The following is a 56052-nucleotide window of genomic DNA, read 5'->3' as shown; positions in this document are numbered from 1 at the left end:
GTTGGAGGAATAGGTCGAGAGATTGACCTTGATCTTGGTCTCCTCCTCGAACTTCTTCAGCACCTCCGGATTGATGTATTCGCCCCAGTTATAGACGTTGAGTTCGGCGGCGCCCGCCATGCCCGCCGTCGCCACGAGGGCGGCGAGCGAAAGGGCGGTGCCGCGCATCCAGGCCTGAAAACCGGACGCACCGGCATGTTTGGCTTTCGTCATGGAAATAGTCTCCTCTGGTGGTTCGGCCGTCCTGGCCCCGGCGCTTTCCTCTGCGCCGCCTTTTCCCGTCCCGGCTTCTTTCGGCCGTTGACTTGGATAGGCAAATGGTATCCACATATCTAAATCGCACAAGCGTTATTTTTATAACATTTTGGGGAACGACGATGCGAGATTCCATAGTCCGCCTGGAAAAGGCGGCGAAGGCCTTTGCCACGCCCGAAGGCCAGACGGTCACCGCGCTCGACGCCATAGACCTCGATGTCCGGCGCAACGAATTCCTGACGCTGCTGGGGCCGTCGGGCTGCGGAAAAACCACCCTCCTTCAGGCGATCAGCGGTTTCGTGGAACTCGATTCCGGCCGTATCCTGATCGACGGCGAGGACATGACGGACCGGCCGCCCTACCGCCGCCCGGTCAACACCGTCTTCCAGAACTACGCGCTCTTTCCGCATATGACGGTGGGCGAGAACACCGGCTACGCGCTGGAAGTCGCCGGCGTCGCAAAGCCCGAGCGGACAAAGCGCGTGGCGGAAGCCCTCGCCATGGTCGGCCTGGAAGGGCTGGAGAGCCGCAAGCCGCGCCAGCTTTCCGGCGGCCAGCAGCAGCGCGTGGCGCTCGCCCGCGCCATCATCGCCCGCCCGAAGCTCCTCCTGCTCGACGAACCGCTCTCGGCCCTCGACAAGAACCTGCGGCAGGCCATGCAGATCGAATTGAAGACGCTGCAGAACGAACTCGGCATTTCCTTCATCTTCGTCACCCACGACCAGCAGGAGGCGCTGACCATGTCGGACCGCGTCGCCGTGCTCTCGGGCGGCCGTATCCAGCAACTCGATACGCCCCGCGCCATCTACGACCAGCCGAAGAACGGCTTCGTCGCCACCTTCGTCGGCGCCAGCAACCTCTTCGAGGGCGAGGCCGGCAGCGGCCAGCTCGTAACGCGGGACGGCATCGCCATTGCGCATGGCAGACCCGGCGCAACGGGCGCGGCGACGGCGCTCATCCGCCCGGAACAGTTCTTCCTCGCCGAGGCCGGCAGCGACGCCCCGGGCCTCGACATCGATCTCGAGCAGATCGTCTTCGTCGGCTCGACCTTCGAGCTTTTCGGCCGCACGGCGACGGGCCGGCGCGTCATCGCGGAAATCCCGGCGGCGCGGCGCAGCCTCGTCGGCGCGGTCGAGCAGTCGCGCCATGCCCGCCTCGCCTACGATCCGGCGGCCGTACACCTCATTCCGGCGGAGGCGGCCTGACATGTCGTCGATCGCCCTTCGCCGCCGCGCCCAGCTTGCCGTCCTGCTCGGGCCGGTCTCGCTGTTCCTCGCGGTCTTCTTCCTCGGCCCGCTCTCCATCATGATCGTCACGAGCTTCCTCGCCCCCGGCCTTTACGGCGGGGTGGAGTGGACGTGGTATCCGCATAATTACGGCCGCATCCTCGGCTTTGCCGATCCGATGTTCGAGGATTTCGACCCGGTCTATATCGCGATCTTCCTGCGCTCGCTGAGGATCGCGGCGCTCACCGTCATCGCCACGCTCCTCGTCTGCTACCCGGCGGCCTTCTGCATCAGCCGCCTGTCGGACCGCTGGAAGAACTTCTGCCTCTTCCTCATCACGCTGCCCTTCTTCGCCAGCCTCATCGTGCGGCTCTTCGTCTGGGTGCTGATCCTGCGCCCGACCGGGCTTGCCAACGACGTGCTGCTGAACACCGGCCTCGTCGCCCAGCCGCTGGAGCTCATCTATACCGAAGGCGCGATCATCCTCGGCATGGTCTATGTCTTCATTCCCTTCATGTTCATGCCGGTCTATGCCAGCGTCGAAAAGCTCGACTGGACGCTGGTGCGCGCCTCGCTCGATCTCGGCGCGGGACCGATCCGCACCTTCTGGCGCATCATCCTGCCACTGACGGCGCCCGGCATTGCCGGCGGCGCGGTCATCGTCTTCATCCCCGCGCTCGGCAACTTCATCGTGCCGACCATCCTTGGCGGCGCCAAGGTGATGATGCTCGGCAACCTCATCGAGCAGCAATTCCTCGCCGCGCGCAACTGGCCCTTCGGCTCGGCGCTCGCGATGATGGTGATGAGCGTGATGCTGGTGCTGCTCTTCGTCTATGTGGTCGTTTCCAGCCGTCGCGGCCTCGATGCCGCGACCGGGCGCTGAGGAGAGAGCGATGAAGATTTTCGCCACCCTCGCCCGCGGCAGCCTCCTTGCCTATACCGCGCTGTTCTTCGCCTTCATCTACATTCCACTGGCGCTGATCGCGGTCTATTCGTTCAACGCGAACCCGGTCAACATGATGACCTGGACGGGCTTTACCACCGACTGGTACGCCCAGGTCCTCGGCTTCAAGACGAAGATTTCGGAAAACGCGCTCTATCTGGAATCCACCGACCAGCTCGTCGAGGCCGTGTGGAACAGCCTGCGGATCGCCGCCTCCACCACCGCCATCGCCACCGTGCTCGGCACGGCCATGGCGATCGCGCTCTACCGCTTCGATTTCTTCGGCCGGCGCTTCTACCGTGTCGTCATGTTCATGCCGATGCTGATGCCGGATATCGTGCTCGGCATCGCCTTGCTGATCTTCTTCGTCAATGCCGGTATCCATCTCGGCATCGGCACGATCATCATCGGCCAATGCACCTTCCTGACCTCCTATGTCTTCATCGTCGTCACCGCCCGGCTCGCCGGCATGGACCGCACGCTGGAGCATGCCTCGGCCGATCTCGGGGCGAACGAATGGACGACCTTCCGCAAGGTGGTCTTCCCGCAGCTCCTGCCGGGCATTCTCGGCGGCGCGCTGCTCGCCTTCATCATCTCGATGGACGATCTCGTCATCACCTATTTCATCGCCGGCGTCGACGTCACGACGCTGCCGATGTTCATCTTCGCCATGCTCCGGCGCGGCATCAAACCGGAGATCAACGCCATCGCCGTGATGATGCTGACCTTCTCCTTCGTCATCGCCTCCCTCGGCCTCTACCTTCGCTCCCGGCAGAAATGACCATGCACAAAAAGACAAAACCCCGCGCCCGCGACCTCGGCCTGCCCTTCACCGGCCGCACCGGCCCCCTCAACGCCATCACCGATGTCGAGGGCATCGCCGTCGGCTTCCAGACGATCCGGGAGGAGACCCCGCGCCCCGGCCGCAAGCTTCCGGTGCGCACCGGCGTCACCGCCATCCTGCCGCACAGCGACAGCGAAACGCCCGTGCCCGTCTATGCCGGCGTGCATCGTTTCAACGGCAATGGCGAAATGACCGGCACGCACTGGATCGAGGACGGCGGTACCTTCCTCGGCCCGGTCATGATCACCAACACCCACGGCGTCGGCATCACCCACCATGCGACGATCCGCTGGATGCTGGAACGCTATTCCTCGACCTACGAGATCGGCGATTTCCTCTGGCTGATGCCCGTCATCGCCGAGACCTATGACGGGGCGCTGAGCGACATCAACGGCATGCCGGTGACGGAAGCGGACGCGCGCGCGGCGCTGGAAAACCTTTCCGCCGGCCCCGTCCAGGAGGGCAATTGCGGCGGCGGCACCGGCATGATCACCTATGGCTTCAAGGGCGGCACCGGCACCGCGTCGCGCATCGTCACCTATGCCGGCAAGGACTATACGATCGGCACGCTGGTGCAGGCCAACCACGGCCAGCGCGACTGGCTGACGGTCTGCGGCGTGCCCGTGGGAAAACACCTTCAGGACAACACCCCGCAAAGCCAGCTCAGGGAACGCGGCTCGATCATCGTCGTCATCGCCACCGATCTGCCGCTCGCCCCGCACCAGTTGAAGCGCCTCGCCCGCCGCGCCGCCATCGGCATCGGCCGGGGCGGCACGCCGGGCGGCAACAATTCCGGCGATATCTTCCTCGCCTTCTCCACCGCCAATCCGCAGCCGATGGCGCACCGCGCGCCGGAAATGCTGTCCCTCGAAATCCTCAACGACGAGCACCTCGACGCCGCCTATCTGGCGGCGGTGGACAGCGTGGAAGAGGCGGTGGTGAACGCCATGCTGGCGGCCGAGGACGCCGGCGGCACCCCGCACGACCGGCTGCGCGTCGACGCCATCCGGCACGACGACCTCTTGTCCGTCATGCGGCAATATGGGCGTCTGGCCTGAGCCCTCCGCTCAGGTCTCCGCCGGCCCGTCCAGTCCCAGCGCCTCCAGCAGGCGGCGCTGGCGCAGCAGGAGATGCGTGAGCGCGGCGACGTCGCCCTTGGCCGGCTGGTGCGTCATGCCCTCCGCGACCGCCTCCACGATGGCCTCCAGCGTATCGGTGATCTCGCGCGAGACGCCGTGCAATTCGGCAAAGTGGGGATCGATCGCCGCCGCCGCGAGCGTCGCCGCGGTGACCCGGCCGATGCCCTGCGGCGCCTTCGCGCCCGCATCGACATAGCCTTCCGGCAGGCTGCCCTTCAGGTTGACGACACGGCGATGGCGAATGACGTCGATAATCTGATCCACCGCCTGGCAGGCGCCGACGACGCGGGAGGGATGATCCGTATCCGCCGCCGCATGGGGCAGAAGCTCCAGCCTGCCGGGATGGTGTTCGGCTAGCTTCAGATAGGGCAGCATCGGGCCGCTGAGCGTGCCGCTCGAAGCGCTCTTGAAGAGATCGGCATCGATGGCCGCATGGCGTATCTGCCCCGAGGCGAGCGCGCGGTCGAGCGCTGCCGCATCCACCACCTCGCCCCGGTCGTAATTGATCATGACCGCGCCGGGTTTCATCGCCGCCAGCACCGCCTCGCCGACGAGGCCGGCATTGGCATAGCGGCGCGTCTCCTCGTCGAGCCGGCCGAGGCCGACATGGACGGAGAGTGCATCCGCTCCGCGCGCCGCCGCCTCCGGCGTTTCCGCGTAGTCGAACCCTTCCGCCTCGATCCATTGCCGATGGTGCGGGCGGGCATGGACGACGACCGCCATGCCGAAGGCGCGGGCGAGTTTGGCGACCTCGCGGCCGATATTGCCGTAGCCGAGCACGGCCATGCGCCGGCCTTCCAGCTTGGCGGTCGGATAAAGCCGCAGATCGCGCCCCGTATCGAAATCGCCGGCGACGACGCGGGCGTGCAGCAGATCGACCGGCAGGTCCGGCGTCACCTTCAGCAGCGCCTTCATCGCCATCTGCGCCGTCGCGCGACTGTTGATGCCGGGCGTGTTCATCAACGGCGCGGTCCCGCCCTCGCCGTTACCGCCGCCCCAGGAGGCGGCCCCCATATTGCCGGTGCCCGCGCCGATGCGCACGCCGCCGAGCGGAAAGACAGCCTGCTTGGGAACGAAGGTCGCCGCCGCGATCAGCGCATCGTAGCGGCCGTCTGCGGTCTGCGCGATGATCTGCGCCTCGGCGCTGAGATCCGGCTGGTAGAAGAAATGAATGCCCGGCGGCAGATCCTCGCGCTGGTAGCCGCCCTCGTGGAAGACTCCGCCCCGCGCTATGATATGCGCGCGGACTTCGCCGGGATCGGGCCGTCCCTCCGCATCGAAGCGCAGGCCGACAAGATCGGCGATCAGGACCCTGTAGGCGCGCTGTGGGTCGTCCAGCCGTCCCGTCTCTTCCCGATCCTGCATGGCGTCCCTCCCTCTCCGCTCCTCGTTTCGTAGGCGAGTTTTGGAAGACGGGCAAGCCGGCGGCAAAAGCGACATGCCGGGTCAAAACCGCCCATTGCCCGCCCTCGGGCCGGGCGGCATAAAGGAGCGGCAACAGAGGATCGCCCATGACATCCCGCGCCTTCACCGTCATTGAAAACGAATGGATCACGCTTGCCGACGGCACGCGGCTCGCCGCGCGCATCTGGATGCCGGAGGGTGCGGAGCGGGACCCCGTGCCCGCCGTCCTCGAATTCCTGCCCTATCGCAAGCGCGACGGAACGAGCCTGCGCGATGAATCGACCTATCCCGTCTTCGCCGCCGCCGGCATTGCCGGCGTGCGCGTCGATATCCGCGGCTCGGGCGAATCCGATGGCGTGATCGACGGCGAATACACGCCGCTGGAACTGGCGAATGCCTGCGAACTCATCGGCTGGATCGCCGCCCAGCCATGGTCGAACGGGTCGGTCGGCATGATGGGCATTTCCTGGGGCGGCTTCAACTGCCTGCAGGTCGCGGCCCTCAAGCCCCCGGCCCTGAAGGCCGTCATCTCCATTGCCTCCACCGTCGACCGCTACAACGACGACATCCACTACAAGAGCGGCACCCACCTTTCCGCCCAGCTCTCCTGGGCCGCGACCATGCTCGCCTACCAGTCCCGCTCGCCCGACCCTGCCATCGTCGGCGACCGCTGGCGCGACATGTGGCTGGAGCGGCTGGAGAACGAACCCTTCTTCCTTGAGGAATGGCTGCGTCACCAGCGCCGCGATGCCTTCTGGAAACACGGCTCGATCTGCGAGGATTTCGCCGGCTTCCCGGTGCCCGCCCTCGTCATCGCCGGCTGGGCGGACGGCTATCGCAGCACACCGCTGAAGGCCCTCGAGGGACTGGGGGACAAGGCCAAGGCGCTGATCGGCCCGTGGATCCACAAATATCCCCACTTCGCCTGGCCGAAGCCGCGCATGGATTTCCATGCCGAGGCCATTGCCTGGTGGAACCATTGGCTGCGCGGCGAGGAGAACGGCGCGCAAGAGACCCCGCAGGTGCGCGCCTATATCCAAGACGCCGCCCGCCCGTCCCTGCGGCGCGAGAGCGATCCCGGCTTCTGGATCGCCATGGATCGCTGGAAAGCGCCCGAGATGGCGGCCTTCCATGTCTCGCCGCATGGCGCGCTTCTTGCCAGCCCGCCTGCAGCCGGCGCGAGCCATGACCGTTTCCTGAAATCGCCGCTCGATACCGGCATCATGGCCGGCGAATGGTTCACGCTGAAGCCGGATGCGGAAATGGCGCTCGACCAGCGCCCCGACGATGCCGGCTCGCTGGTCATCGAGACACCGCCATTAACCGAGGCGCAGGATTTCCTCGGCCAGCCGGTGCTGGAACTGGATGTTTCCACGGAGGCGGAGATCGCCAATCTCTGCGCCCGCCTCGTCGACATACATCCGGACGGCACCGCAACGCGCGTCACCTTCGGCGTCCTCAACCTTGCCCATCGCGACGGCAATGCCGAGCCGAAGGCCATGCCGAAGGGTCAAAAGACCCGCATCCGCCTCGTGCTCGACGCGATGGGCTACCGCTTCCGCGCCGGCCACCGCATCCGCCTGTCGCTCTCGACCGCCTACTGGCCGATGGTGCTGCCGCCGCCGGTGGATGCCGGCGTGACGCTGGACCTCGCCTCGCTCGGCCTTTTCCTGCCGAAGCTAGGGGAGCATCGGGTGATCGCCCTGCCGGAGCCGGAAAACCCCGATCCCCTGCCGAAATACACCGAGCTTGCCCCGGCCGAGACCGCCCGGGGGGTCGAGCGGGACCTGACCAACGGCCTGACGGATTATTCGATCTACGAGGATACCGGCCTTTACGAACATCCCGACACGGGGCTTGCGACGCGGCAGGTGCGCGACGAGGTCTGGTCGATTGCCGCGGACGATCCGCTATCCATGACCGGCACCGCCGTCTGGACCTGCGACATGCAGCGCCCCGGCTGGTTCGTGCGCACCGTCTCGACGGCCACCATCGCCTGCACGGCGACGGACTGGCTGATCGCCGCCCATGTACGCGCCTTCGAGGGGGAAGCGCTGATCTTCGAGAAATCCTTCGAGGAGGCCATTCCGCGCGACTTCATGTAACGCGGAGTGGCGCATGTCCCACTGCGCAATCCTGCTGGAAATGTTCAGTGAAAGTCGCGGGACTTGACGCGGATCGCTTCGGCCGCGCCCGCCTCTTCCTGCCCCGCCACGCCGCCGCGCCGGCCGATGGTCGAAAAATCCGCCGAGAGATCGGTGAGGTGTTGCACGACGAGATGCACCACCTCACCCTCCCGCTGGACATAACCTTTGACGCCGATCATCGGCGCACCCATCACGATGGGGCGGAAGGCGAGGAAGACCTTGCGCCAGACGACGAGATTGGCGATGCCCGTCTCGTCCTCGATGGTCACGAAGATGACACCCTTGGCCGAACCCGGCTGCTGGCGCACAAGCACGATGCCGGCCGTCTCGACCTTCCGGCGGTCCTTGAGCCGCGTCGCCTCTGCGCAAGTCAGGAAACGCCGGCGCGTAAGGCTTTCGCGCAGAAAGCTCACCGGATGCGCCCTGAGCGTCAGGCCGACATGGCCGTAATCCTCCACCACCTCGCCGCCCGCCGCCATGGGGCGCAGCGCCACCGCCGGCTCGCTGAGTTCCGGCACCACCGCCGCCTCCCGTGCGGCAGCAGCCGAAAAGAGCGGCAAAGGCTCGTCCCGAAGCCCCCGGATCGCCCACAGCGCCTCGCGGCGGGAAAGGCCGAGCGACGGCAGGAAGGCATCCGCCTCCGCCAGCCGCACGAGCGTATCGGCCGGAATATCCGCACGGCGCCAGACATCGTCGACCGAGGCGAAAGGGTCTTCCTCCCGGTTGGCGACCAGCGCGCCCGCTTCCTTGTTGCTCAGCCCCTTCACCAGCCGCAGCCCCAGCCGGACCGCAAGCCGCCCCGTCTCCTCCGTCGGCTCCAGCGTACAGTCCCACCGGCTCTGGTTGACGCAGACCGGCCGCACCTCCACCCCATGATCGCGCGCATCGCGCACGATCTGCGCCGGCGCATAGAACCCCATCGGCTGGGAATTGAGCAGCGCCGCACAGAAAACGTCCGGGTGATGGCACTTCATCCAGGCCGAGGCATAGGCGATGATGGCGAAGCTGTAGGCGTGGCTTTCCGGGAAGCCATAGGAGCCGAAGCCTTCAAGCTGGCGACACATACGCTCGGCGAATTCCTGCGCATATCCATTCTTGACCATGCCGGCGACCAGTTCCTGCCGGAACTTGTCCACCCCACCCGTTTGTTTGAAGGTCGCCATGGCGCGGCGAAGCTCGTCCGCCCGGCCGGGTGTGAAGCCGGCGCAGTCGATGGCCACCTGCATCGCCTGTTCCTGAAAGAGCGGGACGCCTAGAGTTCTTTCCAGCACGTTTCGCAATTCGGGTTTGGGATAGTCTTCCTTTTCCAACCCCTGCCGCCGCCGCAGATAGGGATGCACCATGTCCCCCTGGATCGGCCCCGGCCGAACGATGGCCACCTGAATGACGATATCATAGAATTTATTCGGCCGAAGACGCGGCAGCATGGACATCTGCGCCCGGCTCTCGATCTGGAAGGTGCCGATTGTGTCGGCCTTCGAGATCATTTCGTAGGTCGCCTCATCTCCTGCAGGGATGGTTTTGAGACCATAGTCCTTTCCCTTGTGCGTCTTCAGGAAATCGAAGGCGCGGCGCATGCAGGTGAGCATGCCGAGCGCCAGAACGTCGACCTTCATGAATTTCAGATATTCGATATCGTCCTTGTCCCATTCGATTACCTGCCGTCCGTCCATGGCCGCCGGCTCGATGGGCACGAGATCGTCCAGCCGGTCGCGCGTCAGCACGAAGCCGCCCGGATGCTGCGAGAGGTGCCGGGGCCTGTCGATCAACTGGCGGGCAAGCTCGAACAGCAGTTTTATGCGGCGATCGTCCACATTGAGGCCGGCGCCGACGGCATGGCTTTGCGGCAGATCGTTCGACCAGCCCCAGACCTGCGAGGACAGGGACTTCAGGACATCTTCCGGCAAGCCCAGCGCCCGCCCGACATCGCGCATCGCCGCCCGCGCGCGATAGCGGATGACGGTGGCGCAGAGCGCGGATCGGTCCGTGCCATAGGTGTTGTAGATCCACTGGATCACCTCCTCCCGGCGCTCATGCTCGAAATCCACGTCGATATCGGGCGGCTCGCCGCGCTGTTCGGAGACGAAGCGCTCGAAGAGAAGGCCGTTCACCATCGGGTCGATGGCGGTGATGCCAAGCACGTAGCAGACCGCGCTGTTGGCCGCCGAGCCACGCCCCTGGCACAGGATCTCGATGGAGCGGGCATGTTCCACGATGGAACGGACCGTGAGGAAATACGGCGCGTAGCGCATGCGTGCGATGAGCGTCAGTTCATGATTGAGCTTGCCGCGAACCTTGTCCGGAATGCCCCCGGGGTAACACGCGGCCGCTCCCTCCCAGGTATATTTTTCCAGCGCCTCCTGCGGCGTGAGATGGGCATATTCCTTCTCGTCCGGGTACTGGTATTGCAGCTCATCCAGCGAGAACCGGCAGCGCCCAGCAATCTCCCGCGTGCGGGCCAGCGCTTCCGGGTAGCGGGAAAAGAGGCGATGCATTTCCTCCGGCGGCTTCAGGTAGCGGTCGGCGTGGCGCTCGCGCAGGAAGCCGGCATTGTCGATGGCGACGCTGTGGCGGATGCAGGTGACGATATCCTGCAGCATGCGCCGGGCAGGCTCGTGATAGAGCACGTCATTGGTGACGACGGTGGGCACGCGATGTTGCGCGGCAAGGTTGGAGAGCGAAAAGAGGCGGAGCTGGTCATTCGGGCGGCGGCGCAGCGTGAGGGCTAGGTAGCAGCGATCTCCGAAGGTTTCGCGCAGGCGGCGCAGCCGCAAGGCCGTCTCCTCGTCAGCCTCCTCCGGCACCAGCACGGCAAGAAGGCCCTCGTTCCATTGCACGACATCGGCCCAGTCGAGATGGCACTTGCCCTTGCCGGCCTTCTTCTTGCCGATGGTCAGCAGGCGGCAGAGGCGGGCATAAGCCTCCCGGTCGGTGGGATAGACCAGCAGCGACATACCGTCGGCAAGATCGAGCCGGCAGCCGACGAGGAGGCGGACTTGCGGCATATCCGGCGGCAGTTCCTTCGCCGCCTTGTGGGCCTGCACGACACCCGCGAGGCTGTTGCGGTCCGCCACGGCGAGGGCATCGATGCCGAGCGCGCTTGCCTGCGCGAAAAGTTCCGCCGCGCTGCTCGCCCCGCGCAGGAACGAGAAGTGCGACGTGACCTGAAGTTCGGCATAATAGGGTTTCATGCGAAGACCCCGTGCAGGAACCAGCGGCCGATCCCGCTGGACGCCTGTTCCTCATCTGCCGAGCGGAACAGCCAGAAGCGCTCGCCCTCCATGTCCTCCACCTGGAAATAATCGCGCACGGCGGCAAGCTCGGCGTCGCGCTTCCACCATTCGCCGAAGATGCGCTCCGGGCCGTCCGCGCATTTCACCCGCCGGCGCACGCCGCGCCAGGTGAAGAAGGCGGGCGGATGATCGGGCAGCAGCGCCATGACCTCGACCGGCTCCGGCCGCGCAAGCAGGCGCGCGGGGCGCGGCCAGCGGCCCTGCCATGTCGCGCCGTCATCCGGGGCGAGCGGCGCGATGCGGCGCACGGAGCGCTCCGGCACGTCGCTCTCCACCGGCGCGATGCGATAGAGCCGGCGCGCGCCGATGCGGTTGGCGATGACATCGACAAGGCCGGCAATATCCGCCGTCTCCTCCTCGACCAGCGACGTGACGGCCTGTTGCAGGGCGAGCGGTTCGGCAAGCGTCGCTGTCAGTTCCATGATCTCGATGCCGAAACCCGGATCGATCGTCTCGATCCGGTCGCAGATGAGCCGGGTCAGCCGCTTCTCATCGCGCACCGCCCGCGCCGTGCCGACGCGGATCGCCTGCAGGGAATTGTCGATGCGGTGGAAGAGCAGGTCGAGGCGGCGGGCGCCGAGGCCGCGCCGTTCCAGGGTTCGGCAAAGATCGCGCACGAGGCCGGCTGTGTAGCGGGCGATGGTCTCAGGCGCGCCGATCGGCTCGCCGAACACCTTGCGGACCGTCGCAAGCTCCGGATCGCGCAGCGGATCGACCGGCTCCAAGACCGTGCCCTGCACCTGATCGAGCCGGCGGCCGAGCAGCGCGCCGAAGCGCAGGACGAGCGGCGCGCGCGGCACAGCCAGCACGTCGCCGATCGTGGCAAAGCCGAGCACATGCAGGCCCGCCACGGTTTCCGGCGGAATGCGCAGCCCCATAAGCGGCAGGCGCGCGACGGCCTCCGCCACCCCGCCGCCCGGGACGACGCAGACGGGATCGGCCAGGAAGCGCGCGGCGGCATAGGCCGCGCCCCGCGTATCGGCAATGGCCGCGCGGGCGAAAATGCCGGAGGCGGCAAGGCGGTTGACGAGGCCGCCCAGCATGCGCGCCTCGCCGCCATGCAGGTGGTCGGCCCCCGTCGTATCGATGACGAGGCCGTCCGGCGGGTCCGGCGCGACGATGGGCGCATAGTGCTGCAAGGCCCAGAGCGCGAGGCGCTCCAGCGCGGCCGCATCGGCGGCGGGATCGGCCGGCATGGTCAGGATATCGGGCAGCAGCGCATGGGCCTTGGTAAGCGGCATGCCGACGCGCAGCCCCGCCGCTTCCGCCGGCCGGCTCACCGCCGTCACGACGCGGCGCGATCCCTCGCGCCCGACAAGGACGAGCCGCGCGTCAGGCGGAGGCGCCGAGGCGCCCATGGCCCGCCGCAGGCGATCGATCGGCCAGCCGGGAAGAAAAAGCGATACGACCCTCGGCATCGGATGCCTCCACTTCGAATTCCGCCGCCTCGCCGGCCCGGCAGCGCGTAAGCTCCAGCCGCCAGCATGCCCGACCGACACCCGGCACGGGCAGCGGGGCGGACGGGGCGACGGACACCTGCCAGCGCGTCACGGCGGCCGTGGGCAGGAGGAAGGCCCCCACCTCCCGCTTGTGCCGGAAGCGGCGCAGGGCGATGCCGAGCGTGCCGCCGGCTTCCGCGGCGAGTTGCAGGCGGCGCGAGGCCGTCATCGACAGGCGCGCGACCTCCGCCACCACCGCACCCAATCCGCCATGCCGCAGCCCCTCCTCTAAACAGAGGAGCAGGCTCTTCTCGTCGTTCGCCTCCATATAGAGGACGCGGCCGGGCGCAAGGCCCGCCTGCGCCAGCGCCGGGGCGAAAAGATCGGGCCGCGTCAGGCACCAGAGCACCTGCCCCCTTGTGCGCGCCGCGATGCCGGCGGCAAAAAGCATGGCCGCCGCCCCCTCGACCGCATCGTTGCCGCCGCCGCAGACCTCGTGCAGGCTGGCGAGCGCCAATCCGCCGCCCGGCAACTTCTCGTCGATCTCCGGCACGCCGAAGGGCAGCACCGCCCGGTCGCGCAGGGCGCGGCCGTCGAACTGCCGGATGCGGTCGCGCAGATCGGCGACAACGGCATGGGCGGAGGCGGACATCGGCTTGGCGGCTCCCGGTTGGCGGATAATTGTTCTCTATTTGTTCTCAATTTCCGAAAGAGTCAATCGGGCTTTCCCGCCGGGAGCGATCACAGTTTGAATCATGGCCGGGAACCAACCGGCACGGCGGAAGTTCTTTCTCACGCCATTCCCATCAATCCAGGAGACATATCCATGGCTGACGAAAAGAGCACCGGCAAACGCACGCTTGGCGTCGTTGAGGGTCGCGACAGCATTTCGGAAGAGGCGAAGGCCGCGGCTGCCGAAGCCACGATCAACGAGCAGATCGAGGCGCTGAAGGCGGAAATCAGCCGCCTGAGGGAATCCGCGGGGCTGATCGCCGAAGGCACCGGGCAGATCGCGGTCGCCAAGGCGGAATCGCTGCGCGAGGAAGCCCGCCGCACGATCCAGGCCAATCCGCTCGTGACCCTCGCCGGCGCGGCCTTCATCGGCTACCTTTTCGGCCTGCGCCACCGGTGAGGCGACGCGCCTTGCGCTCCTGAAAAAGCCCGGCAAAGCCGGGCTTTTTCATACCTTCAGAACCAGCGCTGGCGGCGGGGCGGCTCGCTTTCCAGGGAGCCGAGCAGATAGCCGATGACCACACCGGCAATCCCGGCCGTCAGCACCACGCCCGAAAGCGCGGCGGGATGTTCCCGGGCAGCCTGCGCCACGGCTGCGCCTTCATTGCGGACATATTTCGTGGCCGAGCGAACGGCGGGGCGGGCAGCGTCCATCGCATTGCCGGCGCGCTCGCGCATCGTCTCATAGGCTTCGGTGCTCCGCTCGCCGAGGTCCTGCTGAAGGGCGGCGATCTCGTCGCGGAGAGCGGAAATCTGGGATTGAACGTCGTTGCTTGCCATTGCGGTCTCCTTGTCAGCGATGAGAACCGAACGGATGGCGGGCGGCTTGGTTCCGGCTCGCGGGGAGAATTGCCGTCAGCCGGCCTGACGGCGGCCATCGCGGCGGATCTGCGAGGGCGTGTCGCCGAAGGCGGCGCGGAAGCGCCGGGTGAAGTGCGATAGGCTCTCGAAGCCGGTTTCGAGCGCGATCTCGATCAGCGGCTTGTTGGTGCGCATCACCATGGTCAGCGCGGCGGCCATGCGGATTTTCATGTAGATCGCGCTCGGCGAGGCGCCCATGTCGCTCTCGAACAGGCGTTCGAGCTGGCGGCGGGAGACGTTCGTCATCGTGGCGATGCTGTCGATGGAGAGCAGGTCTTCCGTGTGCTGCTCCATCATCATGATGGCGAGATGCACGCGGCGGTCGCGCGCTTCGAGGCCAAGCGGATTGCGCGGCTGGACATCGGTGGCGTCGCGGCGGTGGCGGATCTGCAGGATTTCCAGCGCATTGCGCTCGGCCGCCTCGCCGACATGGTGGCGCACCAGCGTCGCGGCAAGATCGGCGACGCTGCTGCCGCCGGCACAGGTGGCGACCTTGCCGTCAAAGCGGAAGATCTGCTCCGACGTCGCTTCGATATCGGGATAGCGGGCGCGGAAATCGCGATGGTGCAGCCAGCTCACGCAGGCTGTGTGCCCCTTGAGAAGCCCCGCCTCCGCAAGGATGAAGCTGCCCGTACAGAGGCCGATCAGCCCGACGCCCGCATCGGCCGCCTTGCGCAGATAGGTCTTCGCGTAGCTGTCGATCGGCTCCTCCACGTTCAGAAGGCCGCCGACGACGGCGATGTAGTCGAAGCTGGAGGGATCGGCGAAAGGCGCGGTCGGCGCGACCTGGATGCCGCTCGAGGAGGAAATGAAATTGCGCGTGCTGCTGATGACGTCCCAGTCGCAGTTGACGCGGCGGGAGCGGTCCTCGCTATCGCTGGCAAGCCGCAAGGTATCCACGAACAATGCGAAGGCGGAGAGGGTGAAACTCTTCGACAGGATGAAGCCGACGCGCAACGCCTTCGGCGCCGCTGCCGCGCTCATCTCCTTCGATGTCCGAACATCCACCGCCATCGTGCCTCCCATTCCGCTCCATAAGCATTATAGGCGGGAAGCACCCGGGAGCGATAGCGGAATCTACCCCTCCGCGCTCGCCATCGCTTCAGGGCCGGCGCGCGCCGCGCACGGCAAGCGATACGGCATAAAGCGAGGTCGTCGCGGTGATGAAGAGGCGATGACCGTTCCGGCCGCCGAAGCAGACATTCGAGACCGCCTCCGGCACGAGGATTTTCCCGAGACGCCGGCCATCGGGCGCGATGCAATGCACGCCGTCGCCCGCCGAGGACCAGAGATTGCCGTTCTCGTCCACGCGCATGCCGTCCGCGCAGCCGGGCGCAATGACATGGAAGACGTCGCCGCCCGTCAGGCTCCCGTTGGCCGCCACGTCGAAGGCGCGGATATGGCGTGGATCGTCCGTGTGGATGCGGCCGGTATCGGCGACATAGAGGCGCGTTTCATCCGGGCTGAAGGCAAGGCCGTTCGGGCAGTTGAAATCGGTCAGCATGGCGCGGACATGGCCGGAATGCGGATCGACGCGGTAGACATTGCAGGGCAGCGCCTGCTCGCTGCGCGTGCCCTCGTAATCCGAGGCGATGCCGTAATGCGGGTCGGTAAACCAGATCGCACCGTCCGAGGTGACGACGACATCGTTGGGCGAGTTCAGCGGCTTGCCCTCGTAGCGGTCGGCGACCACCGTGATGGAGCCGTCATGCTCCGTGCGCGTCACACGGCGCGTGCCGTGTTCGCAGGTGATGAGGCGGCCTTCCCGGTCGCGCGTGTTGCCGTTGGAGAAATTCGACGGCTCGCGGAATGTCGTGATGCCGAGCGTGGCGCTCCAGCGCAGCATGCGGTTGTTGGGAATATCGGAGAACAGCAGGCAATCGTGATCGCCGAACCAGACCGGCCCCTCGGCCCAGTCGAACCCGCCGGCAAGCTTCTTGAGCGGCGCATTGCCCAGCACGAAACTGGAAAAGACAGCCTCCTCGGCCTCGAAAAACGACATCCCCACCTCCCTTGTGACGAGGATGTTTTTAGCGGCAACGGCCGCGCCCGCCTAGCCCGACCCGTCTCCATCGCCGGACAGTCCGCCCGGTCGTTGGCGCTGAACCGGGAACTCTTGTGCTTTCTCAGCCGGCATAATGCGCGGCAACGGCTGTCGCCGCCGCCGGGATATCCGCCTCGAAGCCGAGTTTGCGAAGGGCGACGCCATAGGCGGCGACATTGCCGAGCACGGCTTCGAAGCGGGCACGCTGGCCCGTATGGTTGAGCCGAACGAGGTTTTCCGCACCGGGGCCGACGCCCGGCGACATGTCCGTATCGAGATGGGCAGCGGCGGCGAGGAAGACCTCCGCATCCACGCCATCGGGCAGCCTTGCCGTCGTCACGAGATGGGATGCGCGGCCAGGTGCGGCCCATGGCTCCGTCCCAAGAGCGATCAGGCCGTCGCGCGCCGCCTTTGCCGCTTGGGCATGACGGGCGAGAACGGCATCGAGGCCTTCCGCCTCGAAGCGGTCGAGCGCGGCTTCCAGCGCGAAGAATTCCAGCGCCGCGGAGGTGCCGGGCAGCGCACCGCGGCCGGCATCGAGCCAGGCCTTGCGGTCGAGCAGCGACAGCGTCGATTCCTTTGGCCCGCCTTCGGCCGTTATCAGGCGCCATGCGGCCGGACTGACCGAGAGGGCCGAGACGCCCGCCGGTCCCGCCAGCGACTTCTGCGGTCCGATCACGGCGATATCGACGCCGAGCGCATCGACATCCAGCGCATGGCCGCCCACGGATGCGACGGCGTCCACCACCGTCACGATGCCCCGGGTCCGCGCGGCGGCGACGATCTCCTCCAGCGGGTTGAGCACGCCGTTCGCCGATTCCGCATGGCAGAAGATGACGGCTTTCGTTTCCGGATGCGCCTCGAAGGCAGCCGTCACGGCCCCGGCGTCGATCGGGCGGGCCGGCTCGGCGGAAAGCGTCACCACCTCCGCGCCGCCGCGCCGCAGCCAGCCGCCGAACCACGCGCCGAAGGGGCTGGTGACGATGTTGATCGCTTTCAGGCCCGGGCGAGCAAGGCTCGCCGTTGCCGCCTCCAGCGCGACGACCGCCTCCGTCTGGAACAGCAGGATATCGTTCCGCGTCTTGAGAACCTTGCCGAGCCGGTCGGCGATGAGGCCGAAGCGCTCGGGCGGGAAGACGGGAGCGTCGTTCAGGGCATTCCAGCGATCAAACGGCATTGCGGTCTTCCTTTTGGAGGATGAGGCGCGGCACCGCGCGCACGAGCGCGCGGGCGGCCGGCGATTGCGGCGCGCCGATCACCCCGGCCGCCGGCCCCGTCTCCACGATCCGGCCGGCATCCATGATGGCGATGCGGTGGGAGACGGCGGCGAGCACGGCGAGGTCGTGCGAGATGAAGAGATAGGCGATGCCGCGCTCGACCTGCAGGGTGACGAGGAGTTCGAGGATCTTTTCCCGCAGCGAAACGTCGAGGGCGGAGACCGCCTCGTCGAGCACAATCAGCGACGGCCGCGAGGCGATGGCGCGGGCGATGGCAATGCGCTGGCGCTGGCCGCCCGACACGTCGCGGATCGAGCGGGTGGCATAGGACGCCGGAAGGCCGACGCGGTCGAGCAGAGCCGCGACCTCCCGTGCCCATCCGGCCTTCGGAACAATGTTGTGGATGCGCAGCGGATCCTCGATGACGGACGCGACGGTGGCGCGGGGATTGAACGCGCCGAGCACATCCTGAAACACCATCTGCATCTTCGCCCGCCGCCGGCGCAGTTCGCCGCCGGAAAGCGCAAGCCAGTCCTCGCCGCCGAAATGCACCGTGCCGCCATCTGCCGGAACGAGGCGCGTAAGAACGCGCGCCAGCGTCGATTTTCCACTGCCGGACGCACCGGCAAGACCGAGGGTCTCCCCCGCCGCAAGGGTCAGCGACACGCCGTCGAGCGCGGCGACGTCGCGGCCACCCGATGCGTAGCGTTTGCTGAGATCCCGGATATCGAGCAGCGTCATCGGCCCGCCTCCCGGATCAGCGGCGGCGTCGCAAGATCGCGGTGGCTGGCGATCAGCGCGGCGGTGTAGGCCGCCTGCGGTGCGGCAAGAACCGTGGCCGTCGCGCCGGTTTCGACCAGCTCGCCGTCGCGGAAGATCGCCACCCGGTCGGCAAAGCCGGAAGCGAGCGCGATATCGTGGGTGACGAAGACCAGCGTCATGCCGCCGTCGCGCACGAGTTCATCGAGCAGCGCGACGATCTCCGCCTGCACCACCATGTCGAGCGCGCTGGTCGGCTCGTCGGCGATCAGCAGGCCGGGCTTTACCGCCAGCGCTGCGGCAATCGCCACGCGCTGGCGCTGGCCGCCGGAAAGCTGATGGGGGAAGACGTGGAGGGTCTTTTCGGGATCGGGGATGTGCACGCGCGCCAGCATGTCCAGCGCATGGGCCTCGCCCTGCCGGCGCGAAAGCCCGAGATGGCGGCGCGCGCCTTCGGCGACCTGTTCGCCGATGGTCAGCACCGGGTTCAGGCTGGCGGAAGGATCCTGGAAGACGAAACCGATATCGCGGCCGGGGCGGGGCGCATGTCCGGCCGCCCAGCGCAGGCTTCCCGCAATGCGCGCGCCATCCGGTAGCAGGCCGGCGAGCGACCGCGCGAAGGTGCTCTTGCCGGAGCCGCTTTCGCCGATGATCGCCAGCCGCTCGCCGGTATGGATATCGAGATCGACGCCCTTCAGGGCGGGGGCCGGCTGGCCGCGATAGGTGACGGCAAGCTGCCGGATTTCGCAAAGCGCCGTCATGCGCCCCCTCCCCGGTGGGCGAGCGCCTTGCCCAGCCCTTCGCTCAGGAGATAGACGCCGACGACCGTCACCACCAGCGCGATGCCGGGGAAGACCGACAGGAAGGGCGAGGAGCGCAGGACGTTCCGCCCCTCGGCGATCATCGATCCCCAGGTGACGATGTTCGGATCGCCGAGACCGAGGAAGGAGAGCGCCGCTTCCGTGAGGATCGCGGCGGCGACGATGATGGCCGAGAGCGCCAGCACCGGCGGCAGCACGTTCGGCAGGATTTCCCGCAAGGCGATCTCCACCGGATGCATGCCGACGACACGCGCCGAGGCGACATAGTCGCGCTCGCGCACGGAGAGAACCTGCGCCCGCGTCAGCCGCGCCGGATCGGCCCAGGCGCCGAGCGCGATGGCCAGCACCACGACCGGCACGGACGCGCCTATGACGCTGACGAAGGCGAGCGCCAGAAGGAAGCTCGGCACGATCTGGAAGGCATCGACCACGCGCATCAGCGCCTCGTCGACGATGCCGCCGGCAAAACCCGCCGCCAGCCCGACGCAAAGGCCGACGGCAAGGGCGGCACATGCCGCCGCAAGCCCGACGAGAAGCGAGGTGCGCGCGCCATGCACGATGCCCGCCAGCACGTCCCGCCCCAGCCGGTCCGTGCCGAGCGGGAAGGCCGGATCGGTGAAGGGCGCGGTCAGCGCGCGGCCGGCGATGCGCAGCGGATCGCCCGGCGACAGAACCGGCGCGAACAGCGCGACGAGCGCAAGCACGGCGAGAAGGCCAAACCCGACCGCGCCCTCGGGCGTCCGCAGAAGGTTTCGCAGCAGCCTCATGCGCCACGCTCCGAAGCCCCGACGCGCGGGTCGAGCGCGGCATAGGCGATATCGATCATAAGGTTGACGAGGATGACCAGCACGGCGCTCGTCACGATGATGCCGGTAAGCAGCGCCGTATCGCGCCCGCTCACCGCCTCCTGCGCCAGCCGCCCGAAGCCGGGAATGGCAAAAATGCTCTCGATGACGACGCTGCCGCCAAGCATGGCGGCCGATTGCAGGCCGAGCATGGTGACGAGCGGCAGCAGCGCGTTACGCGCGACATGCCGCAGCACGATCCGCGCCCGCGAAACACCCTTGGAGCGGGCGAAGAGCACGAAATCCAGCCCCCAGACCTCCGCCATCCCGGCCCGCATGACGCGCAGGAAGAGCGCCATATAGACCAGCGTCAGCGTTGCGACCGGCAGCGCCAGATGGGCGGCGATATCGGCGGCGCGCGAAAGGCCGGTACGCCCGGAGGCGATGGTTTCGATGCCGGAGGTGGGCAGCCAGCGAAGCTGCACGGCGAAGACGATGCTGAGGACGAGGCCGAGCCAGAAGCCGGGGATGGCGTAGAGGATGAGCGAGAGTGTGGAGAGGACCCGGTCGCGCCCGCTGCCGGGCTTTTCCCCGGCGACGATGCCGAGCGCCGAGCCGATGGCGAAGGAGAGCGCCGTGGCGCTGCCCATCAGCAGCAGCGTGTTGGGCAGGCGTTCGAGGATGAGGTCGCGCACCGGCCGGTCGAAGGCGACGGACCAGCCGAGATCGAGCCGGGCGAGCGAGGACAGATAGAGCCAGAGCCGCGCCGCCATGGACTGGTCGAGACCGTAGGAGGCGCGCAAGGACTGCGCAATCGTCGCGTCGCCTCCGCCGATGGAGAGGAGATAGGCATCGACGGCATCGCCCGCCGCCGCCTCCAGCAGCAGGAATGTCAGCACGACGACGATCAGCAGCACGGGAATGCTGCCGAGCGCGCGGCGTCTCAGCAATCGAAGGGTTCGGTTCACGCTGCGCCTGACCTGACGATGTTTCCCCGGTGAACGAACCCTATCACGATTGCAGCGCGGTATCCGCCCAGTTGGAGACCGCCCAGCGCGGATTGCTGGCGACGTTTTCTACCGTGTCGCGCGCGACCGTGATGAAGCCCCATTCGGCGACGTTGATCAGCGGCAGGTCGGAGACGACCAGCTTCTGGAACTGCCGGTAGAGTTCGGTGCGGGCGGCCTCCTCGATGGTTTCCGACGCCTTGGCGATCACCGCGTCGAGTTCCGCATTGGCGTAGCCGCCCTGATTGGAGAAGCCGACGCCCGCCGGAATGCCGGATTGCACGAGAATGGTCGTGGAGATCGCCGGATCGCCACGGAAAACCGGCGGGGCGACGGCAAGGTCGAAATCGTGGTCGGTATAGACCGCCTTCTGGTGCGCGGCGGAATCGGCGTTGACCAGTTCCGCGTCGATGCCGATTTCGGCGAGCGCCTGCCGCAGGTAATCGCCGAACTGGCGCGTCTCGTTGAAATAGGGCGCCGGGCGCAGCTTCAGGGAAAAGCGCTTGCCGTCCGCGCCCCGGGCATAGCCGGCCTCGTCGAGCAGCGCATTAGCCTTTGCGACGTCGAAATCGTAGGCCGGCACGGCGGCGTCGTAGAATTGCGGTGCATTCTTCGGCACCGGGCCGGTGGAGGCCGTGGCATAGCCGAGGAAGATTGTGTCGACCACGAATTTTTTATCGATGGCATGGGCGATGGCCTGCCGCACCTTGAGGTCGGCCAGTTCCTTGCGGCGATGGTTGATCTCCACGACGAGCTGGTAGGTCAGCGCCTCGTAGCCCTTGGTGACGACCTCGATGCCCGGCACCTTCGAGATGCGGTCGAGATCGGTGAGCGGAACGGCGGAGAAGGCGGCAAGCTGGATTTCCTCGGCCTCCAGCGCCGCGCCCGCACCGGCGCGGTCTGGCAGCACGCGGAAGATGATCTCGTCGAGCTTCGGCTGGTCCTTGCCCCAATAGGCCTCGTTGCGGGTCAGGCGATAATATTCGCCGGGCTTGTATTCGGTAAAGCGGAAGGGGCCCGTGCCGACGAGCTGGATATTCGCCGGGTTCGCGGCGATATCCGTACCCTCGTAGAGATGTTTCGGCACAACGCTGCTGACGACGGGCAGCGCATTGCGGATGAGTTGCAGCGGCGTCGGCTTGGAGAAGCGGAAGATCGCGGTCGCATCGTCCGGCGTCTCGACCATCTCCAGATTGGCGAAGACGACGCGGCCGAGATTCTGCAGGGGCTTCCAGATATTGAGCGCCGAGAAAGCGACGTCGGCGGAGGTGAAGGGCTTGCCGTCGTGCCAGGTCACACCCTCGCGCAGGCGGAAGGTGACGGAAAGCCCGTCTTCCGAGCCTTCCCAGGCGGTGGCGAGGCGCGGCGCCAGCCCGTCCTTACCGTCGAAGGAGGCTTCGGCCAGCGGCTCCACCACCTTGCTCGCGACGAAGAACACGCCGTTGGAAGCGACGATGGCCGGATTGAGGTTCTTCGGCTCGGAATCGGCCGCCACGATCAGCCGGCCGCCGGAAGGCGCGTCGCCGGCAAGCCCGAGTGTCGGCAGGGCCGTGGAAGCCAGCAGCGCGGCCCCCGCCTGCAAGAAGGTTCGCCGGGTTGGGGTCGCGCTCAGCATCTGTCTCTCCTGCTTGTGCATCGGATATTGGCGGCGAATCGACCGCGCGCACAGAGAGGAAATTCTCCTGTCCCGTCTTGCAAGAACAAATTCTTGCAACGAACCGGCGCTACACCCCCATGAGACCGCCGCCCGTGCTATCAGGGGGCACCGATTCCATGTTGATTGTCCGATGACCTCCAAGACCCGTGGCTACCTCTTCGCCTTCCTCGCGATCTGCATCTTCGCGGGTCAGGACGCCATTACCAAATATCTCGGCGACCGCTATCCGCCGCTCTTCATCACGATGATCCGGTTCTGGGCCTTCGCGGTCTTCGTGTTCTGCTTCGCCGCCTCCTCGCCGGGCGGGGTGCGCGGCGCGGTCACGACGCGGCGTCCCTGGCTGCAGATCGTCCGCGGCCTGCTGCTGGTCGCCGAAATCGTCGTCATCGTCTTTTCCTACGTTCATGCCGGCCTCGCCATGAGCCAGTCGATCTTCCAGGCGACGCCGCTGATCATCACCATCCTGTCGATCCCGCTGCTCGGCGAAACGGTCGGCTGGCGACGCGGCGCGGCCGTGCTCGTTGGCCTGATCGGCGTCCTGGTGATCATCAACCCGGTCGATATCCATTTCGACATGTCGCTGCTCCTGCCGCTCGGGGCCTCCGTGCTGTTCGCCCTCTACAGCATTGCCACGCGCGCGGTGAGCCGCGAGGATTCGGCCGTGACCAGCCTGTTCTATGCGGGCGTCGCCGGCGCCGTCGCGATCTCGCTGATCGGCCCGTTCTACTGGACAGAGGTGCGGGGGCCGGACTGGTTCGCCCTTGCGGCGCTCTGCGTCTGCGGCACGCTCAGCCACTACTTCCTCATCCGCGCCTACGGACTGCTGCCGGCAGCCGAGGTCCAGCCCGTCACCTATTTCCAGCTCGTCCTCAACGTCATCCTCGCCGTCAGCCTCTTCGGCGAGATCATCACGCCCAACATGGTGATCGGCGCCGTCATCGTCGTGGGCGCGGGCCTCTTCACCATCTGGCGGGAGCACCAACTGGCAAAGCGAACCCGCGCCTGATCGCGGCGATATTCCGTGGATGAGCGAATCTTTGGAATGCCATTCCTGTCAAATCCGCGCCGGGCGGGGCATCGGTGGTCCGCTAGGAACCCGCCTGTGACGGTGGGTCGCCCTCCTCCGGGGGCATAGCGTCTTCGCAGGGCGGAGCGACGATGCTATCTGGCGCGGACGACCGGACTGAAAACGTGAGCAGACAATGACATTTCCCACAGCGGCCACCCCCGCCGCCCCGCCCGGGCAAACAGCGCCCATGGTGCTCTTCAAGGGCGTGACCAAGCGCTACGGCGACGACGCCAACGCCTTCGTCGCGCTCGACGGCGTCGACATGGCCGTCGGCCGCGGCGCCATCACCGGCATCATCGGCCGGTCCGGCGCGGGCAAATCCACGCTCATCCGCCTCGTCAACGGTCTCGAAAAGGCGACGGCCGGCGAGGTCGTGGTGGACGGAACCGAGGTCGGCGGGCTGACCGAGGCGGCGCTGCGCGGCCTTCGCCGCGAAGTCGGCATGATCTTCCAGCACTTCAACCTGCTCTCCTCGCGCACCGCCTTCGACAATATCGCCCTGCCGCTCGAAATCGCCGGGCTGGACCGCGCCGCGATCAAGGCGAAGGTCGGCCCCCTGCTCGATCTCGTCGGTCTCGGCGACAAGGCGGAGCGCTACCCGTCCGAGCTTTCCGGCGGCCAGAAGCAGCGCGTCGGCATCGCCCGCGCGCTCGCCACCTCGCCCAAGCTTCTCCTCTCCGACGAGGCGACCTCGGCGCTCGACCCGGAAACCACCCAGTCGATCCTGGCGCTGCTGAAGCAGATCAACGCCGATCTCGGCCTGACCGTCCTCCTCATCACGCACGAGATGGAGGTGGTGAAGACCATCGCCTCGCATGTCGCGGTCATCGACAGGGGCCGCATCGTCGAGCAGGGCCGCACCTTCGACATCTTCACCGCGCCGCAGCACGAGACGACGCGCATCCTGCTCTCCTCGACGCTCGGCATCGGCCTGCCGGAATGGCTGCGCTCCGGCGTCAAGGCCGAAGCCTCGGCGGGCGACCGCATCCTCGTGCGCCTCACCTTCTTCGGCGCGACGGCCTTCCAGCCGTTGACCGCGCGGCTGGTCACGGAGATCGGCGGCAACGTCAACATCCTCGCCGGCGCCATCGAGGAGATCGCCGGGGAACCCTTCGGCACGCTCGTCGTCGCCTATCCGGCAACGCCCGAGGTCCTCGCCCGGGCCGCCCGCTTCTATGCCGAGACCGGCCTTGCCACGGAGATGCTCGGCTATGTCGCCTGACATGCTCTTCGACATTCTCTCGAAATCGCTGCTGCAAACGCTGCACATGGTCGCCGTCTCCGGTCTCGTCGGCTCGCTGATCGGCCTGCCCATCGGCGTCTTCCTCGCAACCAGCGCGCGGGGCGAGCTTTTCCCGGCCCCGGCGCTCAATTCCGCGATCGGGCTTGTCGTCAATGCGGCACGCTCGACGCCCTTCATCATCCTCGTCGTCGCCATCATCCCCTTCACGCGCCTTCTGACGGGCACGTCCATCGGCACGACGGCGGCCATCGTGCCGCTCACCATCGCCACCGTCCCGTTCTTCGCGCGCCTCGTGGAAGCGGCGATCCGCGATGTCGACAAGGGGCTGATCGAGGCGGCGCGCGCCATGGGCGCGACGCCGATGCAGATCGTCCTCAAGGTGCTGCTCGCCGAGGCGCGGCCGGCGATCCTGCTCGCCTTCACCATGACCATCGTCAGCCTGATCGGCTATTCGGCCATGGTCGGGGCGGTCGGCGGCGGCGGCCTCGGCGACCTCGGCATCCGCTACGGCTACCAGCGCTTCATGCCCGAAGTCATGCTGGCCGTGGTCGTGGTGCTGATCGTCCTCGTGCAGCTCGTGCAGAGCGCGGGCGACGCGCTCGCCCGCCGCTTCGACAAGCGCAACCGCAAAACCTGATTTCACGCCTTCCAAGCAGCATCATGAAGGAGATACACATGATGAAATTCCTCGTCACCGCGGCCCTCGCCGCCCTTGTCAGCGGCACCGCGCTCGCCGAAGACATCAAGATCGGCGTCACGCCGGGCGAGCACGCGCAGATCATGGAAAAGGTCAAGGACGTCGCCGCCAAGAAGGGCCTCAACATCGAGATCCTCGAATTCTCCGACTACGTCGTGCCGAACCAGGCGCTGGCGGACGGCGACCTCAACGCCAACTCGTTCCAGCACCAGCCCTATCTCGACAACCAGATCGCCGATCGCGGCTTCGACCTCGTCGGCGTCGGCAAGACGATCACGACCCCGATGGGCGTCTATTCCAAGAAGGTGAAGGCCCTCGGCGAACTGGCCGACGGCGCGACCGTCGCCATTCCGAACGACCCGACCAACGGCGGCCGCGCGCTGCTCATCCTCGCCAAGGAAGGCCTTATCAAGGTCAACCCCGAGGCCGGCCTGAAGGCTGGTCCGGCGGATGTGACGGAGAACCCGAAGAACATCACCTTCGCCGAACTCGACGCCGCCCAGCTCCCGCGCTCGCTCGACGACGTCGACGCGGCCGTGATCAACACCAACTATGCGCTGGAAGCCGGCCTTCACCCGAAGACCGACGCCATCGCCATCGAAGGCGCCGAATCGCCCTATGCCAACCTGATCGTCGTGCGCAGCGCCGACAAGGATGCGCCCTGGGTGAAGACGCTCGTCGAGGCCTATCACGACGACAGCATCAAGACCTTCATCAACGAAGAGTTCAAGGGCGCGCTGATTCCCTCCTGGTAATCGGCATCCCCGGTACGAATGACGGCGCGGCGTCCCGAAACATCGGGGCGCCGCGTTTTGTTTCGGGTAGAGTGTCGGAACCACGGCCCGCCGGCCGTCTTTCAGGAAGACAACCACGGAGCCGACAGTGACCATCACCATCACAGCCTTCGAAAGCTCGCCCGACCGTGGCAGGGGGCAGGCGCGCGACATGCGGGTGCGCTGGGCGCTGGAGGAAGTGGGCCAGCCCTACGAGGTCCGCCTCCTCTCCTTCGCGGCGATGAAGGAACCGGCCCATATCGCCCTCCAGCCCTTCGGCCAGATCCCGACCTACGAGGAGGGCGACCTCGCCTTGTTCGAGACCGGCGCCATCGTCCTCCATATCGCCGGGCGTCATGCAGGCCTGCTGCCGGAAGATGCGAATGCAAGGGCGCGCGCCATCGCCTGGATGTTCGCCGCGCTCAACACCGTGGAGCCGCCGATCGTCGAGCGCGAGGCGGCCGGCTATGCCGAAGGGGACAAGCCCTGGCACAGGGAGCGCATGCCGATGCTCGACAGCCGCGTCCATGCCCGGCTGGAGGCGCTTTCCCGCCGGCTCGGCGCGGGCGAATGGCTCGACGGCGCCTTCAGCGCGGGCGATCTCCTGATGGTGACGGTGCTGCGCCGGCTGGAGCGGACGGACCTTCTCGACGCCCACGCGAACCTTCGTCCCTATATCGCCCGCGCCGAGGCCCGTCCCGCCTACAGGCGCGCCTTCGACGCCCAGCACGCCGTCTTTGCGCGGCGCGCCTGACGACAGGGCCGCTCTATTGGGTGGACTTCTCCGCCCAGAAGGTGTTTGACGGGTTCCGACAGAACGGAGCCGCCGGCAAGGCAGGCGAGATCATCGGATTTTATGCATGAATGATGCCCATCACCCGAACGGCGCGGCGGCCGTAGCGCCCCCTGCCCTGTCGGAGCGCGAGAAGAACGTCATCATCGCCGGCGTGCTGCTCTCCATGCTGCTGGCGGCCCTCGACCAGACCATCGTCGCCCCCGCCATGCCGACGATCGGCCACGCCCTCGGCCATGCCGACTACCTGCCGTGGATCGTGACGGGCTATCTGCTGACCGCGACCGCCATGGCCCCCCTCTACGGCAAGATATCGGACATATACGGACGCCGCACGACGATCTTCGCCGCCATCGCGATCTTCCTCGTCGGCTCGCTGATCAATGCGCTCGCCCCCAACATGCCGACGCTGATCGCCGGCCGCCTCGTGCAGGGGCTTGGCGGCGGCGGGCTGTTCGCGCTGACGCAAACGGTCATCGGCGACCTCGTGCCGCCGCGCGAGCGCGCCCGCTACGCCGCCTGGATCTCCGGGACCTGGGCGGTGGCGAGCATTGCCGGGCCGCTGCTCGGCGGCGCCTTCGCCGAACATCTCCACTGGTCGCTCATCTTCTGGATCAACATCCCGCTCGGCTTCGTCGTGGTGGCGATCATCAACCGGCCGCTGAAAAAGCTGCCGCTGCCCAGCCGCGCGCACAGCATCGATGCGGCCGGCGCGGCGCTGCTCGTCGCGGCGACCTCGGTTCTGCTGCTCGCGCTCAACTGGGGCGGCAGCCGCTATGCCTGGCTTTCCCTCGCCATCCTCGGCCTTCTGGCCCTGTCGGCCCTCCTGTGGACCGCCTTTGCCGTCAGGCTGCGGCGCGCGGCCGAGCCGCTCATCTCGCTGGAGGTCCTTGCCGATCCGGTCGTGCGCTGCGGAACGCTGGCGATCTTCCTGGTGCAGGCGGCCAATGTGGGCCTGTCCGTCTATATCCCGCTCTATGTGCAGTCGTTCCACGGCTTGTCCGCCGCCGACGCGGGCTTCACCATGGTCGGCATCCTGATGGGCACCGTCTTCGGCGCGGTGGCGAGCGGCCGGACGATCCCGAAGGCCGTCCATTACAAGTGGATCGCCCTTGCCGGCGCGCTGTTCAGCGTCCTGTGCCTCTCCATCCTCGCCTTCTTCGCCGGGCAGACCTCCCTGCCGGTCTTCGAACTGCTGATCTTCTGCGTGGGCTTCGGCACGGGCATGACGTTCCCGGTCACCACGGTCTCGGTGCAGAACGCGGTCGATCAGGCGCATCTGGGCGTGGCGACCGGCGTGCTGACCTTCCTGCGCTCCCTCGGCGGCGCCCTCGGCGTGGCGATCCTCGGCGCCATCGCGCTCGGCAACGGCCTGCCGCTCGTCGGCGAGGCCGTAGAGGCGAGCGAGACGGGCAGCCTGCCGGCGACGGCCTTCACCTATATCTTCGTCGCCTGCGCCTCCTCCATGGCGCTGTCGCTCGTCCTCTTCCACCTGATGCCCGAAAGGCCGCTGCGCGGCAGCGTCAGGGACGAGCCGCCGGTGAGCATGGAATAGGCCGCGCCTCTCGCCTTGCCGCCGGTTGTGGCCCTATATGGAGACATGGCCAGAATCACCGACGACAGCCCGGAGGAGCGCACCCCGGCACTGACCGCGCAGGATGCGCCCCTGCCCGCGCATCTGCAGGACCTCACCGAACGCGCCCGCGTCTATGTCGAAGCGGCCAGTTCCGCCAATACGCGCAAGGCCTATGCCTCGGACTGGAAGCATTTCTCCGCCTGGTGCCGGCGGCAGAACCTGTCCCCGCTTCCGCCCGATCCGCAGATCGTCGGCCTCTATATCACGGCCTGCGCCTCCGGCGCCGCCGGGGGCGGCGGCAAGGCCAACACGGTCTCGACCATCGAGCGGCGTCTTTCGGCCATAAGCTGGAACTGCGCCCAGCGCGGCCTCTCCCTCGACCGCGGCGACCGCCATATCGCCACCGTCCTCGCCGGCATCCGCAACCGGCATGCCGCTCCGCCCCGGCAGAAGGAGGCCATCCTTCCCGAAGACCTGATCGCCATGCTGGAAACGCTCGACCGCGGCTCGCTGCGCGGCCTGCGCGACCGCGCCATGCTGCTGCTCGGCTTTACCGGCGGCCTGCGCCGCTCGGAGATCACCGGCCTCGACCTCGGGCGTGACCAGACGGAGGATGGCCGCGGCTGGGTCGAAATCTTCGACAAGGGCGCGCTTCTGACGCTGCGCGGGAAAACCGGCTGGCGCGAGGTGGAAATCGGCCGGGGCTCCACCGAGACGACCTGCCCCGTCGCCGCGCTCGAAACCTGGATCCGATTCGCGAGGATCGCCAGAGGCCCGCTCTTCCGCCGCGTGACCGGCAAGGGCAAGGAGGTCGGCCCGGACCGCCTCAACGACCAGGAGGTGGCGCGCCTCGTCAAGAAGACGGCGCTCGCCGCCGGCGTGCGCGGCGATCTTTCCGAGGCCGAGCGGGCGCAGAAATTCGCCGGTCATTCCCTGCGCGCCGGCCTTGCCTCCTCCGCCGAGATCGACGAGCGCCACGTCCAGAAACAGCTCGGCCATGCCTCCGCGGAGATGACCCGCCGCTACCAGCGGCGGCGCGACCGTTTCCGTATCAACCTCACCAAGGCCGCCGGCCTCTGACCTCAGTTGAGGGAGAGGCCGCCGCCGGCGACGGCCGGGCTGAACAGCCTGCCGTTCTCCGCCGCACCCAGCGCCGAGCGCTCCTTCAGCAGTTCGAGGAAATCGTAGCCGGCCGCCCAGCGCCCGAAGCCGCTCGCGACATTGATATGCCCCGCCTCGCCGATATCGACGAGATCGCTGCCCCAGGCCGCCGCCGTGCGGCGCAGCCGCTCGACGGGCATGTAGGGATCGTTGAGGCTGCCGACGACGAGCGAGGGAAACGGCAGGCGGCGGCGCGGCATCGCGCCGAACCGGACGATACAGGGATGCAGGCTTTCGGTCGCATCGAGATCGCAAGGCGCGACGAGCAGCGCGCCGCGAACCCGCCCGGCAAGCCGGCTTTCGGCAAAGCGCGCCGCCAGCACGCAGCCGAGGCTGTGGCCGACCAGCCAGACGTCTCGGCCGATCATGTCGACCTGGCGTTCCAGCTCGGCAAGCCAGTTCTCACGCTGCGGGCAGGCCCAGTCATGCTGCTCCACCACCCGGCTCTCCGGGTTGTCGCGTGCCCAGTGGCGCTGCCAATGGGCATCGGAAGAGCCGTTGAGGCCCGGCAGGATGAGCGTGTCGACGGGGATATCGATGGAGCGCATGGCAAGCCTTCCTTCGTGAACCGGCATGGCCCGAATGATGCCTGCCGCCGGCCGGTTTCGTAAGGAAGAGGCTGCTACAGTCTCCAAAATCCATAAAAATTCTTTGCATTCGGGACGACCATGGCGGCCATCCGTTCAGCCGACCCTTCCGAGCGCCGCGACCCGTTCGAAATGGCCGCGGCCGAGGTGCCCCGTGCCGTCGCGGATATCGGCGGCGATGGCAGCCTTCAGGGCTTCCGCGTCCCGCGCGAGGATGGCGGCCAGCGCCTCGGCATGACGGTCGACCTGATAGGTCTGCGACAGGGTCTCGCCGGCCCGGCGCATGAAGGGGCCGAGGCGCAGCCAGAGGGATTCGATGAGCGGCAGGGTCACCATGCCCGGCCGCGCCGTGTAGAGGCAGCGGTGGAAATCGAAATTCGCCTCCACCAGCCGCCCGAAATCGCGCGCGGCGAGCGCCTGGTCCGCCAGCCCGTCGAGGGCGCGCAGCCGGGCGAGGTAGAGGTCGTCGATAAAGGGCAAGGCGCGTTCGGCCGCCCGGGTCTCCAGCGCGACACGCGCCTCCAGCACCTCCTCGAACCCCTCGGCGTCGAGGTCCGGCACGCGGACGCGGCGATTGTCCAGAAGCTCCAGCGCCCCCTCGGAGACCAGCCGGTGCAGGGCCTCGCGCACCGGCATGGCGCTGACGCCGAGCGTTTCGGCAAGGCCGTTGATCGTGACGGGTTCGCCGGGCTCGAAGCCGCCCGCCATGATGCCTCGCCGCAGCACGCGGTAGACCCACTGCTTGACGGACTCGGATGTCTCCCGGCCGGTTGCGACCAGCATGCTGAAACCCTCCTGTCTGCAGGACCGGCCCATGTCGGCGCATCGCCTCAGGGCTGAATTCCGAGGGCTTTGCACGCAGGACGGATAAATCCGCAACGCCTAAAATCACCCTTTACAGATTTGATCAAATTATGATTTGCTGCAAGCATAAGCAAGACAAGCCTATCCCATAAGAGCCGTGATCGACGGCCGGGCAGGAACAGCCGGCGGCATGGGCGGAACACGCCCGGACGCCGGTCGAAAAACGGGGAACCGATGACTGAGACCCGCACGAGCGCGGCCCATGGCGGTGCCATCGGCATGCATGGCATCCAGAAATGGTTCGGCCATTTCCAGGCCGTCAACGATGTGACGCTGGATATCCGCCCGAACGAATTCTTCACCCTTCTCGGCCCCTCGGGCTGCGGCAAGACCACACTCTTGCGGATGATCGCCGGCTTCGAGCTGCCGACGGAGGGACAGGTCCTGCTCGACGGCACGGACATTTCCCGCCTTCTGCCGAACCAGCGCCCCGTCAACACCGTCTTCCAGAACTACGCGCTCTTCCCGCATCTTACGGTCGCCGAGAATATCGGGTTCGGCCTCAAGATGCTGGGCAAGCCGAAGGCGGAGATCGACGGCGTCATCAAGGACATGCTGAAGCTCGTGCATCTGGAAGGGCGCGGCGACAACCCGGTGACGCAGCTTTCCGGCGGCCAGCAGCAGCGCGTGGCCCTCGCCCGCGCGCTTGCGCCCCGCCCGAAGGTTCTGCTGCTCGACGAGCCGCTCTCCGCCCTCGACCTGAAGCTGCGCAAGTCCATGCAGATGGAGTTGAAGCGCCTGCAGCTCGAAACCGGCATCACCTTCGTCTTCGTCACCCACGACCAGGAAGAAGCGCTCACCATGTCCGACCGCATCGCCGTCATGTCGACGGGCACTGTGCGGCAGGTCGGCTCGCCCTGGGATATCTACGACCGCCCGGCCGAACGCTTCGTCGCAGACTTCATCGGCGAAACGAATTTCCTCGAGGCCGAGGTGGTCTCGGTCTCCGGCGACAGGGCGCGCGTGCGCCTCTCCTCGGGCGCCGAAATTCCCGCGACCTTCCCGGCCGATCTCACGCCGAGCGGCAAGGTCACCGTGGTCGTCCGTCCCGAGCACGCCCAGGCCGGCGCGCCCTCGTCCGCCTCGCTCCTGCGCGGCACCGTTCGCGAGATCGTCTATCTGGGCACCGACACCCATTTCCACGTCCGCCTCGATGACGGCACGGCCTTCACCGTGCGCCAGCAGAACGCCCGCAGCGGCCATTGCGGCTTTGCCAAGGACGACCCGATCGGCATCACCTTCAGCGACGATGTCGCCCAGATTCTGAGGGACTGACGATGAGCGGCGCACAGGAAGCCGCCCTCGCGGCACAAAAAAAGGATATCCGCTCCCGCTGGCTGCTCAGCGCGCCGGCTCTGCTCATCATCTTCTGCGCCGCCGTCGGCCCGCTTTTCGTCATGCTGTTCTATTCCTTCATGGCGAAGGGCGACTACGGCGACGTCAAGTTTGGGGAATTCTCGCTCGACGGCTGGACCTCGGTGCTCTTCCAGCGCGACATCTTCGACGACACGCTGGGGCTGGCCGACGCCCATCTCTCCATCATCTGGCGCTCGCTCCAGCTTTCCTTCTTCACGACGCTCTTCACCCTGATCCTCGGCTTCCCCACCGCCTATTTCATCGCCACCCGCCCGCAGCACACGCGTGAAGTCTGGGTTTTCCTGGTCACGATCCCGTTCTGGACCAACCTTCTCATCCGCGCCTTCGCGATGCAGCAGGTCATCCGCAACGAAGGCCTCCTGAACAATGCCCTGCTCTGGCTCGGCATCATCAAGCAGCCGCTGCAGATCATGTATACGGACACCGCCAACCTGCTCGGCATGACCTATGTCTACCTGCCGCTCATGGTGCTGCCGCTCTACGCCTCCATCGAGAAACTCGATTTCCGGCTGGTGGAGGCGGGATACGACCTCTATGCGACACGCTTCCAGGTCCTTTGGCGCATCGTCATTCCGCTGGTGAAGCCAGGCCTCATCGCCGGCTCGATCCTCGTCTTCATCCCCTCGCTCGGCGCCTATGTCATTCCGCGCGTGCTCGGCGGCGGCAAGAATATGATGCTCGGCAACCTCATCGAGATGCAGTTCGGCTCGGGCCGCAACTGGCCACTCGGGGCAGCCATGTCCATCACCCTGATGGCGCTGGTGATGATCGCGCTGATCTTCTATGTGAAAAACGCCTCGCGCGGAGGTGCCGGCCATGCGTAGATCGCGCTTCGACATCCGCGCCCAACCCGGCTTCGGCTTCATCACGCTCTTCACCTTCTTCGCGCTCTATCTGCCGATCGCCGCGCTGGTCATCTATTCCTTCAACGGGGCGGAATCGCTCTCGCGCTGGGGTGGCTTCTCCACCCGCTGGTTCGCGGCGGCCTGGCAGAACGACGCCGTTCAGGACGCGGCGATCCGCTCGCTGGTCATCGCGACCTGGGCGGCGCTCATCGCAACTGTCGCGGCCACGATGGCGGCGCTCGCCACGACCCGCACCAGGCCCTATCGCGGCCTGACCTTCAAATACGCGCTCATCAACCAGCCGCTCATGGTGCCGGAAATCGTGACGGCCGTGGCGCTGCTGATCGTCTTCTCGCGCGTCAAGGTCTGGACCGGCTATTCGGGCCTCGGCTACCTGATCGCCGCCCACACGGCCTTCTGCATTCCCTTCGCCTACCTGCCGATCCGCGCCCGCCTCGAAAGCATGGACCTGACGCTGGAGCGGGCGGCGGCCGATCTCTATGCGTCGTCCTGGCAGGCGTTCCGCTATGTCACCCTGCCGCTGCTGCGCCCGGCGATCATCGCCGGCTTCATGCTGGCCTTCGTCATCTCGCTGGACGACGTCGTTATCACGGAATTCGTGAAATCCGGCGGGCAGGACACGCTGCCGACCTACATGCTCGGCCAGCTCCGGCGCGAGACATCGCCCGAGATCAACGCGATCGCGACCGTCTTCCTGGCGCTGTCCACCGCGCTGGTCGTGATCTTCTTCTTCATCAATAGAAAAAAACAGTGACCATCACAGAGAGGAACAGAGAATGACAATGAAATGGATGACCACGACGGCGATGGCGGCCGTTGGCGTGCTGGCCCTTGCCGGCACCGCCTCGGCGGCAGGCGAACTCAACATCTACAACTGGGGCGACTATACCAGCCCGGAACTCATCAAGAAGTTCGAGAAAGAATTCGACGTCAAGGTCACGATCACCGACTACGATTCCAACGACACGGCGCTCGCCAAGGTTCGCGCCGGCGGCCACGGCTTCGACATCGTCGTGCCCTCGGCCAACTACCTCCAGATCTGGGTCAAGGAAGGCCTGCTGCTGGAATCGCGGCCGGACCAGCTCGAAAACTTCAAGAATGTCGACGAGCGCTGGGTGGACGTGCCGTGGGATCCGGGTCGCCACTACAGCGTTCCGTGGCTCTGGGGCCTGACGGGCATCGGCGTCAACACCTCCGTCTACAAGGGCGACATCAACACCTCCGCCATCTTCCTCGACCCGCCGGAAGAGCTGGTCGGCAAGATCAACGTCGCGCCGGAAATGAACGACGTGCTCTTCGCCACGATCAAGTATTTCGGCGGCGACTGGTGCACGATGGACAAGGACATCCTGCGCAAGGTGCGTGACCAGCTCGTCCAGGCCAAGACGAAATGGCTCGCCATGGACTATTCCGTGACGGAGAAGTTCCCCGCCGGCGACTACTCGGCCGTCTACTACTGGAACGGCGCCATCATGCGCTCGCGCCTGAAGAACGCGGACATCAAGTTCGGCCATCCGAAGGAAGGCTTCCCCATCTTCATGGATAGCGTCGCGATCCTGAAGGACGCCAAGAACACCGACAACGCCAAGCTGTTCATGAACTTCATCATGGACCCGGAAAACGCCGCGATGATCTCCGCCTTCGCGAAATATTCCAACGGCATCAAGGGTTCGGAAAAGTTCCTGCCGCCCGAGATGCAGTCCGCGCCGGAACTCGTCATCCCGGAAGAATTCGCCAAGGCCGGCGAGTTCCTGCTGAGCTGCGAGCCGGAGACACAGCAGCTCTACACCAAGATCTGGACCGAACTGCAGAAATAAGCGGCATCGCCCGCGCAAGATGAGGACGGCCCGACGCGGGAAGGCTCCATGCCTTCCCGCGCTTCGGCTGGATTTTTCATGATCAGGACTTTCAAGGACAGGCACGGCTTCGCCCGCGCCGACGTGACCCTCGCCAACTGGCGCACCGCCCCCTACAGCCGCTGGACCTTCCAGAACGTGCGCGACCTCGTGCCGACCGCCGTGATCGCCGCCGAAGTCGCGGCGGCCGAAACGCCGCTGGAAAGCGCCGCCTTCCTCGATGCGACGATGGAGACCGGCCTTGCGGGCGCGCCGACCGCCCGCGCCTTCCTCGACTTCGCCCATACCGACGCCTTCGTCATGATGCGGCGGGGCGAGATCGTCGCAGAATATTATGCGCCGCATGCCGATCCGAATGCGCCGCATCTCGTCTTCTCGATTTCCAAGTCGCTGACGGCGGTCGTCTCCGGCATCCTGGAGACCGAGGGCCTTCTCGACCCCGACCGGCCGGTGACCGATTACCTGCCGGAAGCCAAGGGCAGCGTCTACGGCGACTGCACCTATCGCGACGTGCTGGACATGCGCGTCAGCCTCGATTTCGAGGAAGCCTATCTCGATCCCTACGGCGCATTCGCGCGCTACCGCCGCGCCATGCTGTGGAACCCGCTGATGAAGGACGCCGAGCCGGAAACGCTCGCCTCCTTCCTCCTGACACTCCAGAAGGCCGAGCGACCGCATGGCGGGCCGTTCTACTACGCCTCCCCCAATGCGGACCTCCTCGGCGTCGTCATCGAGCGCGCCACCGGCGCACGCTTCGCCGATCTTGCATCCGATCTTCTCTGGAAGCCGATGGGCGCGAAGGGCAATGCCGATATCACGGTGGACGCCATCGGCACGCCGCGCACGGCCGGCGGCGTCTCCATGACGGCACGCGACCTTGCCCGCCTCGGAGAACTGCTGCGCAACCACGGCGTCCGCAATGGAAGGCAGATCGTGCCCGAAGGCTGGATCCGCGACATGCAGGAGAACGGCGACCGGGAAGCCTGGCGAGAGGGCCGCAATGTCGACCTGCCGAACGGGCGCTACCGCAGCCAGTGGTATCAGTCCGGCGAGGCCGACCACGCCTTTTGTGCTATCGGCATCCACGGCCAATGGCTCTATGTCGATCCCAGCACCGAGACGGTCATCGTCAAGCTCTCCTCCCAGCCGGAACCGCTCGGCGACGAGGAGAACCAGGACAACTTCACCTTCTTCCGGGCGCTCTGCGGCCGGGCCATCTGACGCGAGGAAGACACCATGCAGACCGAAGCGAGCTTCATCATCCGCAATGCGCGGGTGCTGACCATGGACGACGCCAATCCGCGTGCCGCCGCGCTCGCCGTTTCCGGCAACCGCATCCTGGCCGTCGGGTCCGAAGCGCAGATCGACGCCTATAGCGGCCCCGACACCCATGTGATCGACGCGAAGGGGGCGACGGTGCTGCCGGGCTTCAACGAAGCGCATATGCACATCTTCGGCGGTTCGGCGGAACTGCGCGAGCTTTCGCTGATGGGCGTGAAGGGTTTCGACGCGCTCTCGGCGGCGCTGACGACCTATGCCGCCGATTATCCCGACCGCGCGGTGCTGATCGCCCAGCATGCCGACTACACGATCCTTTCCGACGACGAGCGCGTGACGCGCCACCATCTCGACCGCATCCTGCCGGATCGCGCCGTGCTGATCTTCGCGCCGGACCATCACACCGCCTGGGCCAACACGCTGGCGCTGAAGATGGGCGGCATCCTCGAAGGCCGCGATGTCGGCATCGGCAACGAGATCGTCATGGGCGAGGACGGGCTGGCCAACGGGGAGCTGCGCGAGAGCAACGCCATCCGCCCCGTCTCGGCGCTCAGCGAAACGGGCGGGCGCGAAATGCTCGGCGTCGGCACGGGCGGCGACCCGGAGCATGTGACGGCCGAGGAGCGCGCCGCCGATATCGAGATTCTCAAGGAGGGTCTCGCCTATGTCGCCTCGCTCGGCATCACCTCGCTGCAGAACATGGACGGCAGCCTCTACCAGCTCGAAATGCTGGACGAGATCGAGAAGACCGCCGGTCTTCCGGTGCGCGTGCGCATGCCCTTCCACATGAAGAACTTCATGCCGCTCTCCGATATCGAGGCCAAGGCGGCGGCGTGGCGCGAGCGCTTCAACACGGATCGTCTGCGTTCGGATTTCGTAAAGCTCTTCATGGACGGCGTGACGGAATCCGGCACGGCCGTCTTTGTCGACGACTACAGCCACCAGCCCGGCTGGAAGGGTGACCCGCTGTTCTCGCAGGAAAGCTTCGACGCCATCGCCATAACCGCCGACAGGCTCGGCCTGCCGGTCGCCGTGCATGCCATCGGCGACGGCGCGGTACGCATGGTGCTGAACGGCTACGAAGCCGCCATCAAGGCCAATGGCAAGCGCGACAGCCGCAACCGCATCGAGCATATCGAGGTCGTGCATCCGGACGATATTCCGCGCTTCAAGCAGCTCGGCACCGTCGCCTCCATGCAGCCGACCCACCCGCCGGGCAGCGCCGGCCTGCCGCTCGAACCCTACCTCTCCTATATCGGCGAGGAGCGCTGGCCCTATGCATTCGCCTGGCGCACGCTGACCGATGCCGGCGCGCCCATCGTGTTCGCCACCGACTGGCCGGTCTCACCGCTCGACCCGATGCATTGCATCGAATGCGCCATGACCCGCGCGGTCTGGAAGGACGGTATGAAGGACGAAAGGCTCTCCCTGCACGAGACGCTGGCCGCCTATACGAAGAACGGCGCGTGGGTGGAGTTCATGGAGGATCGCAAGGGCATGCTGAAACCCGGCTATCTCGCCGATATCGTCGTGCTTTCGGCCGATGTGGAGGCCGCCGATTTCGCCGATCTCGCAAAAATCCGCCCCGTCACCACGATCTGCGACGGCCGGGTCACCTATCAGGCCTGACGGTCAGGCCGGCCGGCCGAGATCGACGAGATAGGTGTTTTCCGCCCTGGACGTCGCATAGTCGTCGGGGCGGATTGCCGCGAACAGCAGGGTCTCGCCCTCCGCCGGGGCCTCGGCCAGCAGCTTGCCGTCCGGGGCGGCGATGCGCGAGAGGCCGGCATAGGCAAAGCGGTCGTCCGCGCCGCAATGGTTGATATAGGCGACGAAGACCTGGTTTTCGAAGGCGCGGACCTGGATCATGTGATTGGCGATGAAGGTGCCGGACGCGCCTTTCGGCAAGGCGGTCGGGACGACGACGAGGTCGGCGCCGGCCAGCGCCAGCCGGCGCACGTTTTCCGGAAATTCCACGTCGTAGCAGATCAGCATGCCAAGGCGCACGCCGCCAAGCTCCACCATGACCGAGGCGGGGCTGCCGGGTTCGAAGACGGCGCGCTCGTAATCGCCGTAGAGATGGGACTTGCGGTAGACGGCATTGGTGCCGATGCCGTCGGTGAAGAGCGCGCTGTTATAGGTCCGCGCGCCTTCCCGCTCGGCAAAGCCGGCGACGATGGCGATGCCATTGTCCTGCGCGATGGCGCCGAGCCTCACCGCAATGTCGCCCGTCGCCGGCGAGGCGAGGCGGGCAAAGGCGGCATCCCCCGCGCCGTAGCCGGTGACGGCAAGTTCCGGCACGATCAGCAGCGTCGCGCCGCCGCCCGCGGCATCGGCGGCGGCCGCCGCGATACGCTGGAGATTGGCTTCGCCGTCGCCGGCGATGGCATGCATCTGGAGGGCGGCGATCCGCATGGTCTTCCTATTCCTTTGACGGCATGGCGCCGAGCAGCCTCGGCAGGTCGCCGAAGCGGGCGACGAGGCCGAAGATGGTGGCGGCGATCGCGACGAAGAGAACCGTGACCGAGGCCATGGTCGGCGTATAGCCGTAGCGAAGCGCGTTGAAGATCTTGATCGGCAGCGTTTCCATGGTGAAGCCGATCGTCATGTAGGCCACGATATATTCGTTGAGCGACAGCACGAAGGCGAAGGCGTAGCCGGAAACGAGATAGGGCAGGATCAGCGGCAGGACCACGGTGCGGAAGATCGTGCGGTCATCGGCCCCCATGGTCGCGGCGGCTTCCACCAGCGAGCGGTCGATGGAGGAGAAGCCGAGCGAGAGCGTCACCAGCGGCAGCGTCACGAAGAAGATGGCGTGGCTGATGACGGCGGTCACGGGCTGGCCGTAAAAGCCGGTCGTCGCCCAGAAGGTGAGCAGGCCGAGCGCGGTGATGACCGGCGGCAGCGTGAAGGGCGCGATGCCGAGGAGCTGGAAGATATTGGCCCAGGGCGCATCGCGCCGCCAGAGGAACCAGGCGAGCGGCAGCGCGATCAGGAGCGCCACGGCGGCCGAGAGGGCGGCGAGCGTGACCGAGGCGAAAAGCGCGTTGCGCCATTCGACATTGGCGAAGATTTCGCCGTACCAGCCGAGCGAGAAGCCCTGCGGGGGGAAGGCGAGCGTCTGCTTCTCGTTTACCGAGACGCCGGCGACGACGATGATCGGCAGGCAGAGGAAGAGACCGACGAGGCCGAGATAGGCGCGCTGCAGGAAGGTGTTCATGCGGCTTCTCCCTTGCGGCCGGCATAGACCGTGAGCGCGACGAGGCCGAGCGTGACGAGCACGAGGAACACGGCCATGGCGGCGGCGAACGGCATATTGGACTGGTAGATCGCCTGATCGGTGATGAGCACGGAGAGCGTCCAGTGCTGCGGCCGGCCGAGGATCTGCGGCAGGAGATAGGAGCCGAGCGCGAAGATGAAGACCATGATCAGCGTCGCGACGATGGTGTTGCGCAGCGCCGGCACGACGACGGTGAAGAAGGACTTGACCGGGGATGCGCCAAGGGTGCGGGCGGCCTCCGTCAAGGTGGGGTCGAGGCGCACGAGGGCGGGATAGAGCACGAGCACGGTATAGGGCAGCGCCTGATAGACCATGGCCGTCAGCACCGCGCCGAAGCTCGGGTTCAGCGCCACGGCCTCCTTCATGATGCCGAGCGTGACGAGAAGGTTGGTAATGCCGGCGGTGCGCGAGAAGAGCGTCGACCAGGCAAAGCCGATGATGACCTCCGACAGCGACAGGATCGACAGCAGGCCGACCAGCCAGAGCACCTGCGTGCGCCGCTTGGCGCGCGAGAGCAGGTAGGTGAAGGGCACGGCGAGCGCCACGCAGCAGATGGCGACGGTGACGGCCAGCAGGAGCGAGAAGCCCAGCACCTTGCCGAAGAACAGGCTGAGGAAACGGGCGTAATTGTCGAAGACGAAGTCGGCCGAATAGAAGCCGGCCGGATCGCGCTTGAAGAAGGAGACGGCGATCATCGTCGCGAAGGGCACGACGAAGAAGACGATCAGCATGCCCGCCGGAAAGACGAGCGGCCCGTAGTCGGAAAGCTTCTGCGGGGCTTCGCGTCTCATGACTTCAGCACCACGCAATCGGCCGGGTCGAGCTGAATACCGACGGACTGGCCGACGGAGACGTCCGGCCGGGCGTTCGGCATGGAAACGGCGACGATCTGTTTGCCGCCGGCCTCCACGAAGGTTTCCACCGTGCCGCCGAGATCGCGCACGAAGGTGACCGTGCCGGTGATCGCGCCATTGCCGGGGGCGGTGAGGCGCACATCCTCCGGACGCACCGAGAGGATGCCCGAGGTGAGGCCGGAGGGGATGGCGAGACCGGAAACCGGCGCGCCGAGGACGGAGGCGCTTGTCGCATCCGCGGAGAAATCGATGAGGTTCGTCATGCCGATGAAGTCGGCGACGAAGGTGTCGGCCGGACGGCGGTAGATTTCCACCGGCGGGGCGGCCTGGCGGATTTCGCCGCCGCTCATCACGACGACCGTGTCGGCCATGGTCATGGCCTCGCGCTGGTCGTGGGTGACGACGATGGTGGTGATGCCGAGGCGCTGCTGGAGCTGGCGCAGTTCCACCTGCATGGCCTCGCGCAGCTTGGCGTCGAGGGCCGAAAGCGGCTCGTCGAGCAGGAAGAGCTTCGGCGAGATGGCAAGCGCCCGGGCGATGGCGACGCGCTGGCGCTGGCCGCCGGACAGTTTCGCGACGGGGCGATCGGCGTAGCCCGAAAGGTGGATCATCGAAAGAAGCTCGTCGACGCGCTTCTTCTGCTCCTCCTTGCCGACGCCGCGGATGCGCAGCGAATAGGCAATGTTCTCGCCGACCGTCAGATGCGGGAAGAGCGCCAGCGACTGGAAGACCATACCGAGGTCGCGCTTGTGGGTCGGGACATGGGTGATGTCCCGGTCGTCGAGACGGATTTCGCCGCTCGTCGGCAGGTCGAGACCGGCGACCATGCGCATCAGGGTGGTCTTGCCGCAGCCGGACGGGCCGAGCAGGCACACGAAGGTGCCGTGCGGCACCGTGAGCTGCACGTTCTTCACGGCCGTAAACGTGCCGAATTGCTTGGTGACGTTCTGGAGGGTCAGCCCGGACATTGGTTCTCCGCTCGGCGCGTTCGCTGGTCTGGCACCCGGCCGGCGGCCGGGTGCAGGCTCATGGATCGAGGGGCTCTTATCAGCCGACGATCATTTCCGTCCACTTCTGGTTCAGCCAGTCGGCCTTGGTGGTGTAGAGATCGTAGCGCGGGATGATCGGCTCGATATCGGACGAAACCGCGGCGAATTCCTCGGCCGTCAGGTCGAGCAGGTCGCGCTTGACGGTCGGCGCGGTGCCGACCTTGCGCGACAGCAGCGCCTGGATCGACGGCTGGCTCATGTAGTTCATGAAGATATGGGCTTCTTCGACCTTGCTGGAAGCGCGCGACAGCGCCCAGCAGCCCGAGTCCATGATGCCGCCTTCCTTGGGGAAGGTGGAGCGGACCGGATGGCCGTCCTTGGCGGCAAGGCCCGTCACGTCATGATAATACTGGCCCATCGGGATTTCGCCCGACTTCAGCGACTGCTCGAACTGCGCCTCGTCGCGATACCACAGGCGCACGTTCGGGCGGACCTCGGCGAGCTTCTCGAAGGCCTTGAGGATGCCTTCCTCGGTGTCGAGCGCGTTCGTGCCGCCGAAATGGGTCTTGGCGGTCACTTCCAGCAGGAAGGAGTTGGAGACGAGCGCCAGCAGGCCGAGCTTGTCGGCATTGGCCGGATCCCAGAACGCGGCCCAGGAGGTCGGCGCTTCCTTGAAGACATCCGTGTTGGTGACGAGCGTGATGTACCAGGCGACGGCGCCGATGCCGGCCACGCGGCCATCCGGATACTTGTTGATGAAATGCTCGATGAGGTTCGAGGCGTTCGGGATCTTCGCCATGTCGAGCGGGGCCCAAAGCTCGGTGGACTGGCCCTTCAGCATGGCGACCTGCGACATCATGGAAACGTCGGCCGGGGCCTGGCCGGCGCGGGCGGCCTGCTCGAGCTGGACGAGCCAGGCTTCACCCGTCGGCTCGGCGACCGATTCCACGGCGATGCCCGTCGCCTTGGTGAAATCGCCGAAGATGTTCTTGTCGAAGGAATCCTTGAAATAGCCGCCGTAGACGCCGACCTTCAGCGACCGTTCCTGCGCGCGCAGGACCGCGGGCATAGCAAGCAGCGAAGCGCCGGCAACGCCAGCGCCGAGCACGGCGCGGCGGCTGACATTGGTCTTGAGGATATCACGCATGGTCGTCTTTCTCCTTGTAGGCCGGCCGGTCGATCCCGCCGGGCTGTTCCCGTTGTCGCCATTCTATGCCAGCCGGTCGCCGGCACGGAAGGGGCGAAAGCCGCCGGGATCAGGAATTTCGGGAAGAAGGCCCGGCATCGCCTGCCGCGCATCGCGCCCTCGCCCCCATTGAGGGCGGAGCCTTGAGCCTCCCGATCCGTTCCCCGGGGCTACGCCCTCGTTTTTCATATTATCGTTATAAAACGTCTGGAAAATCAATTGACATTGTTATAGCGTTTCCGGTGAGAAAAATTCACATATCGGGTTCGTTTTCATGGCCTCGCGCCTGCCGCCGCTCAATCCCCTGCGCGCCTTCGAGGCCACCGTCCGCCGGGGTTCCGTCTCGGCCGCCGCCCGGGAATTGAGCGTCACGCACGGCGCGATCAGCCACCAGATCCGCGCGCTGGAAGAAGCGCTCGGCATGGCGCTCTTCGAGCGCGGCGGCAAGCGGCTGAAGCTGACGCCGCAGGGCGCGCTGCTGCTGCCGGCCGTCACCAACGCCTTCGGGGAGATCGCGGCGGCGACCGCGCTCATGCGCCAGCCGGAAACGCGCGGCGAGATCACCATCGCCTGCGTGCCGGCCCTGCTCTCGCTCTGGCTGCTCCCGCGCCTCGACACTTTCACCGACCAGTTTCCCGGCGTGCGCGTCTCGCTGATCGCCTCCAACGACGCCGATCACCTGCGTTCGCTGGATACCGACGTCTGCGTCTTCTACGGCGACGGCAACTGGCCGGACTGCTGGACGCGGCTGTGGTCCAATATCCAGCTCTTCCCGGTCGCAAGCCCGACGCTGCTCAACAGCCGGCCGCTGCGCTCCGTGCGCGACCTTGCCGACCACACGCTCTTTCACGGCGACGACGGGCGCGAGTGGAACACCTGGCTTGCGGCGGCCGACGCCATCGACATGGTGCGCGGCAGCCAGCATTTCATGAGCGACGCCCGCCTTTCCACCGAGGCCGCGCTGCATGGCCACGGCATCGCGCTCGGCGATACGATCACGGCCGGCAACCTCATCGCCCGCGGCGAACTGGTCGTGCCCTTCGACCTGACGGTGCCGGCCAACCACGCCTTCTACGTCGCCTGCCGGCAATCCGCCCGCCAGACGCCGATCGTCAAGGTGTTCATCGACTGGCTCTTCGCCTCGCTGGAGGAGGCCCTGCCCGAACCGCAGGCCTCCGCCCGCATGCTGCTGCGCGGCCGCGCCCGCACGGCCGAACCCCATCGCCCCCTCCCGGCCCCGGCACCGCGCCGCACGGCCTCCAGCCCCCAGCGCAAGACCCGCGCCTGACCTTCAGAGACACGCCCATGGCCCGCTTCAATCCGCTCGTCGAAACCCTCGCCGCACCGCCGATCCCCTCCGTCTTCGCCTGGGCCGCCGCCTATGACGGCCGCAACGGGCCGATGATCGACCTGTCGCAGGCCGTGCCCGGCTATCCGCCGCATCCGGAAATGCTGCGCCTCCTCGGCGAAAACGCCGCCTCCCGCGCCTATACCGGCTACGGCCCCATCGAGGGCGAGGACAGCCTGCGCGCGGCCTATGCGGCCTACCTGCGCGAGACCTATGGCGCGCCGCTCGCGGCCGATAATGTCCACATCACCTCCGGCTGCAACCAGGCCTTCATCTGCGCCGCCATGGCGATTGCCGGGGCGGGCGACGCCGTGCTGATGAGCGATCCCTATTACTTCAACCAGGAAACCACCCTTGCCATGCTCGGCATCAAGACGCGGTTCGCGCCCTGCGACCCGCAGAACGGTTTCCTGCCGGATATCGACGCGCTTGCCGCCGCCATCGCGCCGGATGTACGGGCCATCGCGCTCGTCTCCCCGAACAACCCGACGGGGGCGGTCTATCCGCCGGCGCTGCTTTCGGCCATCTACGACCTGTGCGCCGCGCGCGGCATCTGGCTCATTCTCGACGAGACCTATCGCGACTTCCTGCCTGCCGGCGCGGGCCGCCCGCACGAGCTGTTCGGCCGCAAGGGCTGGGAAGAAACGCTGATCGGCCTCTACAGCTTCTCGAAATCCTTCTGCATTCCCGGTCACCGCCTCGGCGCCATCACGGCCGGCCCCGCCGTCGTCGAGCAGGTGGCGAAGATCATGGACAATCTCCAGATCTGCCCGCCGCGCTCGGCCCAGGCAGCCGTCGCAACCGCCCTGCCGCTTCTTGCCGACTGGCGCGAGGAGAACCGGCGCGAGATCGCCCGCCGCGTGGAGGCGCTGCGCGCCGCCATGGCCGGCGCTCCGGCCTGGCGCATCGGCGCGGTCGGCGCCTATTTCGCCTTCATCGGCCATCCGTTCGACGGCGTCTCCTCGGCAAGGGTGGCGGAGAAGCTCGCCAAGGAAGCCGGCATCCTCTGCCTTCCCGGCAGCTATTTCGGCGCGCGGCAGGAAGGCTATCTGCGCTTTGCCTTCGCCAATGCCGATGTCGACACGATCGGCCTGCTGCAGGACCGCCTCCGGCGATTCGCCCTCGATTGAGAGACCTGCCATCAAGGATTGAGTGACGCCGATCTGAAATAAACGTCAGGCGTGGGCGCGGAATTGGTTTTTGGCAAAAACATTTCTCATCCATGGATTGCGCGTAGAAAATTCCTGCAATCGTGCGAGGCGTATCTTGCGCCGGCCATCTGTACCTTTATGGTCCACTCCAGACCGCATGCCGGGACCCGCCCGGCGCGGCCGGGGATCGCCAAGCCTTGGAAAAGATAAGTGAAACTTACGAACCAGCGCCCGACGACGCGCTCGACACCTCCGCCGTCGCCCAAAGCGTGACGCACCAGCTCCGGCGGGCGCACGGCCAGTTCACGAACCGTTTCCTGCTGCACTTTTCCAGACTGAGCCTGCGCCCCGCCGAGTTCAGCGTCCTGTCCCTCATCGCGCAGAATCCCGGGCGGAAGCAATCGGAGATTGCGGCGGCGCTCGGCATCCAGCGGGCGAATTTCGTGGTGCTGATGAACGAGCTGGAAAGCCGGTGCCTGACGGAACGACGCAGCGCCCCGAACGACCGCCGCTCCCATGCCATCCACCTGACCCCGGACGGGGAAAGCCTGCTGGCCGACGCCCGGCGCGCCGAGGCGGATTTCGAGGCGGACTGTCTGGAGCGGCTGGGCGGCACGCGCGCCCGCGACCAGTTCCTCACCCTTCTGCGACGTCTTCTCGGATAGGCTCTTGACCTTGCCATGGGGGAAGGCTTCAGCATGCGGGCACATAACAGGAGACTGCCCATGAGCAACGACGCCACCCTCGCCTTCACCGTTTCCGACATGACCTGCGGCCACTGCGCCAAGACGATCACCAACGCCGTCCTCGCGTCCTATCCGTCCGCCAAGATCGACATCGACCTCGCCTCCAAGCGCGTCTCCATCGCCAATGCCGGCGACCGAGCCGCCGTCGCCTCCGTCATCGAGGCGGAGGGCTATTCGCCGGCCGACGCGTGACGCGGCGAAAAGACGCTTGACCTTGACATGATGGGAAGGTGCACGATCTATCCTGACAGGATGAAAGGTGCACCATGCTCACCGCAAACGACCAGCGAACCATCAAGCTTTCCATCTCCGACATGACCTGCGCCTCCTGCGTGCGCCGGGTGGAGAAGGCCATCGAAAAGGTGCCGGGCGTTGCCGGCGCCGCCGTCAACCTCGCGACGGAAAAGGCCGACGTGACCTTTGCCGGCGCACCCGATGCGGCGGCGGTCGCCGAGGCGGTGCGCAAGGCGGGCTACGGCGTCGCCGAGGAAGTGCTGGAATTTCCCGTCGAGGGCATGACCTGCGCCTCCTGCATCGGCCGCGTCGAAAAGGCGCTGAAGGCCGTGCCCGGCGTGCTGGAGGCCACGGCCAATCTGGCGCAGGAGCGCGCCCGCGTGCGTCTTCTCAAGGGGACGGCTTCCTTCGAGGATCTGGCCGCCGCCATCGAGAAGACGGGATACAGGGCCATTCGCGAGACGGCCGCCGCCCCCGAGGAAGACCGGCGGGCCGCCGAGGCGAAGACCCTGCGGCGCGATCTCGTGATCGCCGCCGTCCTCACCGCTCCGCTCTTCGTCATGGAGATGGGCGCGCACGCCTTCCCCTCCTTCGGCCATACCATCCATGAAACGCTCGGCATGCAGACGAGCCGGGTGATCCAGTTCGTGCTGGCGACGCTTGTGCTTCTCGGCCCAGGGCTGCGCTTCTTCCGCAAGGGCATTCCGAGCCTGCGGCGCCTTGCGCCGGACATGAATTCGCTCGTCGTCATCGGCACCTTCGCCGCCTGGAGCTTTTCCACCGTCGCGACCTTCGCGCCCGGCCTGCTGCCGGGCGGCACGGCCAATGTCTATTTCGAGGCAGCCGCCGTCATCGTGACGCTCATCCTCGCCGGGCGCTATCTGGAGGCGCGCGCCAAGGGGCGCACCGGCGAGGCGATCCGCCATCTTGCCGGCCTGCGGGCGAAATCGGCCCGCGTGCTGCGCGACGGCAAGGCCGAGGACGTGCCGTTGGAAAGCGTCGTGCCCGGCGATATCGTGCTGGTGCGGCCAGGCGAGAAAGTCCCGGTCGACGGCGAGGTGACGGACGGCAGCTCCTATGTCGACGAATCCATGATCACCGGCGAGCCGATGCCCGTCGCGCGCCAGACGGGCGACCGGGTGACAGGCGGCACGGTCAACACGACCGGCTCCCTCACCTTCCGCGCCACCCGCGTCGGGGCCGATACGGTGCTTTCGCAGATCATCCGCATGGTGGAAGACGCGCAGGCGGCCAAGCTGCCGATCCAGGCGCTGGTCGACCGCGTGACGCAATGGTTCGTGCCGGCGGTCATCGCCGTCGCGCTTCTGACCTTCGGCCTCTGGCTGGCGCTGGGGCCGAGCCCGGTTCTCGCCCATGCGCTGGTCAATGCCGTCGCCGTGCTCATCATCGCCTGCCCCTGCGCCATGGGGCTTGCGACGCCCACCTCCATCATCACCGGCACCGGGCGGGCGGCGGAACTCGGCGTGCTCTTCCGCCAGGGCACGGCGCTCCAGACGCTGGAGGGCACCGATATCGTCGCCGTCGACAAGACCGGCACGCTGACGCTCGGCCATCCGACGCTGACGGAAATCGTGCCGGCGGAAGGTTTTTCGCGCGCGGACGTCCTCATGCTGGTCGCCGCCGCCGAGGTGCATTCCGAGCACCCGATCGCCATCGCCATCCATGAGGCGGCGGTGGCCGAGGGCATCGAGCTTCCGGCTGCCTCCAGTTTCGTCACCACTTCGGGACAGGGTATTTTCGCCGAGGTTTCAGGCCGCAAGGTGGAGGCCGGCTCGGTCGGCTTCATGCAGGCGCGCGGCCTCGATGTCGCGCCCTTCGCCGGCGATGCCGAGCGGCTGGCCGCCGAAGGCGCCTCGCCGCTTTACGCTGCCGTCGACGGCAGGCTCGCCGCCCTTTTCGCCGTCACCGATCCCGTGAAGCCGACGACGAAAGAGGCCGTCGCCAGCCTCAAGGCGCTCGGCATCGAGGTGGCGATGATCACCGGCGACAACCGCCGCACCGCCGAGGCTGTCGCGGCCAAGCTCGGCATCACCAAAGTGAAGGCGGAGGTGCTGCCGGACGGCAAGGTCGCGGCGGTGCGCGACCTTTCGGCGGGCGGCGCGAAAAAGGTCGCCTTCGTCGGCGACGGCATCAACGATGCACCGGCGCTCGCCGCCGCCGATACGGGCATCGCCATCGGCACCGGCACGGACGTCGCCATCGAAAGCGCCGACGTGGTGCTGATGGCCGGCGACATGCGGGGCGTCGCCACCGGCATCGCCCTGTCGCGGGCGACGATGCGCAACATCCGCCAGAATCTCTTCTGGGCCTTCGGCTACAATGTCGCGCTCATTCCGCTTGCCGCCGGCCTCTTCTACCCGGCCTTCGGCATCCAGCTTTCGCCGGCGCTGGCGGCGGGCGCCATGGCGCTCTCCAGCGTCTTCGTGGTTACCAACGCGCTGCGGCTGAAACGCTTTACGGGAGCAACGGCATGAATATCGGCGAAGCGGCGGAGGCGACAGGCGTCACCGCCAAGATGATCCGGCACTACGAACAGATCGGCCTCATCCGCGCCGCCGGCCGCACCGGCTCCGGTTACCGCGTCTACGGCCCCAAGGACCTCTCCACGCTCTCCTTCATCCGCCGCGCCCGCGACCTCGGCTTCTCCATCGCCCAGATCCGCGACCTCCTCACCCTCTGGCAGGACCGCGCCCGCGCCTCCGCCGACGTCAAGCGCATCGCCAGCGCACATATCGACGAGATGAAGGCCAAGATGCAGCTTCTGCAGGAGATGGTACACACGCTGGAACACCTCTCCGCCCATTGCCACGGCGACGACCGGCCGGACTGCCCAATCCTGGAGCAGCTTGCGCGCGGGAAGGGCGAGGAGGAGTGCTGTTAATTAGCTGTCCAGCCAGTTTTCGAGCCGGAGATCGGGATAGGCCGTGAAGTCGCGAATGTTGTTGGTGACGAGCACGGCGTCGGCCGCGATGGCGTGCGCGGCGATCAGCTTGTCGAGATGATCGGACCTGCGCTCGCGCGTCGCCAGACGCGCCGGTCCATAGGCGTCCCCCGCGAGCCGGTCGAAGGGCAGGACGGGGATCAGCTCCACGAGATCCTTGAGGTTGCCGCCTTCCCGCGCCGGATCGCGCGCAACGGCAACGCCGTATTGCAATTCGGCATAGGTAATGGCGGACATCACGACATCGCCTACCTGGCATGCCGCAAAGCGGCGCGCCACCGCTTCCGGCTGGTTCTTCATCAGGTAGATGCACATGTTCGTGTCGAGCATGTAGCGCGGCATTACAGCGTATCCCGCTCCGCCTGCCCCTGCTCACCGCGCCCCTCGGCCATGAAATCCGGCGAGAAACGCGCGAAGCGGTCGAGAACCCCGGCAAGCGAACGCCTTGCCGGGCGGATGCGCAATTCATCGCCGACGCGCTCGATTTCCATCTCGACATCGGTGTTGTCGTAAGCGAGGTCCGACGGGATACGGACCGCCTGGGAATTGCCGTTTCGAAAGACACGGGTCTTGTGCATGGCGTTCTCCTTCTATGGAGGCATAGCACAGAAACGACGTGACGTACACACTTTCGTATGTACTATGCCGCCGCCGAAAGGTGCTCGTGCACGGCGAGCCAGCGGCCGGCGGGATCGCGGGCGAAGACGATGGTTTCGCGTTCGTGGTTCGTCAGCCTTTCGCCACCTATCGAAAGCTCCGTCTCGACGGCGTGGGTGAAGATGGCGACCTCGCCGAGAAGCTGGACGTGGCGGTCCGTCGAGCGGCAGGCGTGGATGCGAAAACCGTCGCGTTCCTCCCAGAGCGCCCATTCGTCCTCATAGGCGGCGCGGCCGTCGAGGGGGCGGTCGAGATTGTAGAAGAGGAAGGTCGCCTGCGGGGCGAAGGCGGCGAAATAGGCGGCGCGGTCGTGGCGGGCGAAGGCGGCCACCAGTGCGTCGGCGGCGGCAAGGACGGCGGCTTGCGGGTCGGTCATACGGGTTTCCGGGGTCAGACGATCTTGACGGAGCTGATAAGGGCGGCAATCGGCGCGTGCTGGGCCTCGACGCGCGCCTTCAGTTCCTCGATCGACATGGCGTCCACCTTGCAGAACTCGATGAACATCATGTTGAGGTTGTTGAAGAAGACCTCGCCCATGGCCCTGGCGTCCACGCCCGCATGAACGACGCCGCGCGCCTGCAGGGTCTCCACAAGCCGCACGACCTGGGCGCAAAGCTGGCCGTCCAGCTCGGTGTAGCGGCGGGAAAGCGGGGTTTCGGGCTGCTGGATGGAGATCGCCATCGCCGTGCGCCACATCTCCTTGGAGAGATAGACGAGGGAATGGTCGTAATATTGCTCGATCAGCGTCTGCAACGCCTCGGCGACATTGAGCGGGGGGCTTGCAACGATGCGCGCGCCGCCCTCCAGCACCTCCATCACCTCCATCGCCACGGTGGCGACGAGGATATCGCCTTTGTTCTGGTAATAGTTGTAGAGTGTGCCGACGGAGACCTCGGCCATCTCCGCAATGTCCTCGATGCGGGCGCTGTCATAACCCTGCTCGCGGAACAGGGTGGCCGCGGAATCGAGGATACGACGCGTCTTGTCCGCCTTCTGTTTCGCCCGCAATCCGGCCATGGGAACCTCCGCTGAATCTCTTCAAAAATGAGATTGACTTAAAAAATGAACTCGTTCAATCTTTTTCTCAAGACGCCGCAACGAGCGTCACAAGCAAGGCCACGCGCCTTCAGCCAGAGGGAAAGACGATGACGAAAACCGTTTCCGGCGGCTTCGCCCGCCGCATGCTTCTTGCCACCGCAGCAGCCGCCACCCTTGTACCCGCCGGGGCGATGGCGCAGGACGAGCTGAACGCCCTCGTCTGGTGCGACCACACCGACCCGGCGCTGGTCGAGCCGTTCGAGAAGGCCAACAACGTCAAGGTGAACCTCAAGGAATACGAGGGCACGGGCGCGGCGATCTCGATCATCGAGCAGTCCCGTCCGGGCGACTGGGACGTGCTGGTCATCGACGCCGTCGACGTGCCGCGCGCCATCGACATGGACATTCTCGGCGAAATGCCGGCCGACAAGCTGCCGCTCGGCGACCTCTTCCCCGAAGTGCGCATGGACGAGACGACGACCCGCGACGGCAAGGTCTACGCCGTCACGGAAAAGTTCGGCTACAACACGATCTCCTACGACAAGACGAAGGTCGACCCGGCCGACATGGAAGACCTCACGGTGATGTGGTCGGACAAGTACAAGGGCCGTATCGCGCTCTATGACTACTATCTTCCCATGGTCGGCCTGACGGGCGTCGCCATCGGCAAGAAGACGGCCGACCTCACGCAGGACGACCTGCCGGCGATCAAGGAAAAGCTCTTCGAGATGAAGAAAGTCTCCCGCCAGGTGAGCGACGTCGTCGCCTCGCAGACGGCGCTGGCGACCGGCGAAGTCGACATCGTCGCCGGCGGCGGCGAGTGGCTGACGGCCGGGCTTTCGGCGGAAAAGCCGAATCTCGACTGGACGATCCCCAAGCAGGGCGCGCTGCGCTGGGCGCAGTCCATCGGCGTGTTCAAGAATTCCGAAAAGCAGGATCTGGCGCTGAAATTCGTGCAGTATATCGTCAGCCCCGAGGGGCAGGCACGGCTTGCGACCTCCTCCTGCTACTGGGCCATGCCGGCGAACGCCAAGGCCGGCGAGCACCTCACCGACCAGCAGAAGACGGCGCTGCGTTGGGACAAGCAGCCGGAATACCTGAAGAATTCGCAGCTCTATCCGGTGGCGGATGCCGACATGGATGCGGCGATGCAGGATATCTGGACGGAGATGCTGCAGCAGTAAGGCACGAAGCATACCGCCACGCACGCAGATTGCTTCACAAGGTTGCCCCTCACCCTACCCCTCTCCCCGCAAGCGGGGAGAGGGGACTTGCCCTGTGAACTGTGACAGGGTGGGATACGGTGCGGCATATACCTTTTCCCCGCCTGCGGGAAGAATATGCCGGCGGGCGGATGAAGGGCGAAGCCGTAGGGCGCGTCCGTAAAGCGCGAACGGAGACCCACCCCATGACCGCCACAGCCCTCGAACGCGCGGAGCGCCGCAAGGCATGGGCCTTTGCCCTGCCGGGGCTGCTCTGGACCGCGCTGTTCTTCCTCGTGCCCTTCGCCTACATGGTGGCGATCAGCTTCTGGACGCGGCAGGGGCGCGAGATCGTCGCGACCTGGACGCTCGACAACTATGTCGCCTTCTTCCAGAAGGCGCATTTCTTCAAGGGGCTGGTGGTCTCGCTGGAAATCACCGCGACCGTCACCGTCATTTCCGTGCTACTCGCCTATCCGCTTGCCTGGATCATCGCCGAGCGGGTGCCGAAGAAATGGCAGCGCTTCGCCCTCGTCATGGCGATCCTGCCGTTCTGGACCTCCTATGTGGTGCGCTCCTATTCCTGGCTGCTGGTGCTCTCCAAGGGCGGCGTCGTCAACCAGACGCTACTCTCCATCGGCATCATCGCCGAACCGCTGGAGCTTTCGGCCAATCGCACCGGCACGGTGATCGGCTTCGTGCATTTCTTCGTCATGCTGCTGACGCTGACGATCTACGCCAACCTCATCCAGCTTTCGCCGAATTATCGCCGCGCGGCGGCGGACCTCGGGGCGAACGCCTTCCAGACCTTCTGGCATGTCGTGCTGCCGCTGACGCTGCCGGGCATCATGGTCGGCGCGTTCCTGACCTTCGTGCTGTGCATCGGCGACTACATCACGCCGCAGATTCTCGGCGGCAACAACGAGCTGGTGCTGCCGCAGGTCATCATGCTGCAACTCGGCCGGCGGGCGGATTTCCCGATGGCGGCGGCGCTTTCGCTGGTGCTGATGGCGGTGGTGACGCTCGCCTATATCGCCTGCGCGCGCTGGCTGAAGATGGAAAGGACCTGATCCATGCGGCAGCTTTCCACCGCCCTCGCCGCGCTCTATGCCGGCCTCATCTATCTCTTCATCTTCCTGCCCGTCGTGGTGCTGGTGCTCTTCTCCTTCCAGGACGGGACGCTGCCGGTGCCGCCGCTGAACGGGCTGACGCTGCGCTGGTACGAGGCGGTCTTTTCCGACGGCAAGCTGATGGCGGCGCTCGGCAATTCGCTGCTGGTGGCGGTCATCTCCTCGGCCGTCGCGTGCATCCTCGGTTTCCTCGCGGCCTACGCCTTCGCCCGCTACACGCTGCCGGCCTCCGCCCTCCTGCGCGGCCTCATCGTCGCGCCGATGACCGTCAGCACGCTGATCATCGGCCTCGGCCTCCTCTCCATGCTGAACGTGACGGGCATGCGGCTTTCGCTCGTGACGGTCGGCATCGGCCATGTGGTGATCAACCTGCCGCTCTGCTTCGCCATCATCTACGCCTCGATGGGCGGGCATCAGGTGAATATCGAGCGGGCGGCGCGCGACCTCGGGGCGAAGGACTGGCAGGTCATGCTGCTCGTCACCGCGCCCATGCTGCTGCCGTCGATCCTCGCCGCCTTCTTCCTTTCCGTCACCTTCAGTTGGGATGAGTTCATCGTCGCCTTCCTGCTGTCGCGCTTCGACGTGACGCTGCCCGTCGAGATCTGGAGCATGCTGCGCTCCGGCCTCGATCCCAAGACAAACGCTATCGGCAGCGTCGTCTTCCTCATCTCCGTCGTGTTCCTCGTCCTCATGGAACTGACGGTCTTCAGAAAAACCGGGAAACCCTCATGACCGCCGACGTTTCCATCAAGAACGCCACCAAGGAGTTCGGCGCGTTCCGGGCGCTGGACGACGTCTCGCTCGATATCGCGGCGGGCGAGTTCATCGTGCTGCTCGGCCCGTCGGGCTGCGGCAAGACCACCCTGCTCTCCATTCTCGGCGGCTTCATCGAGCCGACCTCGGGCACGGTCGCCATCGGCGGGCGCGACATGACCTATGTCTCGCCGGCCAAACGACCGACGACCACCATGTTCCAGGACTATGCGCTCTTCCCGCATATGTGCCTGCGCGACAATGTCGGCTTCGGCCTTCGCATGCGTGGCATGGGCAAGGCGGAGCGCTACGAGAAGGCCTTCTCCTATCTCGATCTCGTCGGCCTCAAGGCGTCCTCCGCCAAGAAGCCGCACGAGCTTTCGGGCGGCCAGCGTCAGCGCGTGGCGCTCGCCCGGGCCTTAGCGGTCGATCCCGACGTGCTGCTGCTCGACGAGCCGCTCGGCGCGCTGGACCTGAAACTGCGCCGGCAGATGCAGGACGAATTGAAGGCGATCCAGAAGCGCGTCGGCACCACCTTCGTGCATGTCACCCACGACCAGGAGGAAGCGATGGCGATCGCCGACCGCATCGTCGTGATGAACAAGGGTCGTATCGAGGATGTCGGCACGCCGGCCTCGATCTACATGCGCCCGCGCTCGCTGTTTTCCGCCGGCTTCATGGGCGAGGCCAATTTCCTGCCGGCAAAGGTCATCCGCACCGCCGCCAGCGAAGCGGAAGTGGAAACCGCGCTCGGCCGCGCCATGCTGCCGGCTTCCACCTTCGTCTCCGGCTTCCCCCTAACCGGCAGCGCGGTCACGCTCTGCATCCGCCCGGAGCATTTCCGGTCCGCAAATGCCGATGTGCCCACCGTCTCGCTCGGCCATGGGCGCATCACCGGCAGCGCCTTCTTCGGCACGCATCACCGCTGCCATGTCGCCGCTGGCGGCACGGCGCTCACCGCCCATCTGCCGCAGACCGAAACGCCGGAGGTCGGCGCGGAGCTTGACCTTCGGCTGAAGGCGGATAGCATCGTCGTGCTTCAGGACGGGGCGGGAGTTTAGGATCGATGCAACGCATCCGGCCGGAGGATTGGTACAGCGTTCGTCGCCTCGACGACGACGTGACCGCTATTTCCGAGCCCTATATCCAGGAATTCTACCGCTGCAACGTCTGGCACATCCGCGGGCGCGCCCGCGACATGCTGGTCGATAGCGGCATGGGCGTCGTCTCGCTTCGGGAATGGGTGCCGCTCGTCACGGAGCGAGAGCTGATCGCAGTGGCGAGCCACACGCATTTCGACCATATCGGCTGCCACCACGAATTCGAGTGCCGCGCGGTGCATTCGGCAGAGGCCGATCTTCTCGCCAATCCGACGCGGGAGAACACGCTGGCCGATCCCTACGTCACCGACGAGATTTTCGACGCGCTGCCGCCCGAACCCTATTGCTCGAAATGCTACGCCGTGAAGAAGGCGCCTGCGACGCGCATTCTCGAAGACGGCGACGTGATCGATCTCGGCGACCGGCAGTTCGAAGTCATCCATACGCCGGGCCACTCCCCAGGGGGTATTGCGCTCTATGAAAAGGCGACCGAAATTCTGTTCTCGGGCGACATCGTCTACGATGGCCCGCTGATCGAGGACACCTACCATTCCGACCTGACGGACTATATCGCCTCGATGGAACGGCTCCTGACCCTGCCGGTGCGGCTGGTGCATGGCGGCCATTTTCCAAGTTTCGGCAGGGAACGCTATCGCCAGCTCATCCGCGGCTGGCTCGACGAAAAACAGAAGTGACGGGAGAAAAGCAT

Annotated in this window: 55 protein-coding genes and 2 pseudogenes (2 of these 57 running past the window's edge); 32 read left to right on the top strand and 25 right to left on the bottom strand. The window is 66.5% G+C overall.

Features of this window, described 5'->3' with window-relative positions; genetic code table 11:
• A protein-coding gene (locus K8M09_RS20395; RefSeq protein WP_160785912.1) for a polyamine ABC transporter substrate-binding protein crosses the window boundary here: on the bottom strand, positions 1-168 show its 5' portion. Its footprint begins 858 nt before the window's first position; only the first 168 of its 1026 coding nucleotides appear in the window; its start codon is at positions 166-168; the stop codon falls past the left edge of the window.
• A 209-nt stretch (positions 169-377) separates the two neighbouring features.
• Here K8M09_RS20395 and K8M09_RS20390 point away from each other — a divergent pair, with 209 nt between their 5' ends.
• Genes K8M09_RS20390 through K8M09_RS20375 form a run of 4 tightly spaced genes read left to right on the top strand, consistent with a single transcriptional unit; the run spans position 378 to position 4326 of the window.
• A complete protein-coding gene (locus K8M09_RS20390; protein WP_160785728.1) occupies positions 378-1460 on the top strand; it encodes an ABC transporter ATP-binding protein in 1083 nt (360 codons plus the stop codon).
• Between the two features lies 1 nt (position 1461).
• A complete protein-coding gene (locus K8M09_RS20385) occupies positions 1462-2364 on the top strand; it encodes an ABC transporter permease (protein WP_160785729.1) in 903 nt (300 codons plus the stop codon).
• A gap of 10 nt (positions 2365-2374) precedes the next feature.
• The gene (locus K8M09_RS20380; protein WP_160785730.1) at positions 2375-3205 is read left to right on the top strand and encodes an ABC transporter permease; all 831 of its coding nucleotides are present in this window, start codon (positions 2375-2377) and stop codon (positions 3203-3205) included.
• A gap of 2 nt (positions 3206-3207) precedes the next feature.
• Positions 3208-4326, top strand: coding sequence for a DmpA family aminopeptidase (locus K8M09_RS20375; RefSeq protein ID WP_229342492.1), 1119 nt, complete (start codon positions 3208-3210; stop codon positions 4324-4326).
• A gap of 9 nt (positions 4327-4335) precedes the next feature.
• On the opposite strand, the pseudogene K8M09_RS20370 reads toward K8M09_RS20375, so the two are convergent.
• Positions 4336-5748, bottom strand: a pseudogene (locus K8M09_RS20370) (NAD(P)-dependent oxidoreductase); the annotation flags it as partial.
• 170 nt (positions 5749-5918) lie between these two features.
• Between K8M09_RS20370 and K8M09_RS20365 the strand changes: the two are divergent.
• A complete protein-coding gene (locus K8M09_RS20365) occupies positions 5919-7916 on the top strand; it encodes a CocE/NonD family hydrolase (RefSeq protein ID WP_160785733.1) in 1998 nt (665 codons plus the stop codon).
• Positions 7917-7960: 44 nt separating this feature from the next.
• Here K8M09_RS20365 and K8M09_RS20360 read toward each other — a convergent pair whose 3' ends face one another.
• The 3 genes from K8M09_RS20360 to K8M09_RS20350 are packed head-to-tail and all read right to left on the bottom strand — an operon-like array spanning position 7961 to position 13342.
• A complete protein-coding gene (locus K8M09_RS20360; protein WP_160785734.1) occupies positions 7961-11149 on the bottom strand; it encodes an error-prone DNA polymerase in 3189 nt (1062 codons plus the stop codon).
• Positions 11146-12669, bottom strand: coding sequence for a Y-family DNA polymerase (locus K8M09_RS20355; protein ID WP_160785735.1), 1524 nt, complete (start codon positions 12667-12669; stop codon positions 11146-11148). The genes K8M09_RS20360 and K8M09_RS20355 overlap by 4 nt, the downstream gene beginning before the upstream one ends.
• The gene (locus tag K8M09_RS20350) at positions 12584-13342 is read right to left on the bottom strand and encodes an ImuA family protein (RefSeq protein ID WP_160785736.1); all 759 of its coding nucleotides are present in this window, start codon (positions 13340-13342) and stop codon (positions 12584-12586) included. The genes K8M09_RS20355 and K8M09_RS20350 overlap by 86 nt, the downstream gene beginning before the upstream one ends.
• 174 nt (positions 13343-13516) lie before the next feature.
• Here K8M09_RS20350 and K8M09_RS20345 point away from each other — a divergent pair, with 174 nt between their 5' ends.
• The gene (locus K8M09_RS20345) at positions 13517-13822 is read left to right on the top strand and encodes a hypothetical protein (protein WP_160785737.1); all 306 of its coding nucleotides are present in this window, start codon (positions 13517-13519) and stop codon (positions 13820-13822) included.
• Between the two features lie 56 nt (positions 13823-13878).
• On the opposite strand, the gene K8M09_RS20340 is transcribed toward K8M09_RS20345, so the two are convergent.
• The 9 genes from K8M09_RS20340 to K8M09_RS20300 form a co-directional block, all read right to left on the bottom strand.
• Positions 13879-14202 (bottom strand): hypothetical protein, encoded by a 324-nt coding sequence (locus tag K8M09_RS20340; protein WP_160785738.1) that lies wholly within the window; start codon positions 14200-14202, stop codon positions 13879-13881.
• Positions 14203-14277: 75 nt separating this feature from the next.
• A complete protein-coding gene (locus tag K8M09_RS20335; protein WP_160785739.1) occupies positions 14278-15267 on the bottom strand; it encodes a GlxA family transcriptional regulator in 990 nt (329 codons plus the stop codon).
• A 118-nt stretch (positions 15268-15385) separates the two neighbouring features.
• Positions 15386-16285 carry an SMP-30/gluconolactonase/LRE family protein gene (locus K8M09_RS20330; protein ID WP_160785740.1) on the bottom strand — a complete coding sequence of 300 codons (900 nt, stop codon included), beginning with the start codon at positions 16283-16285 and terminating at the stop codon, positions 15386-15388.
• Between the two features lie 124 nt (positions 16286-16409).
• Positions 16410-17504 (bottom strand): pyridoxal-phosphate-dependent aminotransferase family protein, encoded by a 1095-nt coding sequence (locus K8M09_RS20325; RefSeq protein WP_160785741.1) that lies wholly within the window; start codon positions 17502-17504, stop codon positions 16410-16412.
• Entirely contained in the window at positions 17494-18285 is a 792-nt protein-coding gene (locus K8M09_RS20320) for an ABC transporter ATP-binding protein (protein ID WP_160785742.1), read from the bottom strand. The genes K8M09_RS20325 and K8M09_RS20320 overlap by 11 nt, the downstream gene beginning before the upstream one ends.
• The gene (locus K8M09_RS20315; protein WP_160785743.1) at positions 18282-19064 is read right to left on the bottom strand and encodes an ABC transporter ATP-binding protein; all 783 of its coding nucleotides are present in this window, start codon (positions 19062-19064) and stop codon (positions 18282-18284) included. The genes K8M09_RS20320 and K8M09_RS20315 overlap by 4 nt, the downstream gene beginning before the upstream one ends.
• Positions 19061-19891, bottom strand: a complete 831-nt coding sequence (locus K8M09_RS20310) for an ABC transporter permease (RefSeq protein ID WP_160785744.1) — start codon at positions 19889-19891, stop codon at positions 19061-19063. Before K8M09_RS20310 ends, K8M09_RS20315 begins: the two co-directional genes overlap by 4 nt.
• Positions 19888-20877: an ABC transporter permease gene (locus K8M09_RS20305; protein ID WP_160785745.1), complete on the bottom strand. Its 990-nt coding sequence runs from the start codon at positions 20875-20877 to the stop codon at positions 19888-19890. Before K8M09_RS20305 ends, K8M09_RS20310 begins: the two co-directional genes overlap by 4 nt.
• Positions 20878-20920: 43 nt before the next feature.
• Positions 20921-22531: an ABC transporter substrate-binding protein gene (locus tag K8M09_RS20300; protein WP_160785746.1), complete on the bottom strand. Its 1611-nt coding sequence runs from the start codon at positions 22529-22531 to the stop codon at positions 20921-20923.
• Positions 22532-22703: 172 nt separating this feature from the next.
• Here K8M09_RS20300 and K8M09_RS20295 point away from each other — a divergent pair, with 172 nt between their 5' ends.
• The 7 genes from K8M09_RS20295 to K8M09_RS20265 all read left to right on the top strand — a co-directional run bounded on the left by K8M09_RS20295 (position 22704) and on the right by K8M09_RS20265 (position 29804).
• Positions 22704-23579 (top strand): DMT family transporter, encoded by an 876-nt coding sequence (locus K8M09_RS20295; protein WP_160785747.1) that lies wholly within the window; start codon positions 22704-22706, stop codon positions 23577-23579.
• A gap of 196 nt (positions 23580-23775) precedes the next feature.
• Positions 23776-24864 carry a methionine ABC transporter ATP-binding protein gene (locus tag K8M09_RS20290; protein WP_380734657.1) on the top strand — a complete coding sequence of 363 codons (1089 nt, stop codon included), beginning with the start codon at positions 23776-23778 and terminating at the stop codon, positions 24862-24864.
• Positions 24854-25522 (top strand): methionine ABC transporter permease, encoded by a 669-nt coding sequence (locus tag K8M09_RS20285; RefSeq protein WP_160785748.1) that lies wholly within the window; start codon positions 24854-24856, stop codon positions 25520-25522. The genes K8M09_RS20290 and K8M09_RS20285 overlap by 11 nt, the downstream gene beginning before the upstream one ends.
• A 38-nt stretch (positions 25523-25560) precedes the next feature.
• A complete protein-coding gene (locus K8M09_RS20280; protein WP_160785749.1) occupies positions 25561-26337 on the top strand; it encodes a MetQ/NlpA family ABC transporter substrate-binding protein in 777 nt (258 codons plus the stop codon).
• A 127-nt stretch (positions 26338-26464) separates the two neighbouring features.
• On the top strand, positions 26465-27109 hold the full coding sequence (locus tag K8M09_RS20275; protein WP_160785750.1) for a glutathione S-transferase family protein: 645 nt from the start codon (positions 26465-26467) through the stop codon (positions 27107-27109).
• A gap of 106 nt (positions 27110-27215) precedes the next feature.
• Entirely contained in the window at positions 27216-28703 is a 1488-nt protein-coding gene (locus K8M09_RS20270) for an MDR family MFS transporter (protein WP_160785751.1), read from the top strand.
• 45 nt (positions 28704-28748) lie between these two features.
• A complete protein-coding gene (locus tag K8M09_RS20265; RefSeq protein ID WP_160785752.1) occupies positions 28749-29804 on the top strand; it encodes a tyrosine-type recombinase/integrase in 1056 nt (351 codons plus the stop codon).
• A gap of 2 nt (positions 29805-29806) precedes the next feature.
• On the opposite strand, the gene K8M09_RS20260 is transcribed toward K8M09_RS20265, so the two are convergent.
• Both K8M09_RS20260 and K8M09_RS20255 read right to left on the bottom strand, forming a co-directional pair.
• Positions 29807-30433 (bottom strand): RBBP9/YdeN family alpha/beta hydrolase, encoded by a 627-nt coding sequence (locus tag K8M09_RS20260; protein WP_160785753.1) that lies wholly within the window; start codon positions 30431-30433, stop codon positions 29807-29809.
• Positions 30434-30568: 135 nt separating this feature from the next.
• Positions 30569-31255, bottom strand: coding sequence for a GntR family transcriptional regulator (locus K8M09_RS20255; RefSeq protein ID WP_160785754.1), 687 nt, complete (start codon positions 31253-31255; stop codon positions 30569-30571).
• A 300-nt stretch (positions 31256-31555) separates the two neighbouring features.
• Here K8M09_RS20255 and K8M09_RS20250 point away from each other — a divergent pair, with 300 nt between their 5' ends.
• The 6 genes from K8M09_RS20250 (at position 31556) to K8M09_RS20225 (ending at position 38342) form a co-directional block, all read left to right on the top strand.
• Positions 31556-32611, top strand: a complete 1056-nt coding sequence (locus tag K8M09_RS20250; RefSeq protein WP_229342502.1) for an ABC transporter ATP-binding protein — start codon at positions 31556-31558, stop codon at positions 32609-32611.
• Positions 32612-32613: 2 nt separating this feature from the next.
• Positions 32614-33537 (top strand): ABC transporter permease, encoded by a 924-nt coding sequence (locus K8M09_RS20245; protein ID WP_160785756.1) that lies wholly within the window; start codon positions 32614-32616, stop codon positions 33535-33537.
• Positions 33530-34333 (top strand): ABC transporter permease, encoded by an 804-nt coding sequence (locus K8M09_RS20240; RefSeq protein ID WP_160785757.1) that lies wholly within the window; start codon positions 33530-33532, stop codon positions 34331-34333. The genes K8M09_RS20245 and K8M09_RS20240 overlap by 8 nt, the downstream gene beginning before the upstream one ends.
• A gap of 28 nt (positions 34334-34361) precedes the next feature.
• Entirely contained in the window at positions 34362-35396 is a 1035-nt protein-coding gene (locus K8M09_RS20235; protein WP_160785914.1) for an extracellular solute-binding protein, read from the top strand.
• A 78-nt stretch (positions 35397-35474) separates the two neighbouring features.
• On the top strand, positions 35475-36656 hold the full coding sequence (locus K8M09_RS20230) for a serine hydrolase domain-containing protein (protein ID WP_160785758.1): 1182 nt from the start codon (positions 35475-35477) through the stop codon (positions 36654-36656).
• Positions 36657-36671: 15 nt separating this feature from the next.
• Positions 36672-38342, top strand: coding sequence for an amidohydrolase (locus K8M09_RS20225; RefSeq protein WP_160785759.1), 1671 nt, complete (start codon positions 36672-36674; stop codon positions 38340-38342).
• Between the two features lie 3 nt (positions 38343-38345).
• Here K8M09_RS20225 and K8M09_RS20220 read toward each other — a convergent pair whose 3' ends face one another.
• The 5 genes from K8M09_RS20220 to K8M09_RS20200 form a co-directional block, all read right to left on the bottom strand.
• Positions 38346-39128, bottom strand: coding sequence for a carbon-nitrogen hydrolase family protein (locus tag K8M09_RS20220; protein WP_160785760.1), 783 nt, complete (start codon positions 39126-39128; stop codon positions 38346-38348).
• Positions 39129-39135: 7 nt separating this feature from the next.
• Entirely contained in the window at positions 39136-39933 is a 798-nt protein-coding gene (locus K8M09_RS20215; RefSeq protein ID WP_160785761.1) for an ABC transporter permease, read from the bottom strand.
• Positions 39930-40784, bottom strand: a complete 855-nt coding sequence (locus tag K8M09_RS20210; protein ID WP_160785762.1) for an ABC transporter permease — start codon at positions 40782-40784, stop codon at positions 39930-39932. Before K8M09_RS20210 ends, K8M09_RS20215 begins: the two co-directional genes overlap by 4 nt.
• On the bottom strand, positions 40781-41815 hold the full coding sequence (locus tag K8M09_RS20205) for an ABC transporter ATP-binding protein (protein WP_160785763.1): 1035 nt from the start codon (positions 41813-41815) through the stop codon (positions 40781-40783). Before K8M09_RS20205 ends, K8M09_RS20210 begins: the two co-directional genes overlap by 4 nt.
• 79 nt (positions 41816-41894) lie before the next feature.
• The gene (locus K8M09_RS20200) at positions 41895-42983 is read right to left on the bottom strand and encodes an ABC transporter substrate-binding protein (protein WP_160785764.1); all 1089 of its coding nucleotides are present in this window, start codon (positions 42981-42983) and stop codon (positions 41895-41897) included.
• A gap of 313 nt (positions 42984-43296) precedes the next feature.
• On the opposite strand from K8M09_RS20200, the gene K8M09_RS20195 reads away from it, so the two are divergent.
• The 6 genes from K8M09_RS20195 (at position 43297) to cueR (ending at position 49403) form a co-directional block, all read left to right on the top strand.
• Positions 43297-44310 carry a LysR substrate-binding domain-containing protein gene (locus tag K8M09_RS20195; protein WP_160785765.1) on the top strand — a complete coding sequence of 338 codons (1014 nt, stop codon included), beginning with the start codon at positions 43297-43299 and terminating at the stop codon, positions 44308-44310.
• 17 nt (positions 44311-44327) lie between these two features.
• The gene (locus K8M09_RS20190; protein ID WP_160785766.1) at positions 44328-45500 is read left to right on the top strand and encodes an aminotransferase; all 1173 of its coding nucleotides are present in this window, start codon (positions 44328-44330) and stop codon (positions 45498-45500) included.
• A 218-nt stretch (positions 45501-45718) separates the two neighbouring features.
• Positions 45719-46186, top strand: coding sequence for a MarR family winged helix-turn-helix transcriptional regulator (locus K8M09_RS20185; protein ID WP_160785767.1), 468 nt, complete (start codon positions 45719-45721; stop codon positions 46184-46186).
• 60 nt (positions 46187-46246) lie between these two features.
• On the top strand, positions 46247-46459 hold the full coding sequence (locus tag K8M09_RS20180) for a heavy-metal-associated domain-containing protein (protein ID WP_160785768.1): 213 nt from the start codon (positions 46247-46249) through the stop codon (positions 46457-46459).
• 74 nt (positions 46460-46533) lie between these two features.
• A complete protein-coding gene (locus K8M09_RS20175; RefSeq protein ID WP_160785769.1) occupies positions 46534-48996 on the top strand; it encodes a heavy metal translocating P-type ATPase in 2463 nt (820 codons plus the stop codon).
• Positions 48993-49403 carry a Cu(I)-responsive transcriptional regulator gene (cueR, locus tag K8M09_RS20170; protein ID WP_160785770.1) on the top strand — a complete coding sequence of 137 codons (411 nt, stop codon included), beginning with the start codon at positions 48993-48995 and terminating at the stop codon, positions 49401-49403. The genes K8M09_RS20175 and cueR overlap by 4 nt, the downstream gene beginning before the upstream one ends.
• On the opposite strand, the gene K8M09_RS20165 is transcribed toward cueR, so the two are convergent.
• The 4 genes from K8M09_RS20165 to K8M09_RS20150 form a co-directional block, all read right to left on the bottom strand.
• The gene (locus tag K8M09_RS20165) at positions 49404-49805 is read right to left on the bottom strand and encodes a type II toxin-antitoxin system VapC family toxin (protein ID WP_160785771.1); all 402 of its coding nucleotides are present in this window, start codon (positions 49803-49805) and stop codon (positions 49404-49406) included. It lies immediately after the preceding gene.
• Positions 49805-50041 (bottom strand): antitoxin, encoded by a 237-nt coding sequence (locus K8M09_RS20160; protein ID WP_160785772.1) that lies wholly within the window; start codon positions 50039-50041, stop codon positions 49805-49807. Before K8M09_RS20160 ends, K8M09_RS20165 begins: the two co-directional genes overlap by 1 nt.
• A 62-nt stretch (positions 50042-50103) precedes the next feature.
• The gene (locus K8M09_RS20155; RefSeq protein WP_160785773.1) at positions 50104-50496 is read right to left on the bottom strand and encodes a YybH family protein; all 393 of its coding nucleotides are present in this window, start codon (positions 50494-50496) and stop codon (positions 50104-50106) included.
• Positions 50497-50510: 14 nt separating this feature from the next.
• Entirely contained in the window at positions 50511-51137 is a 627-nt protein-coding gene (locus K8M09_RS20150; protein WP_160785774.1) for a TetR/AcrR family transcriptional regulator, read from the bottom strand.
• Positions 51138-51265: 128 nt separating this feature from the next.
• Here K8M09_RS20150 and K8M09_RS20145 point away from each other — a divergent pair, with 128 nt between their 5' ends.
• The 7 genes and pseudogenes from K8M09_RS20145 to K8M09_RS20115 form a co-directional block, all read left to right on the top strand.
• Positions 51266-52342: a polyamine ABC transporter substrate-binding protein gene (locus K8M09_RS20145; RefSeq protein ID WP_160785775.1), complete on the top strand. Its 1077-nt coding sequence runs from the start codon at positions 51266-51268 to the stop codon at positions 52340-52342.
• A 224-nt stretch (positions 52343-52566) separates the two neighbouring features.
• Complete coding sequence (locus K8M09_RS20140; protein WP_160785776.1) at positions 52567-53430, top strand: ABC transporter permease; 864 nt, start codon at positions 52567-52569, stop codon at positions 53428-53430.
• A gap of 3 nt (positions 53431-53433) precedes the next feature.
• On the top strand, positions 53434-54222 hold the full coding sequence (locus K8M09_RS20135; RefSeq protein WP_160785777.1) for an ABC transporter permease: 789 nt from the start codon (positions 53434-53436) through the stop codon (positions 54220-54222).
• Positions 54219-54644, top strand: a pseudogene (locus tag K8M09_RS20130) (ABC transporter ATP-binding protein); the annotation flags it as partial. The gene K8M09_RS20135 and the pseudogene K8M09_RS20130, both read left to right, overlap by 4 nt.
• Positions 54645-55103: 459 nt before the next feature.
• Positions 55104-55304: a TOBE domain-containing protein gene (locus K8M09_RS23790; protein ID WP_380734748.1), complete on the top strand. Its 201-nt coding sequence runs from the start codon at positions 55104-55106 to the stop codon at positions 55302-55304.
• A 5-nt stretch (positions 55305-55309) separates the two neighbouring features.
• Positions 55310-56038: an MBL fold metallo-hydrolase gene (locus K8M09_RS20120; RefSeq protein WP_160785779.1), complete on the top strand. Its 729-nt coding sequence runs from the start codon at positions 55310-55312 to the stop codon at positions 56036-56038.
• Between the two features lie 12 nt (positions 56039-56050).
• Positions 56051-56052: a 2-nt sliver of an aldehyde dehydrogenase family protein gene (locus K8M09_RS20115; protein ID WP_160785780.1), read on the top strand. 1432 nt of this gene lie beyond the right edge of the window; just 2 of its 1434 coding nucleotides fall inside the window; its start codon straddles the right edge of the window (only 2 of its three bases are visible, at positions 56051-56052); its stop codon lies beyond the right edge, outside the window.

It is taken from the genome of Shinella zoogloeoides, assembly GCF_020883495.1.
Taxonomy (GTDB): Bacteria; Pseudomonadota; Alphaproteobacteria; order Rhizobiales; family Rhizobiaceae; genus Shinella; species Shinella zoogloeoides.
Note: the sequence above shows the minus strand (reverse complement) of the source record. Positions and strands in the feature narration are given on the sequence as shown.

Coding starts and splice junctions, on each gene's coding strand:
- K8M09_RS20205 (WP_160785763.1), bottom strand. CDS start 41,815: ATGTCCGGGCTGACCCTCCAGAACGTCACCAAGCAATTCGGCACGTTT.
- K8M09_RS20260 (WP_160785753.1), bottom strand. CDS start 30,433: ATGCGCTCCATCGATATCCCCGTCGACACGCTCATCCTGCCGGGCCTC.
- K8M09_RS20300 (WP_160785746.1), bottom strand. CDS start 22,531: ATGCTGAGCGCGACCCCAACCCGGCGAACCTTCTTGCAGGCGGGGGCC.
- K8M09_RS20355 (WP_160785735.1), bottom strand. CDS start 12,669: ATGCCGAGGGTCGTATCGCTTTTTCTTCCCGGCTGGCCGATCGATCGC.
- K8M09_RS20120 (WP_160785779.1), top strand. CDS start 55,310: ATGCAACGCATCCGGCCGGAGGATTGGTACAGCGTTCGTCGCCTCGAC.
- K8M09_RS20235 (WP_160785914.1), top strand. CDS start 34,362: ATGAAATGGATGACCACGACGGCGATGGCGGCCGTTGGCGTGCTGGCC.
- K8M09_RS20385 (WP_160785729.1), top strand. CDS start 1,462: ATGTCGTCGATCGCCCTTCGCCGCCGCGCCCAGCTTGCCGTCCTGCTC.
- K8M09_RS20135 (WP_160785777.1), top strand. CDS start 53,434: ATGCGGCAGCTTTCCACCGCCCTCGCCGCGCTCTATGCCGGCCTCATC.
- K8M09_RS20365 (WP_160785733.1), top strand. CDS start 5,919: ATGACATCCCGCGCCTTCACCGTCATTGAAAACGAATGGATCACGCTT.
- K8M09_RS20330 (WP_160785740.1), bottom strand. CDS start 16,285: ATGTCGTTTTTCGAGGCCGAGGAGGCTGTCTTTTCCAGTTTCGTGCTG.
- K8M09_RS20140 (WP_160785776.1), top strand. CDS start 52,567: ATGACCGCCACAGCCCTCGAACGCGCGGAGCGCCGCAAGGCATGGGCC.
- K8M09_RS20390 (WP_160785728.1), top strand. CDS start 378: ATGCGAGATTCCATAGTCCGCCTGGAAAAGGCGGCGAAGGCCTTTGCC.
- K8M09_RS20230 (WP_160785758.1), top strand. CDS start 35,475: ATGATCAGGACTTTCAAGGACAGGCACGGCTTCGCCCGCGCCGACGTG.
- K8M09_RS20280 (WP_160785749.1), top strand. CDS start 25,561: ATGATGAAATTCCTCGTCACCGCGGCCCTCGCCGCCCTTGTCAGCGGC.
- K8M09_RS20200 (WP_160785764.1), bottom strand. CDS start 42,983: ATGCGTGATATCCTCAAGACCAATGTCAGCCGCCGCGCCGTGCTCGGC.
- K8M09_RS20360 (WP_160785734.1), bottom strand. CDS start 11,149: ATGAAACCCTATTATGCCGAACTTCAGGTCACGTCGCACTTCTCGTTC.
- K8M09_RS20220 (WP_160785760.1), bottom strand. CDS start 39,128: ATGCGGATCGCCGCCCTCCAGATGCATGCCATCGCCGGCGACGGCGAA.
- K8M09_RS20175 (WP_160785769.1), top strand. CDS start 46,534: ATGCTCACCGCAAACGACCAGCGAACCATCAAGCTTTCCATCTCCGAC.
- K8M09_RS20150 (WP_160785774.1), bottom strand. CDS start 51,137: ATGGCCGGATTGCGGGCGAAACAGAAGGCGGACAAGACGCGTCGTATC.
- K8M09_RS20190 (WP_160785766.1), top strand. CDS start 44,328: ATGGCCCGCTTCAATCCGCTCGTCGAAACCCTCGCCGCACCGCCGATC.
- K8M09_RS20180 (WP_160785768.1), top strand. CDS start 46,247: ATGAGCAACGACGCCACCCTCGCCTTCACCGTTTCCGACATGACCTGC.
- K8M09_RS20255 (WP_160785754.1), bottom strand. CDS start 31,255: ATGCTGGTCGCAACCGGCCGGGAGACATCCGAGTCCGTCAAGCAGTGG.
- K8M09_RS20310 (WP_160785744.1), bottom strand. CDS start 19,891: ATGAGGCTGCTGCGAAACCTTCTGCGGACGCCCGAGGGCGCGGTCGGG.
- K8M09_RS20325 (WP_160785741.1), bottom strand. CDS start 17,504: ATGCCGTTTGATCGCTGGAATGCCCTGAACGACGCTCCCGTCTTCCCG.
- K8M09_RS20145 (WP_160785775.1), top strand. CDS start 51,266: ATGACGAAAACCGTTTCCGGCGGCTTCGCCCGCCGCATGCTTCTTGCC.
- K8M09_RS20250 (WP_229342502.1), top strand. CDS start 31,556: ATGCATGGCATCCAGAAATGGTTCGGCCATTTCCAGGCCGTCAACGAT.
- K8M09_RS20290 (WP_380734657.1), top strand. CDS start 23,776: ATGACATTTCCCACAGCGGCCACCCCCGCCGCCCCGCCCGGGCAAACA.
- K8M09_RS20285 (WP_160785748.1), top strand. CDS start 24,854: ATGTCGCCTGACATGCTCTTCGACATTCTCTCGAAATCGCTGCTGCAA.
- K8M09_RS20265 (WP_160785752.1), top strand. CDS start 28,749: ATGGCCAGAATCACCGACGACAGCCCGGAGGAGCGCACCCCGGCACTG.
- K8M09_RS20165 (WP_160785771.1), bottom strand. CDS start 49,805: ATGCCGCGCTACATGCTCGACACGAACATGTGCATCTACCTGATGAAG.
- K8M09_RS20270 (WP_160785751.1), top strand. CDS start 27,216: ATGAATGATGCCCATCACCCGAACGGCGCGGCGGCCGTAGCGCCCCCT.
- K8M09_RS20350 (WP_160785736.1), bottom strand. CDS start 13,342: ATGTCCGCCTCCGCCCATGCCGTTGTCGCCGATCTGCGCGACCGCATC.
- K8M09_RS20240 (WP_160785757.1), top strand. CDS start 33,530: ATGCGTAGATCGCGCTTCGACATCCGCGCCCAACCCGGCTTCGGCTTC.
- K8M09_RS20210 (WP_160785762.1), bottom strand. CDS start 40,784: ATGAGACGCGAAGCCCCGCAGAAGCTTTCCGACTACGGGCCGCTCGTC.
- K8M09_RS20295 (WP_160785747.1), top strand. CDS start 22,704: ATGACCTCCAAGACCCGTGGCTACCTCTTCGCCTTCCTCGCGATCTGC.
- K8M09_RS20375 (WP_229342492.1), top strand. CDS start 3,208: ATGCACAAAAAGACAAAACCCCGCGCCCGCGACCTCGGCCTGCCCTTC.
- K8M09_RS20335 (WP_160785739.1), bottom strand. CDS start 15,267: ATGAGCGCGGCAGCGGCGCCGAAGGCGTTGCGCGTCGGCTTCATCCTG.
- K8M09_RS20245 (WP_160785756.1), top strand. CDS start 32,614: ATGAGCGGCGCACAGGAAGCCGCCCTCGCGGCACAAAAAAAGGATATC.
- K8M09_RS20315 (WP_160785743.1), bottom strand. CDS start 19,064: ATGACGGCGCTTTGCGAAATCCGGCAGCTTGCCGTCACCTATCGCGGC.
- K8M09_RS20195 (WP_160785765.1), top strand. CDS start 43,297: ATGGCCTCGCGCCTGCCGCCGCTCAATCCCCTGCGCGCCTTCGAGGCC.
- cueR (WP_160785770.1), top strand. CDS start 48,993: ATGAATATCGGCGAAGCGGCGGAGGCGACAGGCGTCACCGCCAAGATG.
- K8M09_RS20155 (WP_160785773.1), bottom strand. CDS start 50,496: ATGACCGACCCGCAAGCCGCCGTCCTTGCCGCCGCCGACGCACTGGTG.
- K8M09_RS20320 (WP_160785742.1), bottom strand. CDS start 18,285: ATGACGCTGCTCGATATCCGGGATCTCAGCAAACGCTACGCATCGGGT.
- K8M09_RS20380 (WP_160785730.1), top strand. CDS start 2,375: ATGAAGATTTTCGCCACCCTCGCCCGCGGCAGCCTCCTTGCCTATACC.
- K8M09_RS20225 (WP_160785759.1), top strand. CDS start 36,672: ATGCAGACCGAAGCGAGCTTCATCATCCGCAATGCGCGGGTGCTGACC.
- K8M09_RS20160 (WP_160785772.1), bottom strand. CDS start 50,041: ATGCACAAGACCCGTGTCTTTCGAAACGGCAATTCCCAGGCGGTCCGT.
- K8M09_RS20215 (WP_160785761.1), bottom strand. CDS start 39,933: ATGAACACCTTCCTGCAGCGCGCCTATCTCGGCCTCGTCGGTCTCTTC.
- K8M09_RS20345 (WP_160785737.1), top strand. CDS start 13,517: ATGGCTGACGAAAAGAGCACCGGCAAACGCACGCTTGGCGTCGTTGAG.
- K8M09_RS20340 (WP_160785738.1), bottom strand. CDS start 14,202: ATGGCAAGCAACGACGTTCAATCCCAGATTTCCGCTCTCCGCGACGAG.